Origin of the sequence: Mycolicibacterium novocastrense, assembly GCF_001570485.1 — a bacterium.
Lineage (GTDB): Bacteria > Actinomycetota > Actinomycetes > Mycobacteriales > Mycobacteriaceae > Mycobacterium > Mycobacterium novocastrense.
Window position 1 is genome coordinate 113992 of the sequence record NZ_BCTA01000023.1, and the last position, 57671, is coordinate 171662.

Consider the following 57671-nt stretch of genomic DNA (forward strand, 5'->3'; position numbering starts at 1 on the left):
CCCATCAGATGGGCTTTTGAGCACATGAACGCGATTGCTGGCTAGACTCGGTATATGGAGTTCGCAGTAGGCTTCGACGACTTAGCAAATTCTGATCTGATAATGGGCGCGATCTACAAGGGCGGCACGCAGGGCACAGTAGCTGATGATCCGATCGGAAAGCTCGTGCCAGTTGGAAACCAGGGGGGATTCCGATACAAGGGATCGCCGATCAAAGAATCCGTTCGAATCGCAGTTGTATACACCAGCGGCGCGGAGGAAGAGTGGCCGGACCACTTAGACGACAAGACTGGAATCCTCACGTACTACGGCGACAATCGCAGCCCTGGACAAGACCTCCTTGGCACACGTCGTAAAGGGAATCTGCTACTCAAGAAGGTGTTTGCCGCGATCGCTGCGACGCCTGCTGACCGTGCCAATGTCCCGCCGTTCCTTTTCCTCGAGAAGGTTGGCACCGGGCGAGATGTCCGTTTCCGCGGGCTGCTCGCACCGGGCGCCACGAATCATTCTGCTGATGAAGCCCTGAAGGCGGTTTGGAAGGAATCGGCCGACGGGCCATACGAGAATTACGAGTCGCTATTCACGGTCTTGAATGCCGATCCTGTGAGAAGAGTATGGATCGACGCCGTCGTTGAGGGCGTCCCGCCGATTGAAGCGCCCAATTGCCCCACGGCTTGGCGCTCATGGGTGGAGGGGCTGGAGTACGACGTGCTCCCAAAATACGCCGTAGGCAGCTAGATTCGCTTTCGATTGGCTCGTACCAGTTGCTAATTGTCTATTGGCATAGTGCGGAAGTCGGATCGATCAGTGGCGTACCAAATCTCACGATCTTGGAGGTCGTGAAGTTTACGACGGCTTCTCCTCAGGCGCACTGCACGTGTCATCGTACCTATCAGTAGCCCTGATGCTGTCCCGGAAGGGACACCGGATATCCACGCTTTGCCCCGATTCGAGCGCAGAACAAGTGAGGACTTGCCGTTCGCTGCATACTCCACTCCTTCGAGGATACCCTCGATGGCGTCTGGATCCTCCCATTCGTCAACGATGTTCCAGTGCGCGGTGCATTCGAAGCGGCGAGCGCAGTAGCGGCAGCCTCGCGTTGAGGGTATCGCCGGACGATGTCCGGAGGCCCAGGCATCCCGCGTCGATTGCAATCTTGTCAACAGGGTATGCAGTTCGAGCTCCGTGACCGCAATCGTTCGTAAGCCAGTTCGGAGGCTGAAAATAGCAAGCGTGGCGGGCCAGCTGCGTCGGTTAGCGAAGACCAACATTGCGTACACCATCAATTGGGTAAGAATCGCCTCCGGAAGTGAACCGTCTGCCGCGTCGGCTCCAGACTTCAAATCGATTACGGTGGCACCATTGTCGCCCTCCAGTAGCAGGTCGACCTTCCCCCAGAGAAGATTGTCATCGTCATACATCAATTTCTCCGCGGAAGCAGTTCCGTTGACGCCAACATAAGAGTCGATGGCCTCGGCTAGTAGTGGCTCTTGAACTCTCAGCCGGGATTCGGTTGTACGGCCATCATCGAGCAGTTCCAGGGTTACACCGCCGTCCTCAGCCTCTTGCCTGTAGGTCTCCGCTAGTGAGGGATAAGATGCCGCGCGGCGCCAGCCACCCGTCTCAACCCATCGCTGGACCGCGAGATGCGCAAGCGATCCAGCATTGTTGGGCACAGACTCGTTCGGTACGGGTCGAGTGCCAAATGGTAAGCGTGACACCGCGGCTGGACAGGCGAGTAGTTTGGCTGCCGAGGTTGGTGATAACCACGCCTTACTGATGCCGCTGGTGGCCTGAATCGTCATGGTCGGGGGCTCTGCGCCTCGCCGAAGAGCTGTAGTACGTGGCTCGGGTCGCGGTCTAGAACGAATGTGTCGGCGAAAACCACGGCTACGCCGGAGCGCCTGCCTTCGAGCGCGGCCATCGAATCGGACAGCCGTGGAGCGATAAGCGCCTTCTCCGATGCCTCAAGCGGGTGCTTGGCGATCACAGCCGATTCGCCATAAATGGGCGACTCGAATATCGCTGCTGCGCACTCGAGGTCATCGCAAACTTCTGCGCCGTAAGCCTCCGCCCAGCGTTCAATAGACTGTCGTTCACGATCGACATCTGGAGCCAGGGTACCGTCGATCATGACATTGAGAAGATCGCCTGCTAATCGCCAGTCGAGAAGAGCGTGATAGGCCATATTGCCGTAGTCACGCAGGCAGCGGTAGCAGGAAGCAGTGCACTCAAGGGCATGGTCGGGTGCCCTAAGCGATTCCAGGTACTTAAGGATCCCCCTGTCGAGGAACTCTTCGAAGATCTCGGGCTTACCCAAATGAGTGCTGAAACCGGCCCCGTTCTCGAGAGTGTCAGCGAGAAATGCCATCGTCGTTGGGGTCCCGCGGAGCACGCCGCTGTAGATGCCGGCTGCAAGCTCTAGTGATTGAACGTCAAGGTAAGCCGCCGCGGCCGTACGGAGAAGAAATGCCAGCGAGTACCAAGCAGCTCGGCGACCTTCGCCAGTTTCGCGGGCGCCACCAGGTTGAAGGCCTAGCGAATCAAGGCTCAGGCGAATGCCCGCACTTGGTCGTACCGGTCGCTCGGTCCCTACAAAAAGAAAGTCGGTGGGTTGAACCGAACCTAGTGCGACCGACATGACGTCGCCCGACCCGGCCATGCCGGGAAGGAGGCCGTGCTCAATCGCTTCGACGGACACATATCCGCCCCAATCTGCTGTATGACCTGGAGCGTTGTGCTGGAACCGGTGTAGTCGACCGCCGTTATCGTTGATAACGAACCTCGTTCCGGCACCACTTAGGGCTAGTGCATCGCCGTGGCGAGCCTCGTCGAGCTTCGAGAGATCAGTAAGCGCTCGAGCGGCCATCGCTCGCGCGGTCCACGCGAAGTTGCCGTCAAAGTCCTTGGGACTCCCGGCACGGAAGCCTAGCGGCTGACGAAGTGGAATCCATTGATACACGCCCGGGGGCTCGCTGCATTGAGGACATGATTCGTTCTCATCGCCGCTTCTGTTGTCAGGTGCCTCATGCAAATATGAGCATGAACGACATACGGCAACGTAACGGAGTGGTCCGAGCGGGTCGTCCTCCGATCGGACTGGTCGAGTGGGACGGAAGGCTGCCACGCCGACGACAGGAAATACCTCGCCGTCTCTCACCACCTCGCTCAGCGGTGCGAACGTGGAAACTGCCATTGAAAGGTCGCGGTCGATCGCCCCGCGGGGCGGCCAGGGGTACGGGTGTTTCGGCCGGCTCAGGTACAGGTACCGCGTCTGAGACGGGAAGCCAAACATCGGAAGGATGCCGGCCTCTGCGAGTCTTTGGCTTAGGTCGGGGTGTCCAGTAGGTGCCGCAGCGCACTCAGTTACTGCGGAGACCAGCGTTTCTCGGAGCCATTGCGCCCAATCAACATCCGAGACATGTTTGGGCGCAAAACGTGTCAGCGCACGAGCTGTATCACGCAACGTATCCGCATTGGCTTCAATCCAAGTCTGAACCGCGGAGCTCACTGCGTCCCATTCAGCGGCGAGCCCAAAAGGACCGTGCGAATTGTTCGTGAGATCGCTAAGAACGCGCGATTCGATTGCCGTCGGCCACACAGCTTCAAAGGCCAGCCGCATCGCCTCGGAGGTCAGGGTCCGCCTGAGGATCTCTTGACGGCCAAGCGCAAGATATGGTTTCGGAGTAGGCTCGTTAGTTATCAATTCTGGGCGAGCAAAGTAGTACTCATCATGGGAACGCCCTCGACACACGGTAAGTGCCGTCGCAAGCGGCGACGTGCGTCGGCCAGCGCGTCCGACCCTTTGCTGGTAATTGAAACGGGTCGGCGGCATGTTTCCTAGGACAACGACTTCTAGAGAACCGATGTCGACGCCGGCTTCCATCGTCGTTGTCACCGACAAAAGATCCAGACCATCGGCGCGGCTATTCTCATCGCCGTCTAGGAAGACATTCTGGAAACGGGATTGGCGCGATTGAGCTTCTACGCGGTCTGTCTGGCCTGTCAGTTCAGCCACCCCTAGGCGGAAGCGTCCCTGTCCCGTTGACGCCTTCCAGGAGTAGTAATCCTGTGCCGCACCTACGGACCCAGGATCAGCGGGCAATTGGCGTCGGCAGCGAGTGCATACCTTTGTGCCGCGATGCAAATGCTGGCGACGGCAGTTCGTGCAAGTCCAGCCTTGCTGGCCTGCTCGTCTCAATGTGACCTGTTCTGGTGAAATCAGATAGTCGCGAACTGCGTCGCCCCAGTGCGTCAGCACCGCTTCTTGGATCTCGCTGTAGTCAAGATTGTGTTCGTCGGCGACGGCTTCCCAGAACAGACGTAGCTTCACCGGTGGCTTATCTCGGGGGTCCCGCAACCCGAAGAACCGCCGGGCATCTCCCAGTACTCGGAGACTCGAGCGCGCCAACGCTGCTGCCGATGTGGGTTCGATGGTGATGTCCGACGTGTCGGTCGTCAATGCGAGCCATCCGAGACCAAGTGACTCGAAATCGCGGCCTGCTCCTGAGAAAAGACCGTCGATTACTTCTTTATGAAGGTTCTCTTGAACTTCTCTCCACCACTGCTTCTCCGACTCATCTAACCCACCCCGCGCGGACACGGGCTCGATCTCCCAGTTGACTAAAGTCGACCACCCGACGCGGCGTCCTCTCGCCCTGTCGTACCGCGACTGAAGGGAGGCATGAGTACCGCCCGGATTCACCCCAAGCTGAAGTGCTTTCGCTCCAACGTCGTCGGCGAGCAGCTTAAGCGTCTGAGGCGCCGACAGCTGCTTCTCGAGCTGGAGAGTCTCGCCAGAATAAGCCTCGTCTTCCTCTCCACGCCATAGGTCGGTCAACCTGTTGTACAGAGCGTTGTCGCGCGCACGGAGCCGGTCGCGGGCCTGTTTGTTTTCTGCAGATTTCTCGCCTTGTCTGACTAGCCTGCGTGCCAGATCAACAATGGATGGCCAGTCTTCGGCCTCCGCCAAGCTGTCATAGAGCAGAGTTCGCAGCAAGTCCTGGTAATGACGAAGCCCCATGCCGGCTGCCAACTTCGCAGCATCCTGCCGACTGTCGGTGAAAACGATAGCCTTGCGTTCGGGCTCTGGGAGTTGAGACATTAGCTCAGTGACCAGAACCTGATTAATCTTTTCGAAACCGGTCCGCATGCCCCGGATGGGGCTTCGTTGCCTCCATGGGTCAGTATGAGGGAGTAGCTTCCCGCCCTTGTACTTAATCTCCCAGTCGTCTCCGCAGTTTGGACATTGAGTTGGGAACGGAGACAGTGATTTTGGATCGCGCTTCGGTTTTCCGCTTCTGTCCATCCTTGATCGAGTATGGAAGGTCCATCCCGTATGGTTCTTACCCTGCTTCGCATTCTTGACTTCGCCGTTTGCTGAGTTCAAGATGCTGCGCCGAAACTCGTATCTAACGTTTCCGCTGTCCGCGTTCCATGCGAGCTCGTCGAGCTCGGGGCGATTGGTCCGAGGCCAATAGACGATGTAATTGTCCGCTGTTCGCTCCAGGGAGACTTGGTCTGGGAGCTTCGAAAGTTCTGGCACGTCGGCGAGCATCATCGCGCTCAAACTTTCGGACTGGGTGATCCCGGCTTGGACGAATCCGCCGAGCATGACGTCGCCACAGTTCTGGCAGTAGAGAAGTTCGAGGACCCGGGACCCGCAACCGCATCTCGTGACTGGCTCGTCAAATAGCGGCCCTACTGAGCGTGTTTCGTCTTCAGTCGACTCGCTGTGCCGACGCGAGTCCGTACAGGCCCATATCCCGGGGACGTTTCTAAAGAAGAGGTGGGCGCGCAGTCGTGGCCAGCCGGGGCGCCCCTCGCTGTGTGCGAGGGCTCGAAGGAGACTAGATAGCGCATCTGAAGCCACCGCACCTTCGGTTCGTGGAAAGAGCTTCTCGGCAAGGTCGGCCTGGGTCAACGCCTTGGGCGCCTCAGTAGCCCCTTCCTCGAAAAACGCTGCGTGCAAAGCGTCCTGAGCGCCTACAGATTCAGCTGCTTCGAGAGCTGAATGCCCGTTGTGCGCTTCAGCGAGAATCTTAGCTGCCTCACTCATGTCGGAGTGCTGCCTCTGCGGCTTTATGAGTTCCCCTGGAAGGAAGTCGAAGCTCTCTTCGGGAAGACCGAAGAACTGCTCAATATACGCGCGGTCTCGAACGGGATCGAGGCTCGCCGAGGCGGCAAGTACGCGCAGCTTTTCCGGCTGATCAATTAGGCCGAGGCGGTTCCTTAAGTTCCTTATGAGCAATGCTACTTCTGTGCCCGCTGTTCCGCGGTACGTGTGAAGCTCGTCTATCACCAGTGTGAACCGGTTGGAGGCGTCCTCATCGAGCCATGCTCGCGTACGCTCGAAAAACTGCTGATCTCGAGATCGTAGAAGCATGACATTCAACATGCTGTAGTTTGTGATAACAACGTCTGGCGGGGCGTCGCTCATGTCCCAGCGGCTACGCATTTCCGAACCATCGAGCCGGGGCACAAAGTATTGAGTGTCGCCGCCGATCTCTTGAGCTCGTCGCGAGCGCTGCTCAGTCGCACGCAAGTATCGTCGGAGGTCGCCTACGGCACGGGAATCGTTAGGGCTTCCCGTAACAGGTGTCGCTCCTGTGTAGCGTCCAAAGTAGAAGCGATGCCCCAGCCGATTCTGGTCTAGCCAAGCGCGTGATTCGTTACTGTCGAATGCTTTTCGAAGCCGGATGAGTTGGTCATCAACAAGCGCGTTCATTGGGTAGAGGATCATCGCTCGGACCGCCGCCGTCCGGCCGACCTCTCCGCTGCGCTGCGAAATGAAGTCGTCTTCGCCAGTCCACCAGTTTACGAAGCTTCCCCGATGCCCCGTCCATCGCTTCGATTCTTCGAGAAGTGACGCGAGAATGGGAAGGAGAAACGATTCGGTCTTTCCTGATCCTGTGCCAGCGGTGATGACGATGTTTCGGTTTGAGCCCGCTGCATGCCTCAGCGATAGCTCTTGATGAGTATAAAGCTGTCGACCAGCTGGAATCAGGCCCGTAGCAGCGAAATCGGCGATGTCCGTGCTCAAGCCAGCTTCGACCGCCGAGTCGCGCAAGTTCCGGCCAGTCGTCCTGTACTCGGGCCGCAGCTCGAGAAGTGGCATGCGGTAGATGCCGTTGTCACGGTCGAGAAGCGCTTGGCGTTCACGCTGTAGCTCTTCGCTAGCGAGTCCAAAGGGCGTGTTGTAGTAGCGAAAGAACGCCTCGCGCAAGTTCTCGAAACTAGATGCCAGATCTGGCTTCTGATCAGACAGCATGATTTCCTTTCGGTATTTGCCTGCTAAGCAGGCGAAGTCGATTAGGCGGGCTGAAGGACATGACTTCGCTGACCGAGCGTCTGCCAGATGTCGTCTGCAACGGCGCGGGGCACGTTGCCATATCGGGCGGTGCCTGCATTGAAGCTGATCTGAGGACTCGTCCCGCTACACAACACCAGGCATCTGCGGTGAAGTGCCGGGAGGGGTGCACCAAGGTCGGCAAATAGCTCTCCTTGACCCGTTTCCGGCGGATGACCATAGTAAGGCCGCCATCGGATCGCACTGGTACCAGTGCGCGCCAAGGCCGTCCAAACGCCGGTCGGCATATCGCAGTGCCACCACGAATTATGCTCGTGCCATAAGAAGTTTCGACGTCCGTTACCCTCGTACCGATAGAGCCCAGGTTTCGACAAATCCGGCGGTGGTGACGTCCAACCGAGCCGCGCTCCGTCGAAAAAGACAATCGTGTCGTTCTGCCTGTTTGGGGGTGCGCTTTCCTTACCGAGTTCGACGGGTAAAAGCTTGGCTGCTAATTGCAGGGCGCTGCATGGGACGTATGTCGCATTGATTGCGTCTGCCGCTTCCTTTAGGTCTGCGATCGCTCCAAATTGAAGTAGCTTCGCCTTCGGGCGGTTCAACGCGCCGGCACCGGGATCAGAGTCCACTAAATGGAGATCGATGTTCAGATCGTTCAACGGTTCGAGCGAAACCGGGGCGACGAACCCGGCAATCACGGCGAGTCCGTCGGCACTGGGTAATTTGGTGACAACCGTTGGGCTACAAACCCATCGACCTTGCTGCCAATCCAGTTCAAGGTAGGCGCGGTCGGAAAGATCGCGGAGCCAACGGCCCGGCTCTCCTTGGCGGAGACGCAGGTTCGTTGTGCCTGCGAGCCAGATGGCCTTCTGCCTATATTGAGTTATCGATCCCTCGCCGGTCAGGCGCATCCACTCTCCGAGTAGCTCACCGAGCATGCGCACTACTCCTATCCCACGCCCGCAGATATATGTCTAGCAATGGGTTTGTGCCCCGCAGTTGCTCCGAGACGCGGGTCCAAAGGTGACGTGAATACGAGTCAAGATCTCTGATTAAAGGTTCCGCGTATCGGAGCCGACGCGCTGCTACCTCACCGTTGTGGCGTTCTTCAAAGAGCCAAACGGCGTCGTCTGGCGCCAAAAGTTCCCATACGGCTGAATTCGGAATCCCCGCTTGTTCGAAGAGGGGATTTGGTGGCGGAGGAGAGACCGCGCTGGCGGTGCCGCGGCGGTCGACGACAAAGTACTGCCGCCCAGCGCGACGCAGGAAGTGTGGTTCGGCAGCCGAGCCATTAACGATGGCTCCTGAAATCGCTGTTACGCCAACAGCATCAATACCAACCCTCCGAAGCTCGTGTAACCGGCCTACTTGCAGCCAGCCGAGCGTGCTCGACGGGCTAACCGGCTCTGTTCCAGACGTGTGGACGTTGAAGGTAAGTGTCTCGCCGTCGACTTCGAGTACATGCTTGCCCACATTGAGAGGGCCTATAACACGTAAAGGAATCGGGAGCCCCGTTGCCTGGAAGGGGTGCTCTTGATGCATACCATCGAGAGCTGCTGGAACCGTTCTTGGGATGTCGCCGGCGGGAAGGAAGAGGTCGGGCTCGCCGCCTTGCAGATAGTGTCTATTTCCCAAATCGGTGAAGACGTGTAGTCCGTTCACTAATCGCGGACGCAAACATGCGGATGATCGGAATAGTCGCGCGAGCGATGGATCAATCTGCGTGAGAGCGTTTTTGAAGGCATCGAGGTTCTCTATTTCTACCCTGATGTAGATAAGGCGCCCAACGACTAGTTGAGCGCCAGGCTGTTGTCCCAAGCGACGCCAGCCCCGACGAGCCGCAGCATCTAGCACCTTCTCGATTTGGTTCTGCCACACTGGCGCGACTAACAGAATGTGGGGCGTATATGGTTCTACGTCGTCCTCAGACAGCCAACCCACGTCGGGATGTGATCGCATGGGCTGCAGCGGTGGAAAGGCGAATCGCCCTGCGACACCTGTGCCCTTCACTACCACGGACGGCTTCGAGGGCCAGGCGACGACAGCTGGCATCGGGCCTTGCCAATTGTAGAAGGCGCCGTAATCGCCTGATGTCAGCTCCACCAGTTCGTCATTCACTTCTAGACTGACTTGCGACTTCTGCGGATGCTTGAAGATCACCCACTGCGACGTAAAGTCGTCGAGATCGACGGCAAGCCGGATATCTAGTTGCGTTGCGCCCTCAGGAGTAAGGACGACGCCATCCCACTCCCGCGCCAGCCTGTGGAGATACGACGCGAGCACTCGGCGACGAGCCGGATCTGTCAGCGCCGAGAGGAGGGTCGGTGACAAATCTCGGGGGGTTGCTGCCCAGAGCTCAAGCTTGGATAGGAGAACGCCTTCCTCTGGAACGTCAAGGCTCCTGAGATCGAGTCTGTCGAAAAACCGCGTCAGTCTCATGCGGTCAGAGCGGCGAAGTAGAGCTTGCGAAAGGGGGTACCCGATTCGCGTCAAGCGATCATGCTTGCGGATAGTGTTCACACCGACCTGTGGATTGGCGTCGACCCAATCGCTCAGCTCGGACCACCAATGAGCTACGAGGTCGAAACTTTCCGCTAGCCGCTGACGCAGCGCCTCCAAGCTCTCGTGGGACTCGTCGGGGGCAACCAGCTGGGCTAGGCGGTAGTAGTAGGCATGACTGACGGCGGATTCGTCCCGATGCATCTCACTGGCGGCTGCGACGGTGAGCGCCAGGACCGCAAGGTTTGGCGGAGGGTTCCTGCGGTCGCCGACTGCCCATTTCCGCCAGACCGACCGAAGCGGGCCGAAGACATCAAGCGGATTATCAAGGTCGACGTACCTGGCTACCACCCTGCCGAGTTGGGCACTAGGGTTTTGTTCGGCGGTCCACTGCCTGATCTCGTCCGACAACTCGAGGTCCAGGATGAAGGGGCCGGAGGGGTCGCGCTCACGAAAGAAGGCGCGCTCGAGCAACTCCTGCCAGCGAACAAGATCGTCTGGCAGCTCCGTCTGACCCGATGGCTCTCTCTCCCCCATTGCGAAGGCAGGCTAGCAACTAGCACCGACGACTCGCACCGTGTTCAGCAACTTGTCGTTTGGCGGATAGGCCGCGGTCGCAGCTCTACGCCGAGCGGGGCTCGGCGAGTGTGGAAGCGGATGTGCGGCCCTCCATCGCCGAGAAAATGGCTCGACCGAGGGCGGCAGCGACAGGCGGTGGTAGCGCGTTTCCAATTTGGCGATAAGCCGCAGTTTTTCTGCCGCAGAACGACCATTCGGGAGGGAATCCTTGCAGCACGGCGACCATCTGTAGCGTCAGCCGCGGAACATGGTCGTGGGAGGAATCCCTTGAGGGCCCCGCATCAGCGATGCCTCCGCCGTCTACGCCGAGCTTAAGCCATGCTGCTCGGGCACGGGTGGGACCCAGATCTGCCCCACCGTGCTTCTTCGACCCGCCAACCAACGTCGGGCCGATGGAGTTCGCACGACGTGCCCAGTCTGCAGCTCCCGGCCAACCGTCCCGCGCCATAAGCGGATATAGCACTTCCCCTACTGTTGTGGCTTTGGGCGACGGATCCGGCCATTGAAATCGAGCAAAGGTGCGCTTTCTCGCTGCATAGAGAATGAATCGGGGTCGGAGCTGTGGTACGCCGAAATCACTGGACGTTATGAGCTTCCATTCTGACTCATAACCGAGCCGCGCGAGCTGGGCTTGTATCGCCGCCCGATAAGGAGCAAATCGCTTAGTCGATAGTCCGCGTACGTTTTCTAACAGAACACTAGCGGGTCGCGCTTCCGCGACTAGGCGGAGCGCCTCGGGAAAGAGATCTCGCTCATCCGCAGGCCCTAGCTGTCTGCCGGCGACAGAGAACGGGGGGCACGGGACACCTCCCGCCAAGAGATCAACTCCCCGGTAAAGCCGTCCGTCGAGCTCTCGAATGTCTCCTTCGCGCACGCTCCACTGAGGCCGGTTGAGCCGTAGGGTATCGCATGCCTCAGGCGCGATCTCGACAGCTAGCTCGTGCGTGAACCCGCCAAGCTCCAGCCCCAATGACTGGCCGCCGGCTCCGGCGCAAATCTCCAGACAGCTCAGTTGGCTCGCCATCCTGCCTCTCCCGTGTCAATCGAACATACATTCGATAAGTTCAGCATAGCGCTCTGCTGCCCCGGCCGGAGCCTGCTCATGACGAGAGATGCGCTGGCTCGTACCGTAATGGTGTGAACGATCGTGTACGTGTCACCACGCCGACTGGTTCGGCACCCAACTACGTGACGTCGCCGGGCCGTTCGCGCAACATGGCGGGTATCCGTCGCTGCGACACGAGGCCGGAAATTGTCCTGCGGCGTGCGCTCCATCGCTTGGGTCTTCGATTCCGCAAAGACTTTCCGGTGCGGATCGGTTCGAAAACAATCCGGCCGGACATCGTCTTCACTAAGCGCCGGGTTGCAGTGTTCGTTGATGGTTGCTTCTGGCATTCGTGTCCAGAGCACGGTCGACGGCCGACGGTCAACGACGAGTACTGGGGGCCGAAGCTGGCACGGAATATGGCACGCGACCAAGAACAGACATTTTTACTTAAACAGGAGGGTTGGTCAGTACTCCGGTTCTGGGAGCACGAAGACCCACTCTCTGCTGCTGATCGCGTCGCGCAGTACGCCCGGAAGGCCTACCGGGCGGATGAGGCGCCGGGATGATGCAGCGCGACGCGCAACTACCTACACGCGGATCGGACGAGTGTTGACGTATTGCGGTGGGTTTGGGTTTGATTGACCGGTTGATCGCCGATGCGCGGTCGGCATCATAGTCCGGCATCGTTATGGGTCTGTTTTCGCGACGGCGCACACCGTGACGCGGAGGATCATCTGGAGGCAGACCACGATCGTCAGTGACGGCTGCTCTCTCGGTTCCCGGGCGTCGACTCCAGCCCGAAGCAATTCGGCGCCGGTGTTGCGCGTGCGATGATCTTTGCAAGCAAAGGAGCTTGAGATGGGGTTTGAGCGAATCGACGACCTACTGAACAGCGTGACCGCGGACGGGTCGCTACACGGAGTTGCTGCCACAGTCGTTGGCCGCGACGGCGTCCTCTACGAAGGCGTGGCCGGTGATGCGAAGCCCGACAGCATGTTCCGCAACGCATCCATGACCAAGGCCGTCGCCACCACCACCGCGCTGCAGCTCGTCGAACAGGGACGCATCGACCTCGATGCGCCCGTCGCTTCGATCCTTCCCGAGTTCGGCGAGCTCCAGGTGCTCGGCGGTTTCGAGAGCGGGGAACCCGTCCTGCGTGCACCCAGGGCGCAGGCGACCGTCCGCCAGCTGATGAACCACACGGCCGGCTGCGGCTACCACTTCATGAACCAGAAGCTCTTCACCTACTGCACCGAGCAAGGCTTTCCCACCCCGCTCGACGGACTCAAGCAGGGCATCCACGCGCCGCTGGTCAACGATCCCGGCACGGTCTGGGAGTACGGCGTCAGCACCGACTGGCTCGGCATGGTCGTGGAGGCCGTGAGTGGCCAGACGCTCGCCGACTACCTCGCCGAGCACGTCTACGGCCCGCTCGGGATGACGGACTCGACATTCGCCCCGACCGAGGAGCAGCGTGCCCGGTTGCTGCCCATCCGTTTTCGCGCGCCGGACGGCAGCCTTGTACCGACCGAGCTCGACCTGCCCGCCAACCCCGAGTGGGACGCCGCCGGCCACGGCTCCTACGGCACGGTCGCCGACTACGGACGATTCGTCCGGGCCTGGCTCAACGGCGGCGAACTCGAGGGAACGCGCATCCTCAAACAGGAGACCGTGGAACTCGCCCTGCGCGACCATCTCGACGGGGCGCCGCTACCGAAGAAGATGGAACCGACGGTCCCCGAGCTGGCCAACCCGGTCGAGCTGCTCGACGTGCCGCAGGGGTGGGGCCTCGGGTTCCACCTGTACCTGGTCGACCTGCCCGGTATGCGCAGCGCCGGCTCGGCCGACTGGTCAGGACTGTTCAACAGCTTCTTCTGGATCGACCGCAAGGCGGGGATCGGCGCCGTCATCGCCACGCAGCTGCTGCCGTTCTTCGACGCCAAGGTGGTCGAGACGATCCTCGGCTTCGAAGCCGCCGTCTACGCAGAACTCGGCGCGAACGTCTCCTGAGCACCGCCGTCCGACGCCGCTACCGACGACACGAGGTTGTCGAATCAGATAGTTGTAAATGCGGCAATCACAGCCGCGGGGTTTGGCGACAGCCCATGTCTGACGCCAACTTAGCAACGGCACCGAGCCGTAGGCGCCGCGATGCTATGAGCCAGCGGTGAATCGGTTGTCGTTGAGGCGCTTGAGGGCTCGGCCGTCGGTTAGTTCGTCGCGGTGCTCGGGATATCGCCAATAGAAGCGCACCAATTCGCGGAGGTCTCGCCCGTCCGGAGTGAATGAGGCTGCCGGGAGGGTCGGCGCGCTGCCGTCGGACATCACAAAGACTATTGCGTTCGGTGTCGCCGCAGTCTGGTTCGGCGCCACATCCGTGATGTCTGTTACCTGTGTCCAGTCGCCGCTCTGAGGTCGCCAGCCCTGCACGATCACGAATCCGGTGGGTGTGAGGCGCAGATGGTGGAGGCTGCCTCGGCGGAGCGTCCGCCACAAGATCGGTACTCCCATGATTGCGGCTACCGCGCTGACAAACGGAATGGCATAGCGCATCTGCTCGGGCACCGGAATGTCCACCATCCCGAGGGGTCCGAAAATCGCGAACAATCCGCCGGCCACGGTTAGTCCAAGTACGGCAATCTTGATCGGGATGTCTATGCCGCGATCCGGCCGAATGGTGGTTCCCTGCTCGTCGAATTCCCCAACGGGAGACACCTTCCCGGGGACGACCTTCGCAAACGGAACAATGAAGCCGAGGCAGAACATCGAGAACCCAAGTGACACCAGCGCCGTCAAATATTCACCGCGACCAACGCTGATGACCGCCCAAGCCGCCGCCAGAATGCCCACAGTGCCGGCAAGCAGCGCGCAGAGTATCGCGATCGGAAGGATCTTCATTTGGGACACACGATATTGCCGATGATGCCGCCGACATAACCGAATGTGCACACTTACAGCGTTTCCTCGATCACGTCACCGGGTGACTGGTCGCGAGCGTGGCGCACTGCTGGCCGAGCACCGAACTGCGCGCACTTGGTGATGAACGCTTGCCGACGTCGAGTACTTCGGCCATCAATCGAGCGCGAATCGTCCGTCACGAAACCGCTCGGCCGCACGGTGATCCACCAACTCCATTCGATCCTCGGGGTGTTTCCAGTAGTGGCGCACCATCCAATAGAGCGGCACACCGGTCGGCACGTACAAGTTCAGTCCGCCTATGACTTCCTCGGTGCCATCGCGCAAGCACAGCACCACTGACCTACCGGCCTTCCTTCCGTCCTTGGTGTCTGAGTGGTCCTTGACATCGACAACGTCGTCCCACTCCAAAACCCTCGTCTTCAGAACGTCGGCGATCTCGACCATCGCCGGGGTGAACTTGAGGTAGCCGATGCCGCCACGCCGCACCCACGCGACGAGAGCGATGACGGAGAACAAAGCTGTTAGGGCAAAGAGCGGTGGTGAGAAGATCTGCAACCCACGGGACATCGGGATATCGATTGCTCCTCGCGGCAGATAGAACGCCAGAAGGGCACCCGATGGGGCCATGACAATCAGCCCCACGACGTACAGCACGCCCACCCGCTTGTCCGGCCAGACGGTGAATCCCGTTGGATCGTTGGATGTTCGGGTCTGCGCCTTGCCTGTGGCGGCCAGCAGTAGGCCCGCCATCATCAACACTGGAAACGTGACGAAGCCGATCAGTAGTACGGTCGTCAAGTAGTTGCCTCGGAGGCCGGCCAAGATACCGCGAACGACAAAATAGAGCAGGCCCGCCGATACGCCCATGACTAGCCAATACAGGCGTCGGTTGACCTTGGCCCAGTTCGCGGGTTCGGGAAGATTCAGTACGGACACACGACCTCACCAATGAACTTGCCCATTTCCACGCCGCCTACAGTTCCGGCGACGGCCCCGATAATGGTAAGAAGCGGCACGGCTCCTACCGCCAGGGGACCAGTCGCTGCGCCAGCTGCCGCACCGAACTCAGCGAGGCCCCCGCCTCCACCACCGCCGGCCACCCCGGCCACCAGTGCGATGCACCGATCTTTGTCCGACTCAGCCATCACCATGTCAAAGACCGTTGTCGCGACTGTCACTGCCGGTCCACCGAACTTCATTGTCTTTCCGATATTTTCGGCCGTTTCCGCGGTGACCATCGGCAAGGATCCGCCACGCGCGATGTGCTTCTCCAGGCCCGACATTGCAGCTGTGGTACCCGTCGATATGTTGTCGATCAGCTCGACGGGCACCGCACTGTGCCGACCGTCTGCGGTAGTGAAGCCGGCCTGTCGGTAACCGGTGGGGTCCATCGACATCGTCCAGTTCGAGCCGTCGGCGAAAGTGATTGAGGTGTAGTCACAGTCGTTGGACAGGTCATGCCACGAACTGGTGCGCGCTACAAAGTCACCATTCTTGTCGAACTCCTCGAGTTCGTAGAAGTTCTGCTTGCTGGGCCACTCGAACGGATCCATGCGGGTGGTGACGGCCTTGCTGCCGTCCTGTTTGATCACCGTCGTCACCTCCTCGCCGTACGCGTTCGTGGACTCGACGACCTCCCGGACGTTCTGCTGCTGATCGGCGGAACGAATCGCCTCCTGCGCCACCGCGCCGATGGCTGTTCGGGGGTCGGCCACCTCATCGGGTGGTCGCTGCGCCGTGGGTAGCAGGATCCCGCCCAGATCGGCTGGCAGTCCCGCCTCAACGAACCCGAACTGGCTGCCTAGGGCCGTCACCGCGTTCGCGGTCGCGTTGTCCGCCTCACCGACAGCGATCAGCATCGTGTTGACGGTGGCCTGCTCCTGCAAGGCCAACGCCTGCAGCTTGGCCATGTCCTCCTCGGACATGTAGACCGGGTCGACGAGCACGACCCATTGATCGCTGACGTTCAACGGGCCCGCGTCGAGTTCGTCGGCCTTGGCCAACAACGCTTTACGCGCACTACCGATCGACTCGGCACCGCCACTCAACGCCGCTGAGACCGCTTTGGCGTAGTCCGAGAACATCGACGCTTGGCGCGCCGCTCGACCGAACATTGCGTTCGCCGCGGCGTGCGACTTGCCTGACCATGCCCGCGTTTCCGGCATCCGCGTGCAGGCGTCGTCGATGCCCGACACGCCGTCGACGACTGTCTGCGCTGCCGTGATAATCGCCGCGGCCGACGTCGCCAACGACTCTGGATTCCAACTCTGGAGAGTCGGGCGAGAGGGCAGCATCGGTCAGAACAGCCCGTCGAATTCGCCGGCCAAGGCCTCGTCAGTTACCTCGAAGGTGTCGCCGACGCCGCGCACGGCCTGGCCCATCCGAGCCACGTTCTGCGCCAGGCCCTCGGCCACCTTGGTGAAATGTTCGCCGACCGACCTCGCCGCCCACTGCGTTGTGGATCCGGGCAATCCGTCGGCCGCCGAAGTGGTCGTCGGGCCCACCGCGGCTCCCGTGATGCGACCGCTGACGGCGTCGACGTGCGCGGCGAAGGCCCGCAGGACCTCCGGATCGACCAGCACAGACATACCCCGCCTCGAATTGATGGTGTGTCTAGATTCTTAACACGCCCCCGGCGCACCGGGACGCACCAATTTCGTCTCTGGGACCGCCCCGGAGGTCTCGCACCGAGGCTCGGTATGTGAACTGCCCGGGTGCATCGCGATCAGCGTGTCACCCGGGCGCAGCGTGCCAAGCGTCAGGCGGCTTGCCGTTCGAGCTCCCTCGTCGGCTCAGCGGGCATGGACGTGGCGACGTCCAACAACTGCTCGTGGTTATCGCGCACACCGCGGTACGTCGACAGATAGTGGTCGATCTGCTCGCGGCGCAGTGGTCGCGCCCAGATGTTCTCGCTGGGGATCTCGATACCGCTGTCGTTGGATTCTGCGCGCTTGCGGGCACCAGCGCGGAATCCCGCCACTGCCGCCACCATCAACACGACCATGCCGGCCCCGATGATCCCCGCCACCGCACTTTGAGCGGCCAGCGCGTAAACGAACGTCCCGAGCGCCGCGAAACTCAGCAGCAGGGACACATACCCAACCGCAGTCGGTGGAATTCGTCCTATCGCCTTCAACATCAAAAGCACCTCTCGTAAGCTTCAACGAAACGCTACGCGCATCGTAGCGCTACGCTTAGTGTAGCGTTTTTGCAGCCGGAGATATTCCCGGCCAGAGGAGGTGCGATGGCACAGCGACGCGACGTCGACGACGGCATCACCGAGGCCACCCTGGCGCTCCTGCGCACCAAAGGGCCCAGCTCCGTGACCGTCGAAGCGGTGGCGGCGCGCTCCGGCATCGCCAAGACCACCATCTACCGGCGACATCGCGACCGCCGCGACATGCTTGCCGCCGCGCTGACGCGGGTGACCTCTCCCGAACCCCTCGCCGCATCAACCGCGGCACCGGATCGGTTCCGCTGGCTCATCGCAGAGGCGGTCAAGGCCATCGAGGTCGGCATCGGCTTTGGCGGTCTCGCCGCCATGCTCACCGACGACGACCCCGACTTCACCAAGCTCTTCCGCCGCATCCTGGCCAAGGAGCGGGCCGAACTGACATCAGTGATCGACGCGGCCAAGGCCGATGGATCGTTCCGCGCCGACATCGACAGTGCCACCCTCATCGACGCGGTGGTCGGCGCAGTCATCGCCGAGCGCGCTCGCACGGGCCGCCTTGCGAACGGCTGGGAAGATCGACTGTTCGACCTCCTCTGGCCGACGGTGCGGGCCTGAACCCACCGCTGCCTCACGGCGCACGCTGCCGCCTGCCTGGCGCGGGACGGTACGACCGTCGACTCCGGCATGTCCAGCTGGCAGGATGGCGACCGTTGGCCGCGCAGATCCGAGGTTCCGATGTGACTAATCGTCCTGTTGCCGTTGATTTTCACTTCGACGTCATGTGCCCGTTCGCATATCAGACATCGCGGTGGATCCGCGAGGTGCGCGCTCTGAGCGGCCTGGAGGTGAACTGGCGCTTCTTCAGCCTCGAGGAAATCAACCGGCAGGACGGCAAGAAGCATCCGTGGGAGCGCGAGTGGTCGTACGGCTGGTCGATGATGCGCATCGGCGCGCTGTTGCGCCGGCAGTCGATGGCCGACCTCGACGCATGGTACGAACGCGCAGCACGAGCGCTCCACGTCGAAGGACATAAACCACACGAAAAGGCCGTTGCCCGAGCCCTTTTGGAGGAACTCGGCTTCGAACCCGGGCTCGTCGACCAGGCCATCGCCGACCCGACCACCAACGACGAGGTGATGGCCGACCACCAGCGCGTCGTCGACGCCGGCGGCTACGGCGTGCCGACGCTGTTCTTTCCCGACGGGCAGTGCCTGTTCGGGCCGGTGCTCATTGACCCGCCGGCGGGGGAGGCGGCGCTGCGGCTGTGGGACTCCGTCGTCGCCTGGACTGAGTTCCCGCACCTTTACGAGCTGCAGCGGCCGAAAACGCCCGCCGACCAGCAGGCCATCACCGAGACCTTCCGCCCGTATCTGGAGGCCAGGGACTGGGTGTCGATCAATCGGGGCGAGGTCGTCACGTTCGACCCGCCGGGTTGATACGGCGCCCTAGGCGCGTCGTCCTACGCCGCGACCAATGACCCGAGCATGATGTCGGGGTTGTCGCGCTGGAAGCCGTCGAGCCGCCACGGGGTGGAGAACAGCACGAGCATGATGCCGTCGCTGCGGGTGAGCACTTCGGCCGACACCTGCTTGTCCATGAACTCGGCGTCGGCGGGGTCGACGACCCGCGCCACTTGATACGGCAGCGACTCCAACGCAATCGGGGTGCTGAACTCGGCCGCCATCCGGTGCACCGCCACCTCGAACTGCATGGGGCCGACCGCAGCCAGCACCGGCGCCTGATCGCCGCGACGGTCTGAGCGCAGCACCTGCACAACGCCTTCTTGCTCGAGTTGCTCGATCCCGCGGCGAAACTGCTTGTGCTTACTCGGATCGGTGCCGCGCGCTACCGCGAAGTGCTCGGGGGAGAAGCTCGGGATCGGCGGATACTGCACGGGCACATCGCGATAGAGCGTGTCACCCGGGCGCAGCGCGGCGGCGTTCGCCAAGCCGATGACATCACCGGGCCACGCGGTGTCCAGCGTGGCGCGCTGCTGGCCGAACACCGACTGCGCATACTTCGTCACGAACGGCTTGCCCGTCGCCGCGTGGGTCAGGACATCTCCACGCTCGAAGGTGCCCGACACCACCCGTGCGTACGCGATGCGGTCGCGGTGTGCCGAATCCATGCCCGCTTGCACCTTGAAAACGAAGGCGCTGAACGGTGATTCGACCGCGCGACGTGCGCCCTCGATGTCGACGGCTCCGCTGGGCGCCGGCGCGAGTCCGACCAGCACGTCGAGAAGCTGATTTACGCCGAAGTTCAACGCCGCCGACGTGAACAGCACCGGTGAGGCCTCGCCGCTGAGGAACTGCTCGCGGTCGTAATCGGCGCCGTCGGCCGACAGTAGTTCACTCTCCTCGACGGCGGTGTCCCAGTCGTCGTCGGCAGCAGCGTGGGCATCGGCCGCTGCGATGTGCTCCTCGGGGGCCGCGGTGGCACCGCCCGCGGTGCGGGTGAACCGGATGAAGTTTCCGCTCCGTCGGTCGAGCACACCCTTGAAATCGCCGGCGATACCGACCGGCCACGTCAAAGGCGTGGGGCGCAACCCGATTCGCTCCTGGATCTCGTCCATCAATTCCAGGGCGTGGCGTCCGGGCCGGTCCCACTTGTTGATCACCGTGATGATCGGAATCCCTCGGTGCTTACACACCTGAAAAAGCTTCAGGGTCTGGGGCTCAAGACCTTTGGCCGCGTCGATGAGCATCACCGCCGAGTCGACGGCCGTCAGCACCCGGTAGGTGTCTTCGGAGAAGTCGGCGTGGCCGGGGGTGTCGAGCAGGTTGATGACGCAGTCGCGGTACGGGAACTGCAACGCGGTCGAGGTGATCGAGATGCCCCTGGCCTTCTCCATCTCCATCCAGTCCGACACGGTCGCACGCCGACCCGCCTTGCCGTGTACCGCGCCGGCCTCGGTGATCGCCCGCGCGTGTAGCGCCAGCGCCTCGGTCAACGTCGATTTGCCGGCGTCGGGGTGGCTGATGACGGCGAAGGTCCTGCGGCGGCCGGCCTCAGCGGAGATGCGGCCAGGTGGCGCGGCGTCGGCGCTCGGCGCAGCCGTCAGAGCAGTGTCGGTCATAGCGGTAGCCATGGTATTGGCTCCGTGGCGCAAACCAGTAATCAGACGTTGCATGGCAGACGGCGTGTTTGGCCGGCTCGCCGAGCGTCAGCCCTGATCGCCGATGAGCCTTTCCAAGAGGTCAACGATGTGCTGTTGGCCTGCGGCCGCTACCTCGAGTTTTCCGCGCATTTCGCTGCGCAAATCAGTCATGTCATCGCGCAAGGCGTTGAAGCCGGAGACAGTGGCCCGACGAAAGTCGCGAAGCTCTGTGTGGAATTCGGTGACGTCGCGGTCGGCCGCGCCGGCGAGGACACGGGCCGCTGCGGCGTCCTGCTCACTCGCCTGTACCCGCTGCGCAAGCCCACGCACCTGGGTTTCCAGCGCCGACACGCGGGCTTCAAGATTGTCAGGCTCCACGCTCGAGAGCCTACCGCCGGCCCAGCCCTGTTTGACACATAAAATCGTGGCCGTTTCGTCACGGCAATAGCGGCGGCACCTGCCTCACGACGAGCGGAGGTTTTTCGATTGCGTCGCCTGCTGCCGGTTCGCGTAGACCTCGGCGAGGAACTGCTCGACGGCGACGGCCGCGTGCGCGGCGCGCGCCGACCCGAACATGTCGAAAGCGTGCTGGGCGAACGGCAATTCGGCGTACACGACCGGCTGGGTGCTGACATCCCGCAGCTTGGTGACGAACGCCCGCGCCTGCTCGACGGGCACCAGCGAGTCGTTAGTCCCGTGCAGGACGAAGAACGGCGGCGCGTCGGCGGTGATGTGGTTCACCGGTGAGGCCTCGAAGTAGGTCTCGAAGGCCGACTTCTGCGGCTGCTTGATGACCATCTGCTCGAGCAGCTCGGGCATCGAGGGATGCATCGCGTCGTCGAAGCGGGTGAAGTCGTAGACACCGTAGAACGGCACCGCGGCCTGCACCCGGGTGTCGACGTCTTCGAAGCCCGGCTGGTACCGCGGGTCGTTGGGCGTCAGCGCCGCCAGCGACGACAGATGCCCGCCGGCCGAGCCGCCGGTGATCGCGATGAAGTCCGGGTCACCGCCGTACTCGGCGATGTGCGTCTTGACCCACGCCAGCGCGCGCTTGACGTCGACGATGTGGTCGGGCCAGGTGTTGCGCGGGCTGTGCCGGTAGTTGATCGCCACGCAGATCCAGCCCAGCTCGGCGAGATGGCTCATCAACGGATGTGCTTGTCCGCGTTTGTTTCCCGTCACCCAGGCACCGCCCGGAATCTGAAACAGAACCGGCGCCTTGCCGTTCCGGTCAAGGTCGGGACGCCGCCAGATGTCGAGCTGGTTGGCGCGGCTGTATTCGCCGTAGCTGATGTCGCCGTCGTGGGCGTAGTCGCGGTAGATGCGCATCATCCGCAGCGCGCCGGGGGTCTTGGCGGTACCGCCGCCCGCCGGCTGGCGCCACAGGCCCGACGAGTCGGTGCGGCGATCGGTGCCCAGGCCGCGGTCCAACGCCTCGGTCAGTGGGGCAGCCGCCTTGTGTCCCGCGCGGTTGAAGTTCAGCAGCCCGATCGCCGAGATAGCGGCCACCACCCACGCGACCACGCGCACCGGACGGCTCAGGCGCCGAGTGGTCAACGCCAGCCCGCCGATCTGGCTCGCCAGCGTCTGCAGTGGGAATTCGCTCACCACCAAACCGAACCCGAACGAGAAGATCGACGGGTAGCCCTTGCGCACCAGCGGTCGGTAGCCGTTGAGCGTCGAGGCCGCGGTGACTGCCGTGACAACTATTGCCGCGACCTGCTGGGCGATGCGGCCGATTCGCGCCTTCTTCATGCGGTCACCATACGAGCCGGCGCCGGTGCGGTGACACGGCCATACGTGCGCGACCCGCTGTCCGCGGAGAACGGCCGACACCCCGCTGTGGGAGAATTCCCGCATTCGCACGGCGTGATGGTGCGATCCGCGGGGGGTTCCGCCTGGCACATCGCCGACAAGGCCGTCGGTAGCGCTCTGTCACGCCTTGACCTGCACGTTTGGAGTTTTCATGGGCGTCCACAGGAATTCTGAGGCCGGCACTGGCGCCTCGCCGACCGCGTCGGGCCTCATCTGGCTCTCTGGCGGCGAGCCGCGCGACGTGTCTGCCCGCCACGAGCTGTCCACTTTGGTCAGCGCCGGTGTGGTGGTGCTGGTCACGGCGCTGCTGGCATGGCTGGTGGCCGCCTCCGCCCTGGCTCAGTCGACATCCTGGCCGTTGGCGACCGTCATCGCGGTGACCTCGGTGTTCGGGCTGCTGATCGGTGCCCTGAGCCGGGCGATCGCCGCGCGGCCCGTACGTGGCTCTGGTGTCGCGGGACGCGCTGCCGTCGCGGTCGCGGTCGGGCTTGTGATCGGTGAGCTTGCCGCCGTAGTCGTGTTCTCCGGATCGGTCGATCGGCTGCTCGACGAGCGGGCGGCGCGGGCCGCCGATTCCAGCCCGGCTGTCGCGCAGGCCGCAGCCGACGTGGACCGCAGCCGGGCCGCGCGCAGCGAGCTCGACGCCGCTGTCGAGCGGGCCGTGCAGCGCCGGCAGGACGCGCTGGTGGTGGCGCGCTGCGAGTTCAATCCCCGGCCCGAGTGCCCGCAGACCGTCATCACCGGCGTGCCGGGCGCCGGGCCCGAGAACCGGACGGCAAACGACTTCCTCGCCGACGCCCAGGGGAGCCTCGACGCCGCGCTGGCCGACCGCGATCTTCGCGCGCCTGCGCTCGATGCGCAGATCGCCGACGCCGAGCAGGCGCTGGCGCAAGCCCGGCAGGCCGCGACGACAGATGCGGATCGGGGACTCGGCGCGCAGTGGGTCGCGATGAACGACCACACGCTGGCGAACCCGGGGGCGCTGGTGTTGCGGATCCTTGTCGACGGCTTCTTCGTCCTGCTGAGCCTCCTGCCGTTGATTCTTCGGCGGTGGCGCGGTGAGACGTCGCAGGATCGCGGGATCGCCGCCGACGTCGCGCGGGATCGCGCCGAGCTGGAGGCCGACACGGCGGTCGCGGTGAAGCGGGCCGAGGTGCGTGCGGCCATCGACACCATGTGGGCCGAGCAGCAGCTGGCGAGCGCCCGCATGGCTGTCGAGGCGCAGCTGGAGATCGATCGCGAGCAGCAGCGCCGCCGAGTGATAGAAGCGGTCGACACCGCGATTCCCACACGTGCGGAACGTATTTCGGAGCCCGAGGATGTGTACCTGCCGATAGCTGCGGAGGCCGAGGCGGCGAGCCTCGTTGCGGCCGAGGCGCCGGCGCCTGATGTGAAGGTGGCGGAGAACCTGCCCGCACCCGTCGAGGAAGACCGCGCGGTAGAGCCCGCCAAGGAGTCCGGACGTCCGCTGATCCCGGGCATCCCGGATGTCACGCGTGCCGCCGCGCGCTGGATACGTCCACTGGTGCCGCCGATCATCGTCAACGCGATCGACACCACCACAAGACCGTTGCGGAGCGCACGGCAGGTCCTCGAGGAGACCGAGGAGATCCACTTCTCGATGCGACGCACGCGCAAGGTGACGACGCACGTCGAGGAGGGCGAAGACGTTGCGCGAGAACGCGGTTCTGATGCGACGGCTCGCGCACGGACGACCTCGACGGTATGGGGGGACGTTGACCGACAGGGCTACGGCCGGCTTGGCGGCGGTGCGGAGCACTCGTCGCCAGCAGTGGCGAAAGGCGACCACCGCGCCGAACTCACCGGGGGCGGCCCTCGTGAACTGAACGCACGCAGCGGCCTCCGGGAGCTGCCTCCCGGCGCTTAATCTTTGGCGGCTGCGCGCACCTGTCTGTCGATTCGGTCGATGAGGTCATCATCGACGACGACCTCTAGCACGACCGTGCCGTGATCGACATCGCCTGGCGCGTAACGCGCTACCGTGGGCATCTCCTCGACCAGCTCGACGAGTTCGTCGATGAACGCATGGAAGCCGTCGAGCGGGACATCCATCAGCAGCTTGCAGTCGGCGAGCAGCCCGGTGTACGCCGAGGGCACGCGGACATCACGGCACCGCTCGGCCAGCTCGAGGAACCGCTCGTGGAAGTCCATCAGCCGGCTGGCCGCGTGCACGATGCCCTCGGCGTCGGCGGTGCTCTCGCTATCACCGAACACGTCCATGAGCGCCGGTGCGCGGATGAATGATTCGACCTGATGGGCGAGTTCGTAGAGGTCGTCAAGGCAGTCTTCGACGAAAGCAGCCACCTGCGGGCCGTTGCGTGCGTAGGGACCCCGCGCCGTTGTGTAGCCCAGGTCGAGATCGCGTAGCCGCGGCCGCACGTCCGCGAGACGTTGGACGAGAACGGACACGAACGCCGCCCACCGCCACTCCGTCCGCTTCTCAGCCAACAGCCTGTCGAGTTCGGCTGAGGTATGGACGATCTCGGCGAAGTCATGGTTCTCGTCGGGCGCATCGGCCGACGGTACTGAGGGCTGTGGCGAGAGCGAGCCCATCAACTTCGCCCCCTCGACGCCGTAGATCCCCCTGGCGTCGCCGCGACGCGCCCAACGGTGCTGACGGTCGGCACGGTGGGCCAGGATTTCGGCCTCGCGTGCGGCGGCGAGCCGGCGCTCCTGCTCGCGACGGACAAGCGCCCGGATCGCGAAGAACAGCCCGATCGCGGCGCCGACGCCGATGATGATCCAGTAGTAGGTGACGACGACCCAGATCAGGAGCAGCAGGCCGAAGACACCGGCCACTCCACCGGAATCCGAACCGCGGCTTGCCATCACGACCGCCCGTAGACCTTGGCGAACATCTCGAGTACCTACCTACAGTGGCTGCGTGTAGCCGATCTCGCGTGCCCATTCGACGACCGCCGGCTTGGCGTCCAGGCACATCGTGTTCACTGCCGACAGCAGCACGATCGCCGACTCGGCCGGAGCGAACCCCGTTCGTTGCAGCTTGCCCAGGACCGCCGGCGGCGGCGCCCCGAAGCGAAGCTCGTGACAGAGCTCCTTGCCGATGTCGATCATGTCGACCATCGAGCTGTAGTAGACGCCCATGTTGTCGAGCTGCGCGATGAAGTCGTACTGATCGGCGTGCGCCGGAGTCGACGACAGCACCGATCCGCAGACCGCGAGCGCACCCGCGATTACCCCACGTCCGCGCATGATCCCCCCTTGATTTAGCGCTTGAGGAAGACGGTAAACCGGCCCTCCGACAAATCCGCGGCACCGGCCTCACCCGGAGTGACGGACCCCGTGGCTAACATCGAGACCAAGCTCATGGGGGAGGGGTTCGACATGCGGTGGTGGCATCGACGCACGGCACGGACGCGCCGATGACGATCACCCCCACCGACACACCGCGGCTGGCCAACCGTGCCGAGCGACGCGTCTACCAGGCTCTCGTCGAGCAACTCCAACCAAACGACCTCGTCATCGCCGGCCAGCGCGTCACCGACCACCTCAAGGATCACGAGGTCGACTTCGTCGTCGCCATCGAAGGCGCCGGCATCGCGTGCCTGGAGGTCAAGGGTGGCGAGGTCTGGCACGACGGCGTGAACTGGCGCCAGAAGCGCGGCGGGCGCGAGTGCACCATCGAACCCGTCCGCCAGGCTCGCGAGGCCTGCTACGCCCTGCGCGACTACATCGAGAAGGACCCCCGCTGGACGCAGGGCCGACTGCGCTGGGACCACGTCGTGGTGTTGCCGAACACCGAACTGACCGCTGACTTCGCCTTGTCGGACTGCCCGCGCTGGAAGGTCATCGACCGCAACGATCTCAGGGACATCGACGGCAAACTGCGCCACATCCTCGTCAGCCAGGAACTCAACCGTCCGCTGCTCAACCGGGACGGCATCGACCAGATCATCACCGCGCTGAGCGGGCGGGGACTGCCGCAACGCGACGTCGTCGCTCGGGCGCTGGACAACGAGGATGCGGCCGACGCGCTCACCGAGCATCAGGCCGTCATCCTCGACGCCACCCGCTTGCTCAACCGCATCGAGGTCCGCGGCGGTGCGGGCAGCGGCAAGACATTCCTCGCGATGGAGCAGGCTCGCCGGCTGGCGCAGCGAGGTCAACGTGTCGCCCTGGTCTGCTACTCCCACGGCCTCGCGTCGTACCTCGAACGCATCACCGCTACCTGGCCGCGGCGCCAACAACCGGGCTACGTCGGCGAATTCCACGCGCTCGGCGTGCAGTGGGGCGCACCGGAAGGACCGGACGAGTCGCTGCGTACTGAGGAGACGGTCAAGTTCTGGGAGCAGGATCTACCGGAGCAAATGGCCGTGCTGGCAACCCAACTCGAGATTGGACACCGGTTCGACTCCATCGTCGTCGATGAGGCGCAGGACTTCGCCGACTCCTGGTGGGAGCCGTTGCTGATCGCACTGAAGGATCCCGACGAGGGCGGCCTGTACGTGTTCACCGATGAGGGGCAGCGCGTCTTCAACCGCTACGGGTCACCGCCGGTTCCGTTGGTGCCGTTGATTCTGGACCACAATCTGCGCAACACCCGCCAGATCGCGAACGCGTTCCAGCCGCTCGTCGACCACCCGATGCGGTTCCTCGGCGGGGAGGGGCCAGCGGTCGAGTTCGTCGCCTGCAGCCGTGAGGACGCGCTCGACGTCGGCGACGATCAGATCGAGGCACTCCTCGAAGAGGGTTGGCGGCCCGAGGATCTCGCGTTGTTGACGACGGGCAGCCGGCATCCCGAGCAGGCCGAGCGTCAGAAGGCCGGCCACAAGGCGTACTGGGACAGCTTCTGGGACAGCGACCAAGTGTTCTACGGCCATGTGCTCGGCTTCAAAGGTCTCGAGCGGCGCGCGGTCGTCCTGGTGGTCAACGATTCCGGCCAGTTCGAACGGTCCCGCGAACGCCTCTACGTCGGACTGTCGCGAGCCCGCGACCGACTCGTGGTGTGCGGCGATCCCGAGTTCATCCGCGAGGTGGGTGGCCCGGATTTGGCGCGTCGGCTGAACATCGCAGAAACGAGATCCCGATAGGCCCCGTCGGCTCGGTCATCGACACGAGGTTGAAGTCGACCACAGGCGACTCATGAGATGAGCACTGCGAAAAGTAGTCGCCGTGATGCTAATCGCTTCTAGGCGTGAGAATGACTGGACTGGCAGTCAATGGTTCGATGACAACACCGACGTCCTTCATGGGCTCGATCGAGCGATTGGTGTCCATCACGGTCTGCACGTCGCCCTCGAGGATCGTGTATGCGGCGCGGTTCATCCGACCGTAAAACTCTTTCATCGAATCCACGCTGCGGAAGACCGGCATGTACCGGACACCCTCGCGCTCCAGTAAGAACAGCCTCTGCTCGCCGTCGTTGGTGTCCCCGAACGGAGTGGAGTAGAAGACCTTGACCTCGCCGTTCCCACCAAAGCGAGTCGCCGTGCCGTCGGAAGTATCCATGTCTGCTCACGACGCGACCTTTCGACCATCTGTCGTCGGTCCAAGACGTCGTAGCGCCTCGCGGAACGCCGGATTCGGATATGCACCTGGCAACACCGCGACGACATCTCGCAGTGCTTCTTCGACTCCGACGCCCTTCAGCCGCGCCCCGTACAAGGCGCCGATGGTCGGCGTGCGGCTGTACGCGAGGGTCTCCTGGTTAACCGTGTTAGGACAGCCCGCGTCAATCCCCGGTTCCGAATCGCCTCCCGTCGCCGGTCGACAGCCACGCTCGGAAGAGTCGCGTAACACTTCGATCGGCGATTCACCGTGGCGCGGATCAAATTCGACAATGCGGGCCGCTATCCGATGCCTTGCCGAATCATCTGATCCAGTTCATGGAGAGGCATATCCAGTACGTGGCTGAACACTGGAACCTTCGAGGCCGGCAGGATCGCGACTCCGTCACGCAGACGCAGTTCCATTACGTACTCACGGTCCGTTGGGAGTACTTCGACTCCTGCTTTTACTCCGAGTGAGTGAAGTTGTCGGCCAAGCTGTTCCGCGCCTAACCGGGAGCGCGCCACCGACGCCCACGTCCATATCAGATAGCGTTCGACTAATTCGAACGTCGAGAACCTGGCTGTACCCGGGTACCGTTTCCCGCGGTCATCGACTTCGTCAAGCACCCACCAGCCATCCTCGAGTCTCAGAAAGAAGGACGCGTCGTCGGAGGTGAAGGCCATGTCACCGTCGTCACGACTGTCGGAAGCGCCGACATGAGTCAATTGCGCTCGATTAGCCCACTCATCCCAGCTCGTAGCTAGCCTCGAAAAGTCTGGCTGCATTATCCAATCTCCTTGAGAAACCCAGAATCAACCAAGTCTTGTGTCGTGGCTCGCTCACCTGGCGGAGCGATGATCCGAAACTGCGTACCCCCGCCCGGTTGGTGAAACCATGGTGCCACCTGTGATTGTTCAATGCTCCAGCCAGGCGGAAGCGCGGTGGGGTCGTCGACAACGTAACGGTAGTACGGCTTCGCGGCGCTCTCCATAGGCAGCGATAGTTCGGCGAAAGGCGTTCCTTCTGGGGCCAGGTAAGCGCCGAACGGGGAACCGAAGCGCCCGAGCTCGGTGCCTGCCGGGAGCTGTGCCTCCGGGATCACCGTGCCCGGGACTGCGTAAGGCTTGCTTTCTAGATCCTCATCGGGATAGATGAGGCTGCCGTCCGCATTGGTGAATTGCGGCCCCGGGGGTATCGGCTCATAGCCGTCGAACAGCGGAGAGTCTGGCGGTAGCGGTCTAGCCGCGGGAATATCCGGCGGCAGGCTTCCCGGGTGCTCGCTCGTCACGGGGCCCAGCGGAGTCGAGTGCTCGACTGTGCCTGTGTGGCTTGGCATGTCGATGACATCGTCGGGTATGGCGCGTGCGGCGAGAGCGGCTTCGCCACCGAACATCGCGCTCGGCGCGGTGAGGGCCGTACTGCCGGCTACCTCACCCAAGTAGTGCCCCGGGTATTTCGTCAGGTGCTCGATATCCTCCTTCATCGAGTCGATCGGGTTCGTCACCCGTTCCCATGTGCCCTTGGCCAAGTCCGTCCACGACTCTTTCAAGTCCTCCAACCCGTTGGCCCCGATGAGATTCTTGATGCTCTCTTCGGTTCCGAACCAGCCGTCGGCGAAACCGTCCTCGAAGCTGGGTTTCGGCATTGCATCGCGTACGGGTGTCTTGGCTGGCGTCAGCGGTTTCTGCGCTGCGGCGACCATCGCGTCGAGCCGCTGTTCGATCTGCTCGGGCGGCACCCCGCTGTGCAACATCGTTTCGCGCGCGAGGTCCTTGAACTGCTCGACCGCGGCCGGGTCCAACCGCACCGGCTGCGCTGGTTGGCCAGGTTCGGCGATCCGGTCCAGTGCTTCATCGAGATTCTTCGGCGTTGACGACTGCTCGTCCGGCTTCGGTTCGTCACGCCGCCCGCCAGTGGCAGGCAGCAGCATGTCCTCCAGCGACCCCGCCGTCTTCACCACCCGTTCACCGCTGGCCGCGGTGATCGCACCCGCCAATTCGGTGTCGATGCGCTCGCCGTCGGCGAGCGCATCCGCGATGCGCTCCCTGAGGTCGGTGACCTTGGCCGCCACTTGTGCGGCGTACTCGTCTGTCATGTGGCTGGTATCGGGCGGGATCACCTGATTGGTGGACTCATCGATGCCCACTGCCGGTTGGGCGGCGGCATCGTCGAGGATGCCCTTGATCGTCTCGGCGAGGGCCTCCGCGTCGCGGTGGACGTTTTCCATCCTCTGGGCCGCCGCGCCGAGATTGTCGGCCACCGCTTCGTGGTCTGCGGCCGTGGCCGTCATCGCCGACTTCGCGGCCTCTGCGCCCTGGCCCTCCCAGGTCGATACCGTGATCAGCGAACGATAGAACTCAGCCGAGCCGGTGTGATTGTCCGCGGCCTCGCGTGCTGCCTGGGCCACGTCGGCGATCTCGGGAGGCCACTGTTTGAGCTCCCCAAGGCTCAGCGCCATGCCCGCACCTCACATCGCAGAGCCGGCGCCTTCTACCGCCTCGGCGCCACCGGCGTCGGTGCGCACGTAACTGTCTGCCGCCTCGCGATGTCCCCGCGCGTGTTTGGCGAAATCGCCCGCGAACCGTGCGCCGTCGGCCTCCCACGCCTCCAGCATCTTTGGCAACGCGGCGGCCGCCGACCCCGGTCCGAGAGCGGCGTTCCCCGCTCGTGAATGCGCCGCCTGATGCGCTGATTGAAACCCGCTGGCCTGGCCGTCGAGCCGGTCTGCGGCCATGCGCAGCTCGGTCGGATCGACCTTCAGCGGTTCGTTCGAGTCAGACACCACGGCCCCCTTTTTTCCAGCATCAGCCGCACACTAACACCGCCCGAGGGACCGCCAATGCAGCAAATTCGTCACCGGAAATCTCCGACCAGGCGTTAAGCTCAACCCATGGAACTACTACGCAACGTAGTTGTACTTCTGCACATCGTCGGCTTCGCGATCACGTTCGGCGGCTGGGCCGCCGAGGCCCTGGCCCGGCGCTTCCGCACCACCCGCGCCATGGACTACGGCCTTCTGCTCTCGCTGCTCACCGGCCTCGCGCTCGCCGCGCCCTGGCCCGTCGGGATCGAACTCAACTATCCGAAGATCGGGATCAAGCTCGTCATCCTCGTGATCCTGGGCGGGGTCCTCGGCATGGGCAGCGCTCGCCAGAAGCGCACCGGCAACCCCATACCGCGCCCGATGTTCTGGTCGATCGGCGTCTTGTCGTTGACAGCAGCAGCCATCGCCGTGCTGTGGTGACTTAGCCAGTACAGCAAACGTGTGAATCAGTGAAATGTCATATACACCTGGAATAATGGTGTAGTGACGCAAACTGCAATCGAACATCTTCACATCGTCGAGGGAGCCGACTGGAAGGACGCGGTGATCACTCTGCTGGAGGATCGCTCGTCCTACCGGCCTTGGCGCTACGGCTTCGGCGAAGCCCACATCGGCGACCCGGTGGCCATCGTGTTGAACACCGATCCGCCGTCGGTCATGACGCGACTCGGCCGCATCGGTCCCGACGGCCGCTTCGACCGCGCCGAGATCACCTGGGGCCTACCGAGCCCCGGTCTGGTGGACCTCGGCACCCTGGCACGGGTGGTCAGGTTCGCCGGCGACGAGGACCCTCGCAAGGTGTGGCAGCTTCGCGGCGACGCGGCCACGCGCATGGTCCTCGCGCTGACCGACTGCGACGCCGACGGCAAGCGTTCGACGCGGTTCGGCCATTCGACGATGGCCGCGGCGGCCACCCTCCTGCACTCCTGCGGCCGGTGCACCGGATGCGGAGCCGTCCTCGACCTGCTCGGCGCGCGTGCCCGCGACGTCTTCCGCATCCGCACGGTCGACTTTCCCGAGCGGCCGCAGCCGCAGCCGGTGATCATGGAAGCCACCAACGTGCCCAGCTACTTCTATGGCCCGATACCCGACAAGTGTTGGCTGCCAGAACTTCCCGCCGATTGGCCCGGCGTACTGTGCCTGCGCTGCGACACCGCCATGCGCGACGGCGGCTTCACAAGCCTGATCGACTATCTGTTCTCCCAGCATCCGCGGTGTCCCTACTGCGGCGCCCAACGCACGCAGAGCGCGCAGTTCGGACAGGTCTTCCATCTGGACTTCCCGCCGTGGGACGACTACCGCGGCTGCGCCCGTCGAAAGGACAACTGGACCTGCACCGTATGCGGCAGCCAATGGTGACCCGGTCAAGGCGAGTCCGCTGGCCGCCTCACTCATCGCGCCCGAATGCTTTGCGCCACCTCGCCGTAACGCTCGAACCGCGCCGGATCGGCCAGCGCGTTGTAGAGCACCACGCGTGATGCCACCCCGCCGTACCGTGAGATCAACGCGTCCGCCAGACCGTCCCACGTCGACTCCGTGGCGAACACCGCGATGTGCTCGTCGGTGATCTGCTCGGCCATGCCCTTGTAGTCGCCGGCCTTCTGCTTCTCCCGGATCCGCGCCGTCGTGCCCTCAAACCCCGCCTCGTCCCAGATGAACGCGTAGTTCGGCGTGCTGCCGTAGAAGCTCATGCTCGTGCGCACCAGCTCCCGCTCGCGATCGCGTTCCGCGTCGGTGTCGCCGACGATCGTCATCACCGGCACGATCACCGCGATGTCATCGACCGAGCGTCCCGACTTCGCCGCGCCCTGCGCCAGATTCGGCAGCACATGCCGCCCGATGTATCCCGGCTCGCCGAGCGGATGCACGTGGATTCCGTCGGCCACTTCGCCGGCCATCCGCAGCATCCACGGGTTCACGGCCGCCACATCCACTTTCGGATCAGGCGCGTCGATCGGTCCCGCGCTCCACTGCGGTGTGATGAAGTCCAGGCTGTAGAAGTCGCCGCGATGCTCGAGCTTGCCCGTCCGGAACGCATGGAAGCACGCCTTCACCGCCAGCACGTAGTCCCGCAGCCGCGGGCCCGGTCGCTCGAACTCCATCCCGTAGCGCCGCACCACGTGCGTGCGGACCTGCGTACCCAACCCCAGACGAAAACGGCCGCCGGTCGCCTCCTGCAACTCCCACGCCGTCGCCGCCGTGACGAACGGGCTGCGCGGAAACGCCACCGCGACGCCCGTCGACAACTCCAGCCCCGGCGCGGCCTGCGCTGCCACCGCCGCATTCAAGTACGGCGTGCGCCCGGTCTCGGTGAACAGCAACCCGGAGAAGCCGGCCGTCTGCGTCCGTCGGGCCAACTCGCCGATGTCCTGAAGCGGTTGCGGGGTCGTCATCACGTCGACGTGCACAGTCGCACCCTAGCCCGACCATCGGTCTGCCACGCCAACTTTGGCTAGCCTTTGCTTAACAACCGCCAAGGCCGACGCGAACTCTTGGAACCTCCACCACTTTCGCGGTGCCTTTTGTTACCTTGGCTACACGCTGCGATCGTGAATCCGATGTCGTCGGAAGGGATAGCCGTGACAGACCAGTTCTTGGAGCCCGCGCCGAGCAAGGCGGAACTCGCCATCTCCAAAGGCTGGGTCCAGGGCGTCGCCCTGGTCATGGTGTTCGGCTTCCTGATCATGGGCATGCTGGCCGCCCGGACCTACTCCGACTCGATGCCGCAGCCGCAGCGCGTCGTCGGCCCCGACGGCCAGACGCTCTACACCGCGCAGGACATCACCGCCGGACAGCAGATCTTCCTGCGCCGCGGGTTGCAGCAGTACGGGTCGGTGATGGGCCACGGCGGCTATCTCGGGCCCGACTACACCGCCGAATACCTTCGCCTGTCGGCCGACCATGTCGGCCAGGAGCTGCGCGACGCGGGAGTGCAGGATCCGACCGCCGCAGTCGTCGAGATGATGCGGACCAACCGCTACGACGAGGCCACCGGAACGCTGCAGTTCACCGCCGAGCAGGTGAGCGCCTTCGAGAAGATCCGCGATTACTACGCCGACTTCTTCGGCACCGACTCCACCGAGTACGGCCTCATCCCGCAGGTCATCACCGACCCGCAGGAAATCAAGGAGCTGACAGCGTTTTTCAGCTGGACGGCCTGGGCCAGTGCGGCCCAACGTGACGGCCACTCCTACTCCTACACCAACAACTGGCCGCCCGAACAGCGGGTCAACAACACGCCCACGGCCGACATCCTGGTCTGGTCGGCGATGTCGCTGATCGCGCTGCTCGCCGGGCTCGGCGCGCTGTTCGCCCTCTACGGCCGGTGGAGCCGCAAGATCGGTTGGCACGCAACCGAAACCCCGTCGCTGAAGTTCCGCCAGCCCGGTGAGGTCGCGATCACCCCGTCGCAGAAGGCAACCGCGTGGTTCTTCCTCGTCGTCGCGGTGCTCTTCCTCGGCCAGGCGATACTGGGCGGCGCGATCGAGCACTACCGCGCCGAGCTGAGCAACTTCTTCGGTCTGGACCTGGCCCAGATTCTGCCGTTCAACCTGGCGCGGACCTGGCACGTCCAGCTGTCGTTGCTGTGGACAGCGGCGTCCTTCCTCGCCGCGGGAATCTTCCTGGCGCCGATCATCTCCGGCCGCGAACCCCGCCGCCAGTCCTGGCTGACCTACGGGCTGCTCGGCGCGTTGTTCGTCGTCGTCGCCGGCACCCTGATCGGCACCGCGCTGAGCACCTTCGGCGTCGACTGGGCCAAGGGCTCGATCTTCTTCGACCAGCAGTGGGAATACCTTGACCTGCCGCGCTTCTGGCAAGCGCTGCTCGTGATCGGGCTGTTCCTGTGGATGGCGATCATCTTCCGCGCGATCCGCTCGCGGCTGAAGACCGAGAGCAAGCTGAACATGCCGTGGCTGTTCTTCTACGCCGGTCTGGCCATCCCGGCGTTCTACGCCGTCGGCATGCTCGCCGGTACCGAAACCCATCTGACCGTCGCCGAATTCTGGCGGTTCTGGGTGGTGCACCTGTGGGTCGAGGACTTCCTCGAGCTGTTCACCACGGTCATGGTCGCCTACATCTTCGTGATGCTGGGCGTGGTACGACGCAAGATCGCGATCCAGCTGATCTTCCTCGACGTCATCCTGTACTCGATGGGCGGTGTGATCGGCACGATGCACCACCTGTACTTCTCCGGAACTCCGGTGGAGCACATGGCTCTTGGCGCGTTCTTCTCCGCGCTGGAGGTCATCCCGCTGACGTTCCTGACCGTCGAGGCGTGGACATTCCTGCAGCTGGGTTCGCGGCAGCAGTCGCGCAGCAGCGCGCCGTTCCCGCACCGGTGGGCAGTGATGTTCCTGGTCGCCGTCGGCTTCTGGAACTTCGTCGGCGCAGGCATTTTCGGCTTCCTGATCAACCTGCCGATCGTGTCGTACTACCAGATCGGCACCGCGCTCACAGCCAACCACGCGCACGGCGCGATGATGGGCGTCTACGGCATGCTCGCCGTCGGGTTGGCGCTGTTCGCGCTGCGCTACATCATCCCGCCGCAACGCTGGCCGGAGAAGCTGGCGAAGCTGTCGTTCTGGTCGCTCAACATCGGGCTGGCGTGGATGGTGTTCGCCACGCTGCTGCCGCTCGGCGTTCTTCAGCTGTGGCACTCGGTGAACGACGGCTACTACGAGGCCCGCACGTTGAACTACATCACCCAGTCGGGCAACGTCGTGCTCGAGTGGCTGCGCATGCCCGGTGACTTCCTGTTCATCCTCGGCGGTGTCCTGCCGTTCCTCTGGATCGCTTGGCTCGGTGTGCGATACGGCATCAAGGCGACCACGCACACGCTGCCCGCCGAGACGTTGTTCGTGGAGGAACACGCCCACGCCGAGGAGGACCGCACGGGAATGGCGGTACCGGGACGCAGCCGTTATGCCTCGGACCGACGGGTGACGCCCGACGAAAGCGGTGAGGGTCCGTGATCGCCGGCATCGGGATCGCCGCGTGGCTGACGATCGGCTACGCGGTGGTTCTCGTCGCCATCGCCTACGGCATCGACACGTTCGCCCGCCGCGCCGCGGCCAAGGTCGAGGGGCACCGCACGGGCGCGTTTGTCTACCACGAAGACCACGATGCCTGGCAGTGTCCGGAGGATCAGTGGTTGTGGCCCACGTCCTTTGACCCCGACAACCGGGTCATGCGTTACCGGGGGACCCCGTCGATCTGCAACGCCTGCCCGGTCAAGCACACCTGTACCTCGTCGCACGACGGTCGCGAGGTGAGCCGCGCTATCGACAGTTGGCCGGCGTCGGAGGCCGCGCGCTTCCACCGCGGAATCGCCTGCGCCGTCAGCGCCATCGCGGTGATCCTGCCGTTGGCGACGGCCCTGGCGGCCGACACCGCACCGGAGGCGCTGCTGTTACTGGGGGCGGCCGTGGCTGTCGGTGTGTTGACATTGCCGCTGTGGTCGCATCTGCGCCGCACCCGTGCGGTGCCCGACGGAGTGGTGTTCCACAGTCTCGACGAAAACCTCGAGGAGCGAAAGCGCCTGGCCGAAGCGGAGACTCGTCGTCGCAGCTCGTATGCATCGGACCGACGGAACGAGCCGCGGGAGGTGCTCTGATGGACGCCTGGATGGTGGTTGTGGTGTTCTTCGCGATCGTGCTGCTGGCGGCGGCAGTCGCAACGATCCGCATCATCAAGGAGTACGAACGCGGGGTGGCGTTTCGCCTCGGTCGACTTCGCGGACCGCTCGGTCCCGGCATCGTGGTCGTGTTGCCGGGCATCGACAAACTCGTGCGGGTGGACCTGCGGACCGTGACGCTGACGATCCCGCCGCAAGAGGTGATCACCCGCGACAACGTCACGGCACGCGTCAACGCCGTCGTGCTGTTCCGGGTCACCGACCCGACGAATTCGGTGATGGCCGTGGAGAATTTCGCGGTCGCCACATCGCAGATCGCCCAGACGACTCTGCGCTCGGTGGTGGGGCGCGCCGACCTCGACACGCTGCTCGCGCACCGCGCCGACCTCAACGAGGATCTCGCCGCCTCGATCGCGAAACAGACCGAACCATGGGGGATCGTCGTCGAGGTCGTCGAGATCAAGGACGTCGAGATCCCCGAGATGATGCAGCGCGCGATGGCCCGCGAGGCCGAGGCCGAACGGGAACGGCGCGCCAAGGTGATCAGCGCGCACGGCGAACTGCAGGCGTCGACCGAACTGCGCGACGCCGCGATCACGCTCAGCGAGAGCCCGGCGTCGTTGCAACTGCGCTATCTGCAGACTCTGCTGGAGCTCGGCGCCGACCAGAATTCCACGGTCGTCTTCCCGATTCCCTTGGACATCGTGCGTCCGTTCCTCGAAAGTTCACGGTCCGACCCGGACAGCGGCGCCGGCGGCACGGTACCCCACATCAGGAGAGTGAAATCTGATGACTGACAGCGTATCCGGCCCCGCCAGGCTCGATGAGCCCGGCGAGGGCATCGACGACGGTCGGCCCGTCGTGCTCGAGCCGACTCCGCCCGGCATGTGGCGGGCGTTGCTGGGCACGGCGGTCGCGGTGCTGGCGCCGCTGTTCGGTTTCCTTGTCGGCGGTATGTTCGGCGCGGGGATGGTGGGGGAGTCGGTCGACCCGATGTTCCTGTCGTTGTTCACCGGCATCGTGATCGGCGGCATCGGCGTATTGGTGGCGATCTCCGGAGGTGCGCGATTGTGGCGGCACTTCCACCGGCAGGAGGCGCTCCCGGAGGCCGACGGCGTATAACAGACCGATCGAAATCTACGGTGTGACAGTCGAAATTGCATCGCTCGCCGACGTGATCCGTGCGGAGCAGGCCGCCAACCGGCCGAAGGATCAACGGGTATTGCCGACGCTGCGGGAGCCGCTCGCCCGCCGCGACGAACGGCGATAGTCAGGTGTCGAGCAGCGTGACACCCTCGCGCCAGGCGGTGAGGACATCCTCGACGCGGTCGTACACCCGCGCCCTGGCGGTGTCGCGGTCGACACCCGACATCAGCAGGTCGTCGTATTCGGTGTCGATATGGCGGATCGACGCGGCGACGGCGAGTCGGACCGCTTCGGGGTCCAAACTCCGTGCCGCGGCGCTGCGGCCCACCCTGCCGCTGCCGCGCGCCGCGGTGTGCATCGCGATCGCTTCCGCGCGGTCCGGGGGACACCCGGGGAACTGCTCACGGATCGCGGCGGCGAACTCGCCCTGGAAGCGCACGTCCTCATCGGCGCGACGAATCCTGTCGCGATCGCGGCGCCTTGCCCGTAAGTCCGTGTCCGACAGGCATTCTCGCGCGGCGTGTTCGATCGCTGCCGACTCCACCAGGACGCCCTGTCGTTCGTAGCGATGACGTCGCCTGGCCCAGCGCACCACGACCGCGGACAACCGGCTGGCCTTCTTGGAGCGACGGGTGAGCGCGGCGTCACCGGACGGCAGGAATTCGAGATGGCCGAGGTCGGCGCAGTCGAGGCACAGGGTGCCGATCGTGCCCTGGACCAGCAGATCGCCGGGGTCATGAGCGTCGCCGCACGACGAACAGTCCCAGGGGTTGTGCGGCGAGATCACGACGAGGTCGCGGGGACGCGGCTGTTCGCGCACCGGCTCGACGTGACCCGCCGTCGCCCAATACGTGCGGTAGGCCTGTTCGACGTCGGGGTTGCCTTCGGCGGTGAAGACCAGATCGCCATAGGTGGCCTCACGCTGTTCGAGCCCGCGCTCTTCGGCCCAGCGCCGCGATGCCTCCGCGGCTTCGACGACCTTGTCGCCGCCGACCTGTACGCACATCTCCAGCCGCGGAACTCGGCCCCGCTCCCACCGCTCGACGTTCGGTTGCGCAAGCCAGCCCAGTTCCAGGAGAACGTCGATGGTTCGGACCGCTCCTCGTTCGGCCAACACCGCATCTGCCGCGCGGGCGACGCGCGTCTTCACGTTCGCCATGAGCCGACGTTACTTCCCGTGGGTGACATCGCCGAACCGACGGGTGGTATCAAAGTGGTATCGTCACGCGCATGGGCATGACATTGCGGACCAGTGAGAAGCAGGCGGAAGCGCTTCGCCGACAGGCCGAGGCCGAGGGGCGTTCCATGCAAGCGGTGGCACTGTCAGCCATCGACGAGTATATCGAGCGCCGCGCGCATCAAAACGACGTAAAGACAGTGTTAGACAAGGTAATCGAACGTGAACAAGGTGTGCTGCGGCGACTAGCAGACACATGACCGTCTACCTGGACCTCGATGACTTGTTGCTGATCGCGGCGCGGGCGATCTCCAGTGAGGTGGTGGTCGGGGACTACGGCTTGCTGGAATCGGCGGTTGCGCGGCCCAAGACCACCGTCGCCGGGGCCGACGCCTATCCCGACATCCACACCAAGGCGGCTGCCGTGCTGCATTCCCTCTGCCGCAATCATGCACTCGTCGACGGCAACAAGCGGCTGGCGTGGACGGCGTGTCAGGTGTTTCTCGGCCTCAACGGTGAGTGGGTGACGGCAGGCGAGGACGCTCGTTTCGACTTCATGATCGCCATCGCTTCGGGTGTGATCGACGACGTACCAGAGATCGCGAACCAGTTGAGGACATGGTGCGCCTGAAACCCGGTTAGCGATCGGCCAGCCAGGCAAAGAACTCCTCGGCGGTGAACACCGGCTTGCCGTACTCCTGCGCCTTGCGCGCCTTACCCGACTGCGTGCCCGCCTCGGCCGTGACCAGCACCTCGCAGCGCGTCTTGGTCACTGACCGCACCGGCTTCAGGCCCGCCTTCGCAGCCATCCGCTCGATCTCGTCACGTTCCACCACACGGCCGTTCGGGCCCAAAGCCGTTCCGGTGAAACAGATTCGCGCGCCGGGCGCCAGTGCTTCTCCGATGTCGTGGCGGGTGACCAATTCCGCGTCGCTCACCACATCGACGCCCAGCAGCTCCGACACCGCGTGCAGGCGCGCCACCACCTCGTCGGGCAGGAGTGTCCGGGAGGCCGCCGCGCGCAATTGATCAGCGACCGTCGACCGAGCCGCCGCGTCCCACGACGAGTCCAGGTCTCGCTGCACCGATGCGCCCAGCAGCACCGCTCCGACGTCGCGGCTGATGCGTAACAGCGCCGACAACCCGGGTAGATGCTCGGCCGTCGGCGTCGGCACGTCCGGGTCGCGGCTGACCAGGAGACCCGAAACCGATTCCGCCGGTTCGGGTTCCTCGAACGGCGACGAACCCTTCTCGACGTCCGCGGTAGCCAACGCCGCCAGCGCCGACCGCGCACGTTCCAACGCCGTCCGCCCTGTCACCCGCGCTCCGCGCAGTTCGACACCCAGCGGCATCGGCGTGACGTGGCCGAGGCGTTTGAGCTCGAAGTCGATCAGCCCCAACGTCTCGTCCACTCCCGGCCCGACGGGCGTGCAGCCTGCCAGCATCGGCGCGATCACCGCCCAGGCTTCGCGCAGCGTGGGCGCCAGCAGCACATCAGACACGCTGATGCCGTAGGCGTTTCGCGCGTCGGCCAGATCACGCTGAGGGTTGACCAGCGTCGAGACGGCGGTCCCGTCGTCGAAGGCCACCGCCAGCTCCACAGGCCGCGGCCGCGACATCCGCCCTTCGTCGCCGACGGTGAGCATGCCGATCGCGCAGTACTTGCGCGCCGTGACACCGCTGATCGAGCCCCGTAGGAAGCGCGCGATGCGGCGGTCGGTCTTCAAATCCTTCGGCAGCACAGGTCGTTTGAGCACCAGGCCGCCGAGCGAGGTGCACCGGCTCAATGCCACGTACAGCTGTCCCGTGGAGAACATGCCACCGGTGAGGTCGACGACGACCCGCTCCAGCGTCTGCCCCTGGCTCTTGTGGATGGTAATCGCCCACGCCAGCTTGAACGGCACCTGCGTGAACGTGCCGATCACCTCACGACGCAGCGTGCCGCCGTCGACCACCGGGCGCGTCGCCTCCCACGTGAACGGCGTGACCTCCGCGCATGATCCGTCGGCGAACTCGACCTCGACGACGACGCCGTAGCGGTCGTAGCCGACGCCGACGACACGGCCGATCGAGCCGTTGACCCACCGGTCGCCCTGGTCGTTGTTGAGCATCATCACCTGCGCGCCGACCTTGAAGCGCAGTTCGTCCTCGATCGGCTTGTCGAACAGCGACAGGTCGCCGGACTCGCGGGCGCGGTGCGTCATCTCGTCGCCGTCGAGGCGCTCGAGATGCTGGCGGTTGCGTGCGGTCACGAGTCGATTGGTCGGCGCGAGCGTCAGCCAGAATTCGTCGTCGGGCGGGATGAAGTCCTTGTCGGCGCGGGCGTTGAGCTGCTCCTGGGCGTGGCCGAGTAGGACGCCTTCGCGAATCTCGTTCAGAATCGCGGTCATCCGGTCGTCACCGAGCTGACGGAACACCGTCGTCAACGAGATCGTGGGGAAGTCCTCGCGGGCGAACTTGCGGGCGGAGAAGAAGTAGGGCGTCTCGTAGACCGTCGAGAAGTAGGTTTCTTCGCCGTCGCCGACCACCGGCGGAAGCTGGTAGAGGTCGCCGACGAGCACGATCTGCACTCCGCCGAACGGCGCGCCCGGCTCCGGTCCGTAGCGCTCCAGCGCCGTGGCGACCATGTCGAAGACGTCGGCGCGGACCATGGACGCCTCATCGATGATCAATGTCTGCAGCGACGCCAGCGTCCTGGCGAATCGGCCCGGCCGGTAGTGACCGCCGGTGACGTCGCTCAGCGTCGTCGTCGTACGGAAGCCGAACAGCCGGTGAATGGTGTAGCCGTCGACGTTGAGCGCTGCGATCCCCGTCGGCGCGACCACCACGACGTTGCGGTCCGTCTCCGCCATGAAGCGACGGATCAGCGTCGACTTGCCGGTGCCCGCCTTGCCCGTGAGAAACAGATGCTTGCCGCCGGCGAGCAGCGCCAAGGCCTCCCGGAACTCGTCGGTGAGGATCAGATCCCCGCTCACGGGTCGCACAGTACCCCGTGGCTTCAGGGCCCCAGGAAGTTGTCCACAGCCGACGTAGGCGACACCGTCGGGCTTGTTGTGTGCATCAACGCACCATGATGATCTGATGCTATGGTCGGGTATGCGCACGACCGTGGATCTACCAGAGGACCTGCATAAACAGGCGCTAGCGATCGCCCGCGACACGGGCCGCTCCTTGAGTCAGACCGTTGCAGATCTGATGAGACGGGGACTGGGTGCCCACAGCGTGGCGCCGGTTTCGACCGATCCCAGGACGGGCCTGCCGGTCATCAGCGTCGGCACGGTGGTGACATCCGAGGACGTGCGGTCGTTGGAGGATGAGTAGGTGACCGTGCTGCTCGACGCGAATGCGCTTGTGGCGCTCGTCGTGACGGACCATGTACACCACGACATTTCTGCCGAGTGGTTGTCGAAATCGAAGACGCCGTTCGCGACATGTCCGATCACCCAGGGCAGCTTGATGAGGTTCTTGATCCGTGCCGGTCAGCCGGCCAGCGCCGCTCGCGAGGTCATCATCGGCTTAGGAGCCGCGGCGCGCCACGAGTTTTGGCCCGACGAGGTGCCGTATGCCGAGATCGACCCCACGGGGATCATCGGACACCGGCAGGTGACCGACGCCTACCTCGCTCAACTCGCGCGTAGCCGGGGTGCACAGTTGGCGACGCTCGACTCTGGCCTGGCGCATCTGCACAGCGACGTGGCAGTCCTCATCGCCTGATCTACGCGGCGGATGAGCGTCGGTTCTGCCGGATCCCACCCACACCGGGCAGACTGGAGCGCGTGGCGGAATTGCTGATCGCGGCGAACCCGCAGCCCGACTCCCGGCTGCGGTATCTGTTGCGACTCCCGCAACCGGGCGGGGATCTGGTCTTCCGGACCTCGGGCACGTGGCCGCGTGTCAAAGCGCTGTACTGCCACCCCATGAGTCTTGACGATTGGCCCGCCGACGCCGAGGTCATCGAACGGCTTCCATTGCAATCGTGTCAGCGTCGGGGCGCGGCCATCGATGTGATTCTGCAGCGGGGACGCGAGAACCGCTCCCAGATCGTGTTCACCACTGCCCGGGGCCGCGAGGTGGTGTTCTGGCAGTCGCCGCGCACCCGTAAACAAGCACGCCCCAACGTGCGAACGCCGACCGCGCGCGCTCAAGGCATCGAAGAGTTGCAGGTGCTGGTGGATGCGCATGAGCGGTACGCCTACACCTTCAGCTCGCAACAGGTCAGCATCGTGAAGCGGGCACTGCCATGCGGTGATTACGGCGTCACCGTGGACGGATCGCTGGTGGCCAGCGTGGAACGCAAATCACTACCCGATCTCGTGTCCGGCCTGACCAGCGGCAAGCTTCGCTTTCAGGTCGCCCATCTCTCGGCGCTCCCGCGCGCAGCGGTCGTGGTCGAAGACCGCTACTCGCAACTGTTCCGGCACAACTTCGTCCGCCCCGCGGTGGTCGCCGACGCCCTCGCCGAGTTGCAGATTCGGTGGCCCAGTGTGCCGATCGTGTTCTGCGAGACTCGCCAGCTCGCCGAGGAATGGACTTACCGCTTCCTTGCTGCCGCGCACACTTGGGCGCTCACCGAAGAAGCTGCGCAACAGCGCATCTCGGGGGAGCGAATCGACATTGCAATACCTGCACCGGCGGGTGCGGAGTCCGAACCGAGCACCGCCGAAGTCCGCGCGTGGGCGCGCGACGCGGGCCTGCCGGTACCCGACCGCGGTCGGCTGCGCCCCGAAATACGGCAGGCGTGGCGCGACGCGCACGACCCCTCGGTCAAGCCATAGCCATCGCTTCGCGGGCCATCACCTCGGCCGCGGCGCGCTCGCCGGAGCGCACGGCGCCGTCGATGAATCCGTACATCACCGCCGAGGTCTCGGTGCCGGCCCAGTGGATGCGTCCGCACGGCTCACGCAGCGCGGGTCCGAACTCGGTGAGCACACCCGGCGGGGCGTGCGCGATCATCCCGCCGCCGGAGTACCGCTCGATGGTCCAGTTCTGTTCGACATAATCGACCGGTTTGAGTGCCCTGTCGCCGAACCGTTCCGCGACAGCGTCCAGTACCGCGCGCCTGCGCTCGTCATCGCCGAGGTTGGTCAACCGGCGCGCTTCGGGGCCCTCCGTGATCACCGTGAGCATCCCGGGAGTGCCGGTGTCGGTGCACGAGTCGATCGTCAGGTTCGCCGGCGATCCTGGTCCGAACGACTGCCCCGAAAGACCTTCGGCCCGCCAGAACGGCTCGTCGAACACGAGCGCGATCTTGTAGACCGCCCCACTGGGCATCCGCTGGTGCAAGAACGATCGATCTGCGGGAAGCATTGGCTCATAGGAGATCTGGCTCGCAATCGAGATCGGCACCGCGACGATCGCTCGGCGTGCGTTGACCACCATATCGTCGGAGCGCACGATCACCCCGTCGGGATTCTGCTCAACGCTGCGCACCGGCTGCGACAGGTGGATGACGTCACCGAGCTCGGCTGCGACCGCACGGTGGATGGCGCCCATGCCGCCGACCGGCCGCGCGTCCTCGGCTGCGTCCTTGACGCCCAGCACGAAGCTCGGGCCGCCGGCCGACGCCATCTGATACAGCACGAACAGCAGTGAGATCTCCGATGCCGCAGACGTATACAGCCCCGCAACAGCGCTTTCCAGCAGTTCGCGGGCGGGTTTGGACAGCGTGTTCCTGTCCAGCCACGCCGCCCAGCTGGTCTGGTCCCACTTCTGCGCCTTGCGTGCGGTCCACGGCGCCTCCACCGGAATGGCCTTGCACATCTGCGTGAGCTCGAGAAACACCGTGCCGATGTTGGCGACCGCCCACGGACTCATCGACAGCGGAATGGTTCCGGTGTACCGATACTTCTTGCCGTCGACGAACATCATCGCGTCGCCGTCGGTGTACTGCTTGTAGCTCGGCACCCCAAATTCCTTCATGAGCGCGTAGATCGCGTCCTGCCCGGGACCGATCCAGGCGCCACCGCGGTCGATCCACGCCCCGGCGTCGCGTACTTCCGTGAAGGTGCGACCGCCGACACGGTCGCGGGCTTCCAGCAGCGCCACCGAATGACCCGCTTGTTTCAAGCGCAGTGCCGCGGTCAGTCCGGCGAACCCGGCACCCACGACGCAATAATCCACCTCTGCCATGACAGCCCCTTCGGTTGAATTGCGCGGGGCCGGGCGGCCGGGTGCAAGCCTCGGCGCGCCCTCATGCGGACGCGAAGGCACCTAGACTCAACGCCTGATTGCCGCTTGTGTCAATAAACTGTTGCGTCGGGAAGGTTCTCGTGAGGGTGGGAAGCGGGGTTATGGTGACACTTCACTGCTGTCGCAGAGGTCCCTAGCCAACGCCAGCTTCGCTGTGTTTGGCGTGTTCAGATCCCGGAGGATCTCAACCTTGCTCATGTACAAGACGTCACCGGTGAGAGCGCTCGGCGCACCTGGGCTCGGCGGTGACGAAGCCCAGGTGCTGCGTCGTGCCGGTGTAGGCGACGGGCTGCCGTTCCTACTCGGCCCCGACGGCTCGTACGACCTGGAGTTGAACCGGTTCGTGCGCGAGTTGGACGGGTGGGGTGTGCGCTCGGAACACACGAGAGAGGCGTACGCGCGTGATCTGATGTTGTTCGGCCGCTTCCTCCACGAGCACCGTGGTGGACGGTCCATCTGGGACGCCGGCCAGGACGATCTGCGCGCCTACAAGCGGGCGCGGCGGCGGACCAAGGGCTTCACGGTGTCCGCGTCGACCTGGAACAGGTTCATCGCGGCGCTAGACAAGTGGGTCAAGTGGGCGATACACGAGGAGCTGATCGAGGCCCAGCCGTTCCGCATGGTGGAGAAGACGGTGTTGACGCCCCGCGGGCTGGTACGGGTGCTGTTCAATGCCGAGCGCGAGGTCGAGGACAGCGCCGGGCCGGTGCGGTTCCTGGCCTACGAGGACTACCTGGTGTGGCGGGACGTCGGGTTGCGTGGCCAACTACCCGACGGCTCGCCGGACCCGAGTTGGCGCGGTCGGCACGGCGAGCGCAACGCGGTGTTCGCCGACCTGTTGGTCTGCACCGGGATGCGGCTGAGAGAGGCGTCGAGCCTCCTGGTCACCGAGGTACCGCCGCTGGCGCAGCGGCGGCTGACCGGAGACCTGAACCTGCCCGCGACGATCACCAAGCGCAGCCGGCCGAGGACGGTTTTCGTGTCGCGCCGCGTGCTGCGCGACCTGCACCACTACGTCGACATCGAACGCGACGAACTGGTCGAGCGCCGCCGGGCGGCCGGGGCTTACGGGTGTACGGACGCCTGGATGGGAGTTCGCTCCGCCGGCAAGACTGCGCTGACGCTCGTCGAGGATGGCCGCTCGCGGCCGTACTCGCGGGTGACGATCGAGGAACGGCAGCGACTGTGCCGGGTCGGCGACGACGGTCCGGGTGGTCCGTTGTGGCTGTGGCTCGGTGAGGACGGCTTGCCGCTGTCGCGGTCGACGTGGCAGGCGGTGTTTCGGCGAGCCAACGAACGGTGCGCCCGGTTCGGCCTGGACCTGGTGGTCCATCCGCACGCCCTGCGTCACACATTCGCCGTGCACATGCTCGGGCTGCTGCTGCGCCAGACCGTCCGCGCGTTGCGCATGGAGCCCGGCGAGACCCTGATGAGCCAGCAGGTGAAACGGCTGCTGGTCGGCGACCCGCTGCGCAAGTTGCAGCTACTGCTCGGCCATCGCCAGCGCGAGACGGTCTTCGTCTACCTCGACGTCCTGGACGAGGCGCAGGAGATCGTGCTGTCCGCGCTGCGCGAATGGGATGAACAAGCCGAAGCGCTGAGCAGGGTCCGGCTTGAGGATGGTGCTGCCGCGTGAACCGCACCGAGGGTGCCGGCTCCGGTCGCCGTGGCCGCTGGGCGGCTTTCCCGACCGAGGAGCAGATGCCCGCGCAACCCGCTCCTGTCCCGGACATCGGTCCGCTGGTGCTCCGGCTGCACCTGGATGGCGCCGACCGCACGTTCGACATGTCCGCGTGGCCATGCCCGCGGTTGACCCGCCAGCTTGCCGCGACGCTGCGCACGGTGGCCGCCGACGGACCCGAATCGAGTTACCAGGCGTTCAAGGTGAACCTGTTCTCGGTGCGGAAGTTCGTGCGGTTCATCACTGGAGCCGAACCGCAGAACGCCACCGAGGTCGAGTTCAGTGACCTGGAGGCCGAGCACATCGACGCGTTCGAGCAGGCGCTGATCGCCGAGTACGGACCGGACAGTGACCAGCCGCGCATCAGCATCGGTGTGGTGGTCCGGCTGCTCCGCGTGGCGTTCGACGCCAGCCCCACGACGTTCGATCCCGACCTGGCTATCCGGCTGAGGTTCCTCGGACGGGAAACCCGTGCCCGTCAGACGAGACCCTTGGATGCCTACCCGCAGAACGTGTTCGAGGCGATCAGGAACGCCGCGCTGGCGGATGTCCGCGCGATCGCGCGCCGAATACAGGATGGCGAAGCCCGAGCCGCGACGGGCCAGGACCCGAACGTCGGCGGTTGGGATGTGATCGAGAACGTGCTGTGGCACATCGCCCGTCACGGGCCTGTCACGATGCAGTTCCTGCGGCCCCTGGTCGGCAAGAGGCTGGGCAACGGGCGCCCGCTCAACGCGGCGCTCATCCTCACTCGGGAGGACAACGTCGTGTTCCTGATCCTGCTGATCTGCATGACCGGGCTTGAGCCGGAGTGCGCCAAGCGGTTGCAGGCCGACTGCTTGACCAACCCGGCCCGCGGGTTCGTGAGTGTCAACTATGTCAAGCGGCGCGCGCACGGTCGCCGGATCTCTAAGTCCATGCGGGTCAGCGATGGCGGTGCCCTGCACCATCCCGGCGGTCTGATCCGACTGGCGCTGCGGCTCACCGCGCGAGCCCGCGAGTTTAGTGGCAGCACCGATTTGTGGGTCGACTACGGAGACAAGGGCCTGCGGGACTCCTTCCCGCTCGGCGGGCAGGGTCCTTGGGGTCACGTGGACAACTGGCAGAAACGACACGGCATCGACCAGATGACCGACGCTGACGGAACGCCGGTGCGGCTGGATCTGCGGCGGCTGCGCAAGACCTACAAGTCCCAGCAATACCTCAAAGCCACCGGCGTGCTCGCCGACTTCACCCAGGGCCACACCGCCGACGTCGCCGCAAACCACTACGCAAACATCCCCGCCCACGACGAGCTGCACGACCAAGCCGTGGAGAACGGCCTGCGCGAAGCGCTGGACGTCGCGCTGCCGCCGCCGGTGGTACTCGACGAGGACGGCACCCGCCTCGATGCCGGAGAAGGGGACCTGCCACCCGAGCAGGTGCAGGCGCTGCTGTCGCGCGAGAGCGACGTGTTCCTGGCCTCCTGCCGCGACTTCTACGACTCGCCTTTCGGGGCGAAGGGCAAGCCGTGCCCGGTGTCGTTGTGGGGCTGCCTGGAGTGCCCGAACGCGGTGTTCACCACCCGGCACCTGCCGCAGGTTCTGACCTTCCTGGACTTCATCGAGCGCCAGCGGGAGGAGTACCCCGTCAGCGAGTGGAACGTGCGCTACGGCCTGGCGTGGGACCGGATCGTGCGCGGCATCCGGGCCAAGTTCCGAGACGAGCAGATCACCACCGCCCAGACGATCGCCGAAAGCGGTGGGGCACGGTTGCTGCTGCCGCCCGAGTTCTGGGAGGCCGTCGCGTGACCCGCGCCCCCGCACCGCGCCCGTCCGCCGCGCCGGAGCCATCGGCCGATCCCTGGGTGCTGCCCGAGTCCTTGACCACCGAGACAACTGGCCGCGGCCCCCGGTTCAGCGACGACATCTGGGATTTCCGACCGTTCGCGCCCCGCAGCAACGGCTACCTCCGGCTGGACTTCACCGAGCTGCCCGACGAGATCGCGATGCTCACGGCCAAGGAGTTCATCTACTCCCGCATCCACCGCGTGGTCCCGCTGTCCTACGGATCGCGGACCGCCCGACCGATGAAAATCACCAACACCTACAAGGACTTCATCATCGTGCGTCAACTGTTTACCGAGCTCGGCAAGCAGGGCGTGACGCGCTTGGCGCAGGCCCGCCAATCCCACCTGGACGCGACCGCACGCGTCTGGCGTGAGACCTGTGTGCCAAACACGCTGGCTGTCCGGATCGGCGTCATCCAGCACCTGGAGGCGCACAGCCCGTACCTGACCGCGGACCGCCTCACCGTCGTGCCCTGGAAGGGCCGCCCGGCCACCCAGGTCGCCGGGCGGCGACCGGACGAGGAGAACAGCACCCCGCGCATCCCCGAGCCGATCATGGCTCCACTGCTGCGCGCCGCCCTGTTCTACGTCCAGACCGCCAGCCGGGACCTCCTGGCCGCCCAGCGGGAAATCGCCGACCTGGAGCAGGCCCGAGCAGGCGGCCGGTGCCGGCATGGCGAGGCTGTCACCAAGATCGAGGCGTTCCTGGACCGCCGCCGTCAGGAGGGGCGAGGTGTTCCCGCACTGCCGCTGTACTGCCTGGCCCAGCGCCCGACCGCGCCGGTTGTCGACGGCGTCGTGCAAGCCCCGAACGCCGCTCTCGTCGCCCTGATGAGCGGAACCAACAGCTTCCAGGGGCATCCGACACGGCTGATGGAGCAGATCGGCGCCGAGATCGGCTACGAAGAGGGTGGTCTGGACACGCCGATCTCGACGTGGCCGGACACCGGGCGACCCTGGCGAGGGCGGCTGAATCACCGCAGCCTGCATGACGAACTGCACCACCTGCGCACCGCCTGCTGGGTGCTGGTGGCTTACTTGTCAGGACTTCGGGACATGGAAGTCCTGGAGCTGGCGCGGGACTGCGCTGTCACCACCACCACCGCCGTTGACGGCCGGACCCGCTACAAGCTGCGCGGCCGGGTCTTCAAGGGCCGCAAGCTCACCGGTGACGAGGCCGAGTGGGTCGTGCTCGACGCCGTTCACGAGGCGATCGACGTCCTGCTGCAGATCAACGACGACCCCACGCATCTGTTCGGTTACCGGCTCTGGCCCGCCAGCAAGCCACGGCTGGCGAACAAGCTCACCGAGCGCCTCGGTGGTTTCCGGGACCACGTCAACGAGCTGTTCGGTACCCAATCGTCCGACGGGGTGGCCGAACCGTTCGTCCCCGCCGACGGGGAACAGCAGTGGGTGTTCACCACCCGGCAGTTCCGGCGGAGTCTGGCCTGGCATATCGCACACCAGCCCTTCGGTGTGGTCGCCGGTGCCCGGCAGTACCACCACGCCAAGGTGACCATGTTCGAGGGCTATGCCGGGACCTCAGCCTCTGGGTTCGCCGCCGAGGTCGCCGCCGAGGAGGCGGTCGCCATGCTCGACTACGTGGAGGATCTTTACCGGGATTGGAACACCGGCGCCCAGTCCGGCGGTGGGGCGGCCGAGCGGATCAACGCCGAGTTCCAGCGCATTCGGCGCGAGCTGGGTGATCTCCCCGGCGTCGTGTCCGACGAGCTGCGGCTGCGGACGATGCTTCGGCATCTCACCAAGACGCTGCATCCCGGCGTGCTCAACGACTGCTTCTTCAACGCGGCGACCGCGGTCTGTGTCAAGCGAGCCAAGGTCGTCGGGCAGCCCGTTCCGCAGCACAACATGTGCCTGCGCTGTCCGAACGCCCGACGGTCCACAGTGCACCGGCCCCGGCTGGCCGCCGCCCGCAATCAGGCCCTGGATCTCCAGGCGTCCTGCGAGAAAGCCGGTCCGGTCCCGAAACTCCAGCAGGTCGCGCTCACCGGCTACATCACCGAGCTCGACCAGCTCATCGGTGATCTCGACAGCGAGGAGGCGCAGGCGTGACCCGCGTCGCTACCCAAGTCCGCCTGGAGCAGGCGCTGACCCGGCTGCTCGCCGGTCAGCCGACTGTGACCGACGGCGAGCTGACGGTCTCCAACCTGTGCCGGGAAGCCGGTGTGGGCCGCGACTCGTTCTACCGCTCGCCTCCGGAGTTCAAGGACGCCGTTGTTGCGGCACAAGCGAATCGAGAAGCCCAGCAACCTGAACTCGTCGCGCTGCGCGAGGAGATCACCGCCCTCAAGCGGGAACGCAAACAGACCGCCAGCGACCACGCCGCCACCGTGCGGGAACTGGAGGAGACGATCAGGGTCTACGCCAACCAGATCCAGGTCCTCGCCCTGCGCAACTCGGAGTTGGAGGACCAGATCCGACATCTGGCGCACCACGATCCCGACGTGATCTCGCTTCACACCCGGAGGTGACCCCCGTCCACCGACGCTGTGACACCGAGAGCGGCCGGGCGGTTTCTAGATGGCGAGCTGTTCGAGGGCGGCGAGGTACGCCTCGGTGTAGGTCGGGAATTGGGCGACGCCGTCGAGCAGGGTGTCGATGGAGATCTGGGCGCGGATGGCGAGGGCGGCGGTGTGGATCCATTCCCCGGCTTGGGGTGCGATGGCCCAGGCCCCGATGAGCGTCCGCTGGGTGCGGTCGGCGATGAGACCGAGGGTGCCGTCGGGGTCGGTTTCGTAAGTCCAGGGTCGCGCGATCGAGTCGGCGAGGTCGAGTTCGGTGGTGGCGATGTCGAGGCCACGCTGGCGGGCTTGGTCGGTGGTCAGGCCGACAGCGGCGATCTCGGGTTGGGCGAACACGACGCGGGGGATGCCGCTGTAGGTGGTTTGGCGGGGTGTGCCGAGGATGTTGTCGGCCACGACCCGTCCTTGGTACATGGCGACGTGGGTGAACAGCGCGACCCCGGTGACGTCGCCGAGCGCCCAGAGGCCGGCGGTGACGCGGCAGTGCTCGTCGACCTCCAGCGCGCCGCGCGGGTCCGGTGTGACCCCGACAGTCTCCAGGCCGAGCCCGTGGGTGCGGGGGCGGCGTCCGGTGCCGAGCACGACGACGTCGGTGCGCACGGTGGTGCCGTCGTCGAGGTCGATCACCGTATCGGCGCCGTCGCGGCGCGCGGCGGTGGCCTGCCGGCCGAGACGGACGTCGATGCCGTCGGCGCGCAGGTGGGTGGCGACGATGTCCCCGACACGGGGGTCTTCCCGGTCCAGCAGCCGGTCGCCGCGCTGGATCAGGGTGACCCGAGCGCCCATGCGAGCGAGGAATTGGCCGAGTTCGATCCCGACGGCGCTGCCGCCGATCATCACGATCCGCTCGGGGATCTCGCGCAGGGTGGTAGCTTCCCGGTTGGTCCATACGCTGACCTCGTCCAGGCCCTCGATGGGTGGGTGGATCGCGTCGGAGCCGGTGGCGATCACCACGTGCTCGGCGGTGAGTTCCCGGCCACCGGCCCGTACCCGCCACGGGTCCCGGCCCACCAGGGCTGCGGTGGCCTTGATAACCGTGACGCCCTGCTTCTCGTATCCGGTGACCTGCTCTGTGTCGTCGAGGTGGCGGATCATGTAGTCGCGGTAGTCTCGCAGTGCCGCCCAGTTCTGCGCCGGAGTGGACAGGCCGGCCGCGTGGGCGGCTTCGGCGCGGGCCTCGGGTGGGCGCAGCAAGGTTTTGGACGGGATACACGCCCAGTAGGCGCACTCCCCGCCGATCAGTTCCTGCTCGATCAACGCGACCCGCCGTCCGCCCGCGTGCAGGCGCGAGGCGGCGGTCTCGCCGCCCGGTCCGGCGCCGATCACGATTACATCGAAGTCCGTACTCACAGTGGCTGTCCCTTCTCGGTGATGGCGGTTCGGGCGGCGCAGGTGGGCGTCAGCAGCACCCGCCGGGCTCGGGCTCCTCGGATTGAGCGGCGTCCAGCTGCCGGCCGAGTTGATAAGCGTCGGCGACTGGGAGGACCGATCCGCCGGGGTGCTCAGCGAGCCAGGGCGCCGCGGCGTCGGCGTCGGCGAAGAAGTGCACGTGGTTGCAGAAGGAAGCCCGTACGGAGACCAAGTCGTCAGGCGTGACGATGGAGACCATCGCGGTCTGGGGCTCGACATCCCTGACTCGGTCGGGCTCGACGGTGAGCCGTATCGGGGCACCGGTGCTGTGGCAGGGGGATTCAACCTGGGCGGATTGGCCGAGGGTGGCGGGGAAGATGAGGGTGTCCAGGGCACACCAGGTGTAGAGCTGGTGGCCGTCGACGGTGAAACGGTGCGGGGTCGGGCGCAGCGTGATGCCGTAGCCGACGATCCGTCCGGCGTCGTCGTATTCGGTGTCGCGCAGTCGGCCCACCGCCTGCGCAACCTCGTCACCGGCGCGGCCGGTGGCGGCCGCGAGGTCGGCAATCGTGAGGGGTTCGCCGCGGGCCAGTTGCCGCAACAGCGGCTGCCATAGCCATCCGGCCGGGCTGTCCTGGCGGGAGAAGACACTATCCATAGTGGACACCACGGTGTCCAGGTCATTCGTCATCGGGATTGTCCTTCCGAGAGCAGGGTTTCAGGAGGCGCAGCAGGAGAGTTTGGACACGTCGCGGGTGAAGGTTTGGGCGGCGAGTTTGATGCCCTCCGCCATCGTCAGATAGGGGCACCACAGGTCGGCCATCTCGTGCACCGTCATCTGGTTTGCCAGCGCATAGACAGCGGTGGCGATGACGTCCCCGGCGCCCGCGGCGAGCACGTGCGCGCCGAGCAGCCGCCCGGAGCCTTGTTCGGCGACGAGCTTGATCGCGCCGCGGGTGTCGCGGTTGACCAGCGCCCGCGGCACGTACTCCAGCGGCAGCACCCGGCACTTACAGGCGTAGCCCTGCTCCACCGCTTGGACGTCGGTCAGCCCGGCGGAGGCGAGACTGGGCGTGGTGAAGGTGACCGCGGGCAGGTGATGGTAGTCCAGGGTGCGCCCGGCGTCGCCGAAGGCGTTGTCGACCACGACGCTGCCATGGGCCCCGGCGACGTAGACGTACTGCGGGTGCCCGGTGACGTCCCCGGCCGCCCAGACGCGCGGGTTGTCGGTGCGCAGATACTCGTCGACGACCACCTCCCCGCGATGCCCGGTCTTCACGCCCACCGCGTCGAGATTGAGCCCGGCGGTGACCGGGTTCCGCCCAGTCGCGAGCAGCAGCCGCTGCCCAGTCACCCGCTGCCCACCGGCGGTGACGACGACGCCCGAACCATCGGCCTCAACCTCAGTGGCGCGCTCGGCGATCACGGCGATGCCGTCGTCAGCGAACACCCCGGCCAGCAGGCCGGCGAGTTCCGGTTCGGTGTGCGGGGCGAATCGGCCCACGATGCTCACTCGGACGCCGAGGTGGGCGAACAGTTGCGCCTGCTCCAGCCCGACGTAGCCGCCGCCGACGACGACCAACGACTCGGGCAGTTCGGTCTGCTCCATCGCGGTGGTCGAGGTCAGGTAGTCCACCCGGTCGGCTCCGTCGAGGCCGTCGGTACGCGGGGTGGAGCCGGTGGCGATCAGGTAGTGCTCGGCCTCGACCCGGACGTGGCCGCCGTCATGCAGGTTCACCTCCAGCGCCGGTCCCTCGATGAACCGGGCCTCGCCGGGCAGGATCTCCCACCCGTACTCGGCGGCCAGGTCGACGTACTTCTCCGCCCGCAACCCTGCCACCAGCGTGTCCTTGCCACCGATCAGCGCGGCGGCGTCCACCGGGCCCGCGCTGGTGGAAATCCCCGGAAAGTGCTGGTCCAGCGCCACATGGCGGGCCTCGGCCGCGGCCAGCAGTGCCTTCGACGGCACACAGCCGACGTTGACGCACGTCCCGCCAACGGTGCCGCGCTCGATCATCACCACGCTCTTGCCCTTGCCGCGGGCCGCGATCGCCGCCGCGAACGCACCCCCACCCGAACCGATCACCGCCAAGTCGTACCGCACCAGCGATCTCCTCCCACTGACATATTCGTCTTCCCGGATGCATAGATGCTAACCTAAGATTCGTACATCCGGATACGACAGACACTCGATGTGAGGACGGCGACCGTGGCCGACGCTTCCGAACGCAGCAGCACGCTGCTGCCCACCGAGCCGAACGGGGTGGAGATGATGGCGAAATTCTTCCGCGCCCTCGGCGACCCCGCCCGGCTGCGGCTGCTGGAGTTCCTGCTGCACGAGGAACACGCCGTGGGCGAATGCGTCACGCACATCGGCCTGTCCCAGGGCCGGGTGTCCAGTCACTTGGCCTGCCTGTCCGACTGCGGCTACGTGCAGCTGCGCCGCCAAGGCCGCTTCGCCTACTACCGGGTCACCGACCCCCGCGTCGCGGAACTGGTGCTGCTGGCGCGCTCGCTGGCCGCGGACAACGCCGCCGCCCTCGCCGCGTGCATGCGCATCACCGCCCCGAACGCCTGACCAGCCGAGGAGACCGCCTCCATGTCGACCAACCCCGGCTCCGAGAGCAAGCGCACCGCGCTCGCCGCCGCCGGTTTCCTCCTGGTCCCCATCGTGTGTTGCGGCCTGCCGGTGCTGATCGCCGCCGGAGCCCTTGGCGCGGTGGGCTCGGTACTGGGCAACCCCTGGGTCATCGGCACCGCCGTCGTGGTGGTCCTCGCCGCGGTGACGCGGTTCGCGCGCCGGCGCGTCACCCGACACGGCGCCACCCGAGACAACTCGTGCTGCCCGCCCGTGCCACCCGCCCGCGACCAGCCCGATCGGCCACACGAGTCCTCCCACCCCAACCAGGAGTCCTGACCCATGCCTGACGCACCCGCCCCGACCGGACCTGCCGCGCCGCGCTCTCGTCGACGACTCGTCACGATCGCGCTGACCGTTATCGCCGTCGTCGGGATCTCCGTCGTGCTGTATTCGGCGTTTTCCCCGTCGAGCAAGCAGACCGCGTCCCCACCCGCTGCCGACGGCAGCGCAAAGGCCGGGACCACTGCCGCTGCGGGAGCGTTCACCGCCCGAACCCTGCAGGGCGTGCAGGTCGCGGTGCCCGGCTCGCGGCCCAGCGTGCTGTTCTTCTTCTCCGTCGGGTGCGGCGGTTGCGGTCCGGCCACCCACACCCTCGCCCAGGTCCAGCAGGCGGTCGGCACGAAGGCGAACTTCGTCGCCGTCGACATCGGCCCCGGCGAAACCGAGCAGGACATCACAGACTTCCTCACCGCCAACCAGGCCACCAGCCTTGCCTACGCCAGCGACAGCAACGCCACCCTGATCAGCGCCTACCAGGTCACTCAGCTGTCCACCGCCGTCGTGCTGGACGCCTCCGGCAAACCGGTGTTCCGCGCTGTCGAGCCCACCGCCGATCAGATCCGTGCCGAACTGGCCAAGGTGAGCGCGTGATCGGCCCGCTGTTGGCGCTCGCCTTCGGCGCCGGGATGCTCGCCCCGGTCAACCCCTGCGGCTTCGCCGTACTGCCCGCCTTCCTCGCCTACGCCGTCGACACCGGCGACGGCCAGGCGGACGCGCGGCCCGGCGCTTTGTCCCGGCTGGCCGGTGGCCTGCGCGCCGGGCTCGCGCTGACCGCCGGGTTCGCCGGCACCTTCACCGCCATCGGACTACTACTCGCCCTCGGCTTGCGTTCCCTGACCGGTGTCATCCCGTGGCTGGCCGCCGCGCTCGGCGCGATCCTGGCCGTGGGCGGCCTGGCCATGGTCGCCGGCGGACACCTGCCGCTGCGGCTACCCACCCGCCGTTCCGGCACCCCGCGGCAGGGGCCCAGAGGCATGGTGGCCTTCGGCGCCGGGTACGCACTGGCCTCCGCCTCCTGCACGCTCGCGGTGCTGCTCGCGGTCGTCACCCAAGCCCTGGCCAGCACCAACATCTCCGGCGTCCTGGTCGTATTCGCCGCCTACGCCGCCGGCTCCGCCACCCTGCTGCTGTCCCTCGCGCTATTCGCCGCATTCGCCAGCGGCCTGATCAACCGGTTCCTCCGACGGCTGCTGCCCCACATGAACCGCATCACCGGCGCCGTGCTTGCCCTTTCCGGCGGCTACCTACTCCTTTACTGGCTGCCACAACTACTCGGCGGGCACCCCGGCATCGGCGCACTCACCGGCGTCGTCGGCACCGTGTCAGCCTGGATCACCGGACACCAACTTGCGATCGCCATCACCGCACTCGGCCTCATCCTCGTCACCGCGATCGCCACCCTCACCCGCCGCGAACGCCGCCACACCACCACCGACACCGCCGACGACTGCTGCGCACCCAGGCCACAGCCCGAAGAAAATGCGGACCAGGTAGGAGGACCCGGCAGCAGGTGACCTGCCTGCCGGGATCCAACTGGCACGCGGGCCTCTACGATGCGAGCCCGAGGCGGCCGGATTGTCCCCATGGGAGTCCGGCAGGCGGCAAAGCCTTGCTGTAGAAGCAAACCACCACAGTCGACGACGCAGGGCTGCGGACTCTGCATGCCTCCATCTTCACGGAGAATCGCGCAAGCATCGCCCCGCACCACGCCGCCGGTTGCTGAACCGTCGGCATCCGCGAACGCATCGCCCAGCGGGGCGGCGTCTGGCACAACACAGTCTTTTATCGAACGCCGCTCAGCCGTCCGATGATCGGTCGGCCCAGTCTGACTGGACATTTGCCGCAACGAGTGGCCATTCCGCAAAGGCTCGGCTACCGCCAGTTCGCAACGCGGCCATCAAGAGTTCAGTGAGACATGAGGGTCCTTGAGCGGCTACTTCACCGTTCGATGATCGGGCAGATCGATCTGTTCGGTTCCGACTCGGTATCGGCTGCCACGGCGGTGTCCCGACTGGCGGTGAGGCTCGCACGCAGCGCCAGCAATTCGGTAATGGTGTTGTCGATCTCCGCGATCCGGGCGTCGAGTAGATCCCGTACGGCTCCGCACGGGGTGGGACCGGCGCGGCGGAGGGTGAGGATGGTGCCGATGTCGTCCAGGGGGAGGTCCAGGGCGCGGGCGCGGCGGATGAAGGTGAGGGTGTCGACGTCGTCCTGGTTGTAAAGGCGGTACCCGGCCGCAGTGCGCTGGGCGGGCGGCAGCAGGCCGCGCTCCTCATACAAGCGCACGGCCTTACGGGTGAGCCCGGCCGCCTGGGCGGCCCGCCCGACGGTCATCGCCTGGGCCATCGTCTGCCTCCTTCGCGTCCCGGCCGCTCGCCTTGACCTTCACCTGGGGTGAAGGTTTT

General features: G+C 65.2%; 53 protein-coding genes. 27 read left to right on the plus strand and 26 right to left on the minus strand.

Annotation, left to right across the window (positions count from 1 at the left end; genetic code table 11):
- Positions 1-54: 54 nt before the first annotated feature.
- On the plus strand, positions 55-738 hold the full coding sequence (locus RMCN_RS07990; protein WP_067388241.1) for a hypothetical protein: 684 nt from the start codon (positions 55-57) through the stop codon (positions 736-738).
- Between the two features lie 29 nt (positions 739-767).
- On the opposite strand, the gene RMCN_RS07995 is transcribed toward RMCN_RS07990, so the two are convergent.
- The 5 genes from RMCN_RS07995 to RMCN_RS08010 form a co-directional block, all read right to left on the minus strand.
- Positions 768-1805 carry a PD-(D/E)XK nuclease family protein gene (locus RMCN_RS07995; RefSeq protein ID WP_084377257.1) on the minus strand — a complete coding sequence of 346 codons (1038 nt, stop codon included), beginning with the start codon at positions 1803-1805 and terminating at the stop codon, positions 768-770.
- Entirely contained in the window at positions 1802-7270 is a 5469-nt protein-coding gene (locus RMCN_RS08000) for a DEAD/DEAH box helicase (RefSeq protein WP_067388243.1), read from the minus strand. Before RMCN_RS08000 ends, RMCN_RS07995 begins: the two co-directional genes overlap by 4 nt.
- 41 nt (positions 7271-7311) lie before the next feature.
- A complete protein-coding gene (locus tag RMCN_RS30825; protein WP_131808542.1) occupies positions 7312-8217 on the minus strand; it encodes a hypothetical protein in 906 nt (301 codons plus the stop codon).
- 16 nt (positions 8218-8233) lie between these two features.
- On the minus strand, positions 8234-10342 hold the full coding sequence (locus tag RMCN_RS08005) for a hypothetical protein (RefSeq protein ID WP_067388245.1): 2109 nt from the start codon (positions 10340-10342) through the stop codon (positions 8234-8236).
- 85 nt (positions 10343-10427) lie between these two features.
- Positions 10428-11408: a DNA cytosine methyltransferase gene (locus RMCN_RS08010; protein ID WP_084377259.1), complete on the minus strand. Its 981-nt coding sequence runs from the start codon at positions 11406-11408 to the stop codon at positions 10428-10430.
- 113 nt (positions 11409-11521) lie between these two features.
- On the opposite strand from RMCN_RS08010, the gene RMCN_RS08015 reads away from it, so the two are divergent.
- Positions 11522-11998: a very short patch repair endonuclease gene (locus RMCN_RS08015; protein WP_409366042.1), complete on the plus strand. Its 477-nt coding sequence runs from the start codon at positions 11522-11524 to the stop codon at positions 11996-11998.
- A 292-nt stretch (positions 11999-12290) separates the two neighbouring features.
- A complete protein-coding gene (locus RMCN_RS08020) occupies positions 12291-13442 on the plus strand; it encodes a serine hydrolase domain-containing protein (protein ID WP_067388247.1) in 1152 nt (383 codons plus the stop codon).
- A gap of 144 nt (positions 13443-13586) precedes the next feature.
- On the opposite strand, the gene RMCN_RS08025 is transcribed toward RMCN_RS08020, so the two are convergent.
- The 5 genes from RMCN_RS08025 to RMCN_RS08045 form a co-directional block, all read right to left on the minus strand.
- Positions 13587-14330 carry a hypothetical protein gene (locus RMCN_RS08025; RefSeq protein WP_067388249.1) on the minus strand — a complete coding sequence of 248 codons (744 nt, stop codon included), beginning with the start codon at positions 14328-14330 and terminating at the stop codon, positions 13587-13589.
- Positions 14331-14504: 174 nt separating this feature from the next.
- Positions 14505-15287, minus strand: coding sequence for a hypothetical protein (locus RMCN_RS08030; RefSeq protein ID WP_067388251.1), 783 nt, complete (start codon positions 15285-15287; stop codon positions 14505-14507).
- The gene (locus tag RMCN_RS08035; protein WP_234787612.1) at positions 15275-16600 is read right to left on the minus strand and encodes a hypothetical protein; all 1326 of its coding nucleotides are present in this window, start codon (positions 16598-16600) and stop codon (positions 15275-15277) included. The genes RMCN_RS08030 and RMCN_RS08035 overlap by 13 nt, the downstream gene beginning before the upstream one ends.
- Positions 16601-16648: 48 nt before the next feature.
- The gene (locus RMCN_RS08040; RefSeq protein ID WP_110765789.1) at positions 16649-16933 is read right to left on the minus strand and encodes a type VII secretion target; all 285 of its coding nucleotides are present in this window, start codon (positions 16931-16933) and stop codon (positions 16649-16651) included.
- A 176-nt stretch (positions 16934-17109) separates the two neighbouring features.
- Positions 17110-17445: a hypothetical protein gene (locus tag RMCN_RS08045; protein ID WP_308206410.1), complete on the minus strand. Its 336-nt coding sequence runs from the start codon at positions 17443-17445 to the stop codon at positions 17110-17112.
- A gap of 150 nt (positions 17446-17595) precedes the next feature.
- Here RMCN_RS08045 and RMCN_RS08050 point away from each other — a divergent pair, with 150 nt between their 5' ends.
- Positions 17596-18141: a TetR/AcrR family transcriptional regulator gene (locus RMCN_RS08050; protein ID WP_067388259.1), complete on the plus strand. Its 546-nt coding sequence runs from the start codon at positions 17596-17598 to the stop codon at positions 18139-18141.
- 122 nt (positions 18142-18263) lie between these two features.
- Positions 18264-18962, plus strand: a complete 699-nt coding sequence (locus tag RMCN_RS08055) for a mycothiol-dependent nitroreductase Rv2466c family protein (protein WP_064415418.1) — start codon at positions 18264-18266, stop codon at positions 18960-18962.
- Positions 18963-18985: 23 nt separating this feature from the next.
- Here RMCN_RS08055 and RMCN_RS08060 read toward each other — a convergent pair whose 3' ends face one another.
- The 3 genes from RMCN_RS08060 to RMCN_RS08070 all read right to left on the minus strand — a co-directional run bounded on the left by RMCN_RS08060 (position 18986) and on the right by RMCN_RS08070 (position 22381).
- Positions 18986-20605, minus strand: coding sequence for a peptide chain release factor 3 (locus tag RMCN_RS08060; protein ID WP_067388261.1), 1620 nt, complete (start codon positions 20603-20605; stop codon positions 18986-18988).
- Positions 20606-20692: 87 nt separating this feature from the next.
- The gene (locus RMCN_RS08065; RefSeq protein ID WP_064345961.1) at positions 20693-21004 is read right to left on the minus strand and encodes a hypothetical protein; all 312 of its coding nucleotides are present in this window, start codon (positions 21002-21004) and stop codon (positions 20693-20695) included.
- A gap of 84 nt (positions 21005-21088) precedes the next feature.
- Positions 21089-22381 (minus strand): alpha/beta hydrolase, encoded by a 1293-nt coding sequence (locus RMCN_RS08070; protein ID WP_067388346.1) that lies wholly within the window; start codon positions 22379-22381, stop codon positions 21089-21091.
- Positions 22382-22592: 211 nt separating this feature from the next.
- Between RMCN_RS08070 and RMCN_RS08075 the strand changes: the two genes are divergently transcribed.
- Entirely contained in the window at positions 22593-24329 is a 1737-nt protein-coding gene (locus RMCN_RS08075) for a DUF4407 domain-containing protein (RefSeq protein WP_067388263.1), read from the plus strand.
- Here RMCN_RS08075 and RMCN_RS08080 read toward each other — a convergent pair.
- Positions 24326-25291, minus strand: coding sequence for a hypothetical protein (locus RMCN_RS08080; RefSeq protein WP_067388265.1), 966 nt, complete (start codon positions 25289-25291; stop codon positions 24326-24328). The genes RMCN_RS08075 and RMCN_RS08080 overlap by 4 nt on opposite strands.
- A 42-nt stretch (positions 25292-25333) precedes the next feature.
- Complete coding sequence (locus tag RMCN_RS08085) at positions 25334-25675, minus strand: DUF732 domain-containing protein (protein ID WP_067388267.1); 342 nt, start codon at positions 25673-25675, stop codon at positions 25334-25336.
- A 170-nt stretch (positions 25676-25845) separates the two neighbouring features.
- Between RMCN_RS08085 and RMCN_RS08090 the strand changes: the two genes are divergently transcribed.
- Positions 25846-27513: an NERD domain-containing protein gene (locus RMCN_RS08090; protein WP_067388348.1), complete on the plus strand. Its 1668-nt coding sequence runs from the start codon at positions 25846-25848 to the stop codon at positions 27511-27513.
- Positions 27514-27601: 88 nt separating this feature from the next.
- Here the strand turns inward: RMCN_RS08090 and RMCN_RS08095 are convergent, their stop codons facing one another.
- The 3 genes from RMCN_RS08095 to RMCN_RS08110 form a co-directional block, all read right to left on the minus strand.
- Positions 27602-27931 (minus strand): hypothetical protein, encoded by a 330-nt coding sequence (locus tag RMCN_RS08095; RefSeq protein ID WP_067388269.1) that lies wholly within the window; start codon positions 27929-27931, stop codon positions 27602-27604.
- Positions 27932-28757: 826 nt separating this feature from the next.
- Positions 28758-30431, minus strand: coding sequence for a TNT domain-containing protein (locus RMCN_RS08105; RefSeq protein WP_067388271.1), 1674 nt, complete (start codon positions 30429-30431; stop codon positions 28758-28760).
- A 9-nt stretch (positions 30432-30440) separates the two neighbouring features.
- Complete coding sequence (locus RMCN_RS08110) at positions 30441-30755, minus strand: type VII secretion target (RefSeq protein WP_110765790.1); 315 nt, start codon at positions 30753-30755, stop codon at positions 30441-30443.
- A gap of 108 nt (positions 30756-30863) precedes the next feature.
- On the opposite strand from RMCN_RS08110, the gene RMCN_RS08115 reads away from it, so the two are divergent.
- Positions 30864-31217 carry a Fe-S protein gene (locus RMCN_RS08115; protein WP_067388274.1) on the plus strand — a complete coding sequence of 118 codons (354 nt, stop codon included), beginning with the start codon at positions 30864-30866 and terminating at the stop codon, positions 31215-31217.
- 63 nt (positions 31218-31280) lie between these two features.
- Positions 31281-32156, plus strand: coding sequence for a hypothetical protein (locus RMCN_RS08120; RefSeq protein WP_067388276.1), 876 nt, complete (start codon positions 31281-31283; stop codon positions 32154-32156).
- Positions 32157-32188: 32 nt separating this feature from the next.
- On the opposite strand, the gene RMCN_RS08125 is transcribed toward RMCN_RS08120, so the two are convergent.
- The gene (locus tag RMCN_RS08125; protein ID WP_064400419.1) at positions 32189-33205 is read right to left on the minus strand and encodes a TIGR03617 family F420-dependent LLM class oxidoreductase; all 1017 of its coding nucleotides are present in this window, start codon (positions 33203-33205) and stop codon (positions 32189-32191) included.
- 171 nt (positions 33206-33376) lie between these two features.
- Here RMCN_RS08125 and RMCN_RS08130 point away from each other — a divergent pair, with 171 nt between their 5' ends.
- From RMCN_RS08130 to RMCN_RS31830, 5 genes are read left to right on the plus strand one after another with little or no spacing between them, the layout of a single operon-like run.
- Complete coding sequence (locus RMCN_RS08130; protein WP_234787613.1) at positions 33377-35770, plus strand: nitric-oxide reductase large subunit; 2394 nt, start codon at positions 33377-33379, stop codon at positions 35768-35770.
- Positions 35767-36411 (plus strand): hypothetical protein, encoded by a 645-nt coding sequence (locus RMCN_RS08135; protein ID WP_084377263.1) that lies wholly within the window; start codon positions 35767-35769, stop codon positions 36409-36411. Before RMCN_RS08130 ends, RMCN_RS08135 begins: the two co-directional genes overlap by 4 nt.
- Positions 36411-37229 (plus strand): SPFH domain-containing protein, encoded by an 819-nt coding sequence (locus tag RMCN_RS08140; RefSeq protein ID WP_067388278.1) that lies wholly within the window; start codon positions 36411-36413, stop codon positions 37227-37229. The genes RMCN_RS08135 and RMCN_RS08140 overlap by 1 nt, the downstream gene beginning before the upstream one ends.
- The gene (locus RMCN_RS08145; protein WP_067388280.1) at positions 37222-37554 is read left to right on the plus strand and encodes a hypothetical protein; all 333 of its coding nucleotides are present in this window, start codon (positions 37222-37224) and stop codon (positions 37552-37554) included. Before RMCN_RS08140 ends, RMCN_RS08145 begins: the two co-directional genes overlap by 8 nt.
- Positions 37555-37576: 22 nt before the next feature.
- Positions 37577-37702 carry a hypothetical protein gene (locus RMCN_RS31830; RefSeq protein WP_263987711.1) on the plus strand — a complete coding sequence of 42 codons (126 nt, stop codon included), beginning with the start codon at positions 37577-37579 and terminating at the stop codon, positions 37700-37702.
- Here RMCN_RS31830 and RMCN_RS08150 read toward each other — a convergent pair whose 3' ends face one another.
- Entirely contained in the window at positions 37703-38737 is a 1035-nt protein-coding gene (locus tag RMCN_RS08150) for a DUF2293 domain-containing protein (protein ID WP_067388282.1), read from the minus strand. It abuts the gene before it with no gap.
- A gap of 71 nt (positions 38738-38808) precedes the next feature.
- Between RMCN_RS08150 and RMCN_RS08155 the strand changes: the two genes are divergently transcribed.
- Both RMCN_RS08155 and RMCN_RS08160 read left to right on the plus strand, forming a co-directional pair.
- Complete coding sequence (locus RMCN_RS08155; RefSeq protein ID WP_067388284.1) at positions 38809-39015, plus strand: CopG family transcriptional regulator; 207 nt, start codon at positions 38809-38811, stop codon at positions 39013-39015.
- On the plus strand, positions 39012-39386 hold the full coding sequence (locus RMCN_RS08160; RefSeq protein ID WP_067388286.1) for a type II toxin-antitoxin system death-on-curing family toxin: 375 nt from the start codon (positions 39012-39014) through the stop codon (positions 39384-39386). Before RMCN_RS08155 ends, RMCN_RS08160 begins: the two co-directional genes overlap by 4 nt.
- Before the next feature lie 7 nt (positions 39387-39393).
- On the opposite strand, the gene RMCN_RS08165 is transcribed toward RMCN_RS08160, so the two are convergent.
- On the minus strand, positions 39394-41730 hold the full coding sequence (locus RMCN_RS08165; RefSeq protein ID WP_084377265.1) for an AAA family ATPase: 2337 nt from the start codon (positions 41728-41730) through the stop codon (positions 39394-39396).
- Between the two features lie 121 nt (positions 41731-41851).
- Here RMCN_RS08165 and RMCN_RS08170 point away from each other — a divergent pair, with 121 nt between their 5' ends.
- The 3 genes from RMCN_RS08170 to RMCN_RS08180 all read left to right on the plus strand — a co-directional run bounded on the left by RMCN_RS08170 (position 41852) and on the right by RMCN_RS08180 (position 43530).
- Positions 41852-42076: an antitoxin gene (locus tag RMCN_RS08170; RefSeq protein ID WP_067388288.1), complete on the plus strand. Its 225-nt coding sequence runs from the start codon at positions 41852-41854 to the stop codon at positions 42074-42076.
- Positions 42077-42469 carry a TA system VapC family ribonuclease toxin gene (locus RMCN_RS08175; RefSeq protein ID WP_067388289.1) on the plus strand — a complete coding sequence of 131 codons (393 nt, stop codon included), beginning with the start codon at positions 42077-42079 and terminating at the stop codon, positions 42467-42469.
- Positions 42470-42531: 62 nt separating this feature from the next.
- Positions 42532-43530, plus strand: coding sequence for an ERCC4 domain-containing protein (locus tag RMCN_RS08180; protein WP_067388291.1), 999 nt, complete (start codon positions 42532-42534; stop codon positions 43528-43530).
- Here RMCN_RS08180 and RMCN_RS08185 read toward each other — a convergent pair.
- Positions 43520-44884 carry a flavin monoamine oxidase family protein gene (locus RMCN_RS08185; protein ID WP_067388293.1) on the minus strand — a complete coding sequence of 455 codons (1365 nt, stop codon included), beginning with the start codon at positions 44882-44884 and terminating at the stop codon, positions 43520-43522. The genes RMCN_RS08180 and RMCN_RS08185 overlap by 11 nt on opposite strands.
- A gap of 256 nt (positions 44885-45140) precedes the next feature.
- On the opposite strand from RMCN_RS08185, the gene RMCN_RS08190 reads away from it, so the two are divergent.
- From RMCN_RS08190 to RMCN_RS08205, 4 genes are read left to right on the plus strand one after another with little or no spacing between them, the layout of a single operon-like run.
- The gene (locus RMCN_RS08190; RefSeq protein WP_014805453.1) at positions 45141-46580 is read left to right on the plus strand and encodes a tyrosine-type recombinase/integrase; all 1440 of its coding nucleotides are present in this window, start codon (positions 45141-45143) and stop codon (positions 46578-46580) included.
- A complete protein-coding gene (locus tag RMCN_RS08195) occupies positions 46577-48415 on the plus strand; it encodes a hypothetical protein (RefSeq protein WP_041783812.1) in 1839 nt (612 codons plus the stop codon). Before RMCN_RS08190 ends, RMCN_RS08195 begins: the two co-directional genes overlap by 4 nt.
- Positions 48412-50526, plus strand: coding sequence for a hypothetical protein (locus RMCN_RS31835; protein ID WP_014805451.1), 2115 nt, complete (start codon positions 48412-48414; stop codon positions 50524-50526). Before RMCN_RS08195 ends, RMCN_RS31835 begins: the two co-directional genes overlap by 4 nt.
- Complete coding sequence (locus RMCN_RS08205) at positions 50523-50945, plus strand: hypothetical protein (protein ID WP_014805450.1); 423 nt, start codon at positions 50523-50525, stop codon at positions 50943-50945. The genes RMCN_RS31835 and RMCN_RS08205 overlap by 4 nt, the downstream gene beginning before the upstream one ends.
- Before the next feature lie 45 nt (positions 50946-50990).
- On the opposite strand, the gene RMCN_RS08210 is transcribed toward RMCN_RS08205, so the two are convergent.
- From RMCN_RS08210 to merA, 3 genes are read right to left on the minus strand one after another with little or no spacing between them, the layout of a single operon-like run.
- Positions 50991-52346: a dihydrolipoyl dehydrogenase family protein gene (locus RMCN_RS08210; protein ID WP_014805449.1), complete on the minus strand. Its 1356-nt coding sequence runs from the start codon at positions 52344-52346 to the stop codon at positions 50991-50993.
- A 49-nt stretch (positions 52347-52395) separates the two neighbouring features.
- The gene (gene merB / locus RMCN_RS08215) at positions 52396-53037 is read right to left on the minus strand and encodes an organomercurial lyase MerB (RefSeq protein ID WP_014805448.1); all 642 of its coding nucleotides are present in this window, start codon (positions 53035-53037) and stop codon (positions 52396-52398) included.
- 27 nt (positions 53038-53064) lie between these two features.
- Positions 53065-54450, minus strand: a complete 1386-nt coding sequence (gene merA / locus RMCN_RS08220) for a mercury(II) reductase (RefSeq protein WP_014805447.1) — start codon at positions 54448-54450, stop codon at positions 53065-53067.
- Between the two features lie 165 nt (positions 54451-54615).
- Here merA and RMCN_RS08225 point away from each other — a divergent pair, with 165 nt between their 5' ends.
- Genes RMCN_RS08225 through RMCN_RS08240 form a run of 4 tightly spaced genes read left to right on the plus strand, consistent with a single transcriptional unit; the run spans position 54616 to position 56780 of the window.
- Positions 54616-54924, plus strand: a complete 309-nt coding sequence (locus RMCN_RS08225) for an ArsR/SmtB family transcription factor (RefSeq protein ID WP_079633045.1) — start codon at positions 54616-54618, stop codon at positions 54922-54924.
- Positions 54925-54945: 21 nt separating this feature from the next.
- Positions 54946-55263 (plus strand): mercuric ion transporter MerT, encoded by a 318-nt coding sequence (locus tag RMCN_RS08230; protein ID WP_014805445.1) that lies wholly within the window; start codon positions 54946-54948, stop codon positions 55261-55263.
- A gap of 3 nt (positions 55264-55266) precedes the next feature.
- A complete protein-coding gene (locus tag RMCN_RS08235; RefSeq protein ID WP_014805444.1) occupies positions 55267-55857 on the plus strand; it encodes a TlpA family protein disulfide reductase in 591 nt (196 codons plus the stop codon).
- Entirely contained in the window at positions 55854-56780 is a 927-nt protein-coding gene (locus tag RMCN_RS08240) for a cytochrome c biogenesis CcdA family protein (RefSeq protein WP_014805443.1), read from the plus strand. Before RMCN_RS08235 ends, RMCN_RS08240 begins: the two co-directional genes overlap by 4 nt.
- Positions 56781-57204: 424 nt before the next feature.
- Here the strand turns inward: RMCN_RS08240 and RMCN_RS08245 are convergent, their stop codons facing one another.
- Entirely contained in the window at positions 57205-57612 is a 408-nt protein-coding gene (locus tag RMCN_RS08245) for a heavy metal-responsive transcriptional regulator (RefSeq protein WP_014805442.1), read from the minus strand.
- Between the last annotated feature and the right edge of the window lie 59 nt (positions 57613-57671).

What these genes read in the sequence shown, in the direction of transcription:
- RMCN_RS07990 (WP_067388241.1), top strand. Translation starts at nt 55, where the DNA reads ATGGAGTTCGCAGTAGGCTTCGACGACTTAGCAAATTCTGATCTGATA.
- RMCN_RS07995 (WP_084377257.1), bottom strand. Translation starts at nt 1,805, where the DNA reads ATGACGATTCAGGCCACCAGCGGCATCAGTAAGGCGTGGTTATCACCA.
- RMCN_RS08000 (WP_067388243.1), bottom strand. Translation starts at nt 7,270, where the DNA reads ATGCTGTCTGATCAGAAGCCAGATCTGGCATCTAGTTTCGAGAACTTG.
- RMCN_RS30825 (WP_131808542.1), bottom strand. Translation starts at nt 8,217, where the DNA reads ATGCGCCTGACCGGCGAGGGATCGATAACTCAATATAGGCAGAAGGCC.
- RMCN_RS08005 (WP_067388245.1), bottom strand. Translation starts at nt 10,342, where the DNA reads ATGGGGGAGAGAGAGCCATCGGGTCAGACGGAGCTGCCAGACGATCTT.
- RMCN_RS08010 (WP_084377259.1), bottom strand. Translation starts at nt 11,408, where the DNA reads ATGGCGAGCCAACTGAGCTGTCTGGAGATTTGCGCCGGAGCCGGCGGC.
- RMCN_RS08020 (WP_067388247.1), top strand. Translation starts at nt 12,291, where the DNA reads ATGGGGTTTGAGCGAATCGACGACCTACTGAACAGCGTGACCGCGGAC.
- RMCN_RS08025 (WP_067388249.1), bottom strand. Translation starts at nt 14,330, where the DNA reads ATGAAGATCCTTCCGATCGCGATACTCTGCGCGCTGCTTGCCGGCACT.
- RMCN_RS08050 (WP_067388259.1), top strand. Translation starts at nt 17,596, where the DNA reads ATGGCACAGCGACGCGACGTCGACGACGGCATCACCGAGGCCACCCTG.
- RMCN_RS08060 (WP_067388261.1), bottom strand. Translation starts at nt 20,605, where the DNA reads ATGACCGACACTGCTCTGACGGCTGCGCCGAGCGCCGACGCCGCGCCA.
- RMCN_RS08070 (WP_067388346.1), bottom strand. Translation starts at nt 22,381, where the DNA reads ATGAAGAAGGCGCGAATCGGCCGCATCGCCCAGCAGGTCGCGGCAATA.
- RMCN_RS08075 (WP_067388263.1), top strand. Translation starts at nt 22,593, where the DNA reads ATGGGCGTCCACAGGAATTCTGAGGCCGGCACTGGCGCCTCGCCGACC.
- RMCN_RS08080 (WP_067388265.1), bottom strand. Translation starts at nt 25,291, where the DNA reads ATGGCAAGCCGCGGTTCGGATTCCGGTGGAGTGGCCGGTGTCTTCGGC.
- RMCN_RS08085 (WP_067388267.1), bottom strand. Translation starts at nt 25,675, where the DNA reads ATGCGCGGACGTGGGGTAATCGCGGGTGCGCTCGCGGTCTGCGGATCG.
- RMCN_RS08090 (WP_067388348.1), top strand. Translation starts at nt 25,846, where the DNA reads ATGACGATCACCCCCACCGACACACCGCGGCTGGCCAACCGTGCCGAG.
- RMCN_RS08095 (WP_067388269.1), bottom strand. Translation starts at nt 27,931, where the DNA reads ATGGATACTTCCGACGGCACGGCGACTCGCTTTGGTGGGAACGGCGAG.
- RMCN_RS08105 (WP_067388271.1), bottom strand. Translation starts at nt 30,431, where the DNA reads ATGGCGCTGAGCCTTGGGGAGCTCAAACAGTGGCCTCCCGAGATCGCC.
- RMCN_RS08115 (WP_067388274.1), top strand. Translation starts at nt 30,864, where the DNA reads ATGGAACTACTACGCAACGTAGTTGTACTTCTGCACATCGTCGGCTTC.
- RMCN_RS08140 (WP_067388278.1), top strand. Translation starts at nt 36,411, where the DNA reads ATGGACGCCTGGATGGTGGTTGTGGTGTTCTTCGCGATCGTGCTGCTG.
- RMCN_RS08145 (WP_067388280.1), top strand. Translation starts at nt 37,222, where the DNA reads ATGACTGACAGCGTATCCGGCCCCGCCAGGCTCGATGAGCCCGGCGAG.
- RMCN_RS08150 (WP_067388282.1), bottom strand. Translation starts at nt 38,737, where the DNA reads ATGGCGAACGTGAAGACGCGCGTCGCCCGCGCGGCAGATGCGGTGTTG.
- RMCN_RS08155 (WP_067388284.1), top strand. Translation starts at nt 38,809, where the DNA reads ATGGGCATGACATTGCGGACCAGTGAGAAGCAGGCGGAAGCGCTTCGC.
- RMCN_RS08160 (WP_067388286.1), top strand. Translation starts at nt 39,012, where the DNA reads ATGACCGTCTACCTGGACCTCGATGACTTGTTGCTGATCGCGGCGCGG.
- RMCN_RS08170 (WP_067388288.1), top strand. Translation starts at nt 41,852, where the DNA reads ATGCGCACGACCGTGGATCTACCAGAGGACCTGCATAAACAGGCGCTA.
- RMCN_RS08185 (WP_067388293.1), bottom strand. Translation starts at nt 44,884, where the DNA reads ATGGCAGAGGTGGATTATTGCGTCGTGGGTGCCGGGTTCGCCGGACTG.
- RMCN_RS08190 (WP_014805453.1), top strand. Translation starts at nt 45,141, where the DNA reads ATGTACAAGACGTCACCGGTGAGAGCGCTCGGCGCACCTGGGCTCGGC.
- merB (WP_014805448.1), bottom strand. Translation starts at nt 53,037, where the DNA reads ATGACGAATGACCTGGACACCGTGGTGTCCACTATGGATAGTGTCTTC.
- RMCN_RS08225 (WP_079633045.1), top strand. Translation starts at nt 54,616, where the DNA reads ATGATGGCGAAATTCTTCCGCGCCCTCGGCGACCCCGCCCGGCTGCGG.
- RMCN_RS08230 (WP_014805445.1), top strand. Translation starts at nt 54,946, where the DNA reads ATGTCGACCAACCCCGGCTCCGAGAGCAAGCGCACCGCGCTCGCCGCC.
- RMCN_RS08235 (WP_014805444.1), top strand. Translation starts at nt 55,267, where the DNA reads ATGCCTGACGCACCCGCCCCGACCGGACCTGCCGCGCCGCGCTCTCGT.
- RMCN_RS08245 (WP_014805442.1), bottom strand. Translation starts at nt 57,612, where the DNA reads ATGGCCCAGGCGATGACCGTCGGGCGGGCCGCCCAGGCGGCCGGGCTC.